The organism is Kribbella sp. NPDC003557 (assembly GCF_040610805.1).
GTDB lineage: Bacteria > Actinomycetota > Actinomycetes > Propionibacteriales > Kribbellaceae > Kribbella.
In genome coordinates this window covers 860,235-914,769 of the sequence record NZ_JBEXMY010000003.1, presented here as the reverse complement: position 1 = coordinate 914,769, position 54,535 = coordinate 860,235, and the positions used below count along the sequence as shown (strand labels likewise).

The window sequence follows — 54,535 nt, the reverse complement described above, 5'->3', positions numbered from 1 at the left end:
GTCGTACCGCGGGTGCCGGCGATCCCCGGGATCGACCATCCCACGGTGCTCTCGTACGTCGAGGTGGTCCGCGACGGCAAGCCCGTCGGGGAGTCGGTCGCGGTGATCGGAGCCGGTGGCATCGGGGTCGACGTCAGCGAGTTCCTGACCAGCACGTCACCGGATCTCGAAGCCTGGAAGGCGGAATGGGGCGTCGGCGATCCGAGGGAGCTACCGGGAGCGCTCGCCGTACCGCGGCCGGAGCCGTCGCCGCGCAAGGTGTACCTGTTGCAGCGCAAGCCCGGGAAGATCGGTGCCGGGCTGGGGAAGACGACCGGCTGGGTCCATCGGGCCGCGCTGAAGAACAAGCAGGTCGAGCAGTTGCGAGGCGTCAACTACGAGCGGATCGACGACGAGGGCCTGCACGTCACCTTCGGCCCGAAGCGCGAGAAGGCCCGCGTGCTGGCCGTCGACACCATCGTCGTCTGCGCCGGCCAGGAACCGGTCCGCGACCTCGCCGACGCACTGCGGGAGACCGGCCGCCCGGTCCACCTGATCGGCGGCGCCGACGTCGCCGCCGAACTCGACGCCAAGCGGGCGATCGAGCAGGCGACCCGGCTGGCCGCGACGCTCTGAGGCGGACCTGGGTCACTCACCAATCAAGCCCGCCGCAGCGGTCGCACGCTCAGCGTCGGGCGTGCACGGCCGGTCGGCCGCACTTGGTGGGTGGTGGCGGTCCGCCCTCCGCCGGGCGGAGGTAGAGCACCACGGCCGGTGCACTAGTGCGCGCTGGCGCCAACCTCTTCAACTAGTGCACCGTGTACGGCGTACGCGCACTAGTGAAGGGGTTGCGAGATGAAGACTGTGCTGATTTCCGGTGGCGGGATCGCGGGGCCGGCGGTGGCGTTCTGGTTGCGGCGGTTCGGGTTCGCGCCGACGGTGGTCGAGATCGCGCCGGGGCCGCGGCCGGGTGGGCAGACCGTGGACCTGCGCGGGGTGTCGCGCGTGGTGGCCGAGCGGATGGGGCTGATGCCGGCGGTGGCCGAGCGGCAGTTGCACGAGCGCGGGCTCGCGTACGTGCGAGCCGATGGGCGGCAGTCCGCCGCGATGCCGGCGGAACTGCTCGACGGCGCCGGGCCGGTCGCCGAGATCGAGATCCTGCGGGGCGACCTGGCCGGGATCCTGGCCGATGCCACGCACGAGGTGGAGTACCTCTACGGCGACTCGGTCACCGAGCTGACGCAGGACCCGGACGGCGTCGACGTGACGTTCGCGAGCGGGACGCGGCGGCGGTTCGACCTGGTGATCGGGGCGGACGGGGTGCATTCGCGGGTCCGGCGGCTCGCGTTCGGGCCGGAGGAGGAGTTCGTGCACCACCTCGGCGGCTACACGTCGTACTTCACGGTCGAGGCGCCGGAGGACCTGCAGCACTGGATGAAGCTCTACACCGCACCGGGCGGGCGCTGGGTCGGACTGCGCCCGGATCGCGATCCGCGGTTCGCGAAGGCGCTGCTGAGTTTCCGGTCGCCGGTGCTCACCTACGACCGGCGCGACGTCGAGGCGCAGAAGCGGTTGCTGCGGTCGCGGTTCGAGGGGCTCGGCTGGCACGCGCCGCACATCCTGAAGCAGCTGGCCGCGGCCGACGACTTCTACCTCGACTCGACCAGCCGTGTCGTCGTGCCGGAGTGGTCCCGCGGGCGGGTCGTGCTCGTCGGCGACGCCGGGTACTGCGGCTCCCCGATGGCCGGTCACGGTACGGCGCTGTCGCTCGTCGGCGCGTACGTCCTCGCGGGCGAGCTGGCCGCGGCGGACGGCGATCACGGCCGCGCGTTCCCGGCGTACCAGCGCCGGATGCGGGCGTACGTCGAGCAGCGGATGGAGCTGCCGCCGGGCGGGATCAAGATGGCGATGCCGATGAGCCGGTTCGGGATCGCGTACCGCGACTTCACGCTGCGGGTGATGACGTCGCGGCTGCTGTCCGGGGCGCTGGCGAAGATGGCGATCGCGAAGCCCGACGCGATCGACCTGCCCGACTATTCAGTCCAGCGGGGAGACCCACTCCGGGTTGCGGCCGAGGAGACCGAGTAGCTGGTCGAGGTCCGGGGCCGTGCCGGAGACCTTGACGCTGCGCTCGAACGCGTAACCGGAGCCGCGGTTCGCGTCGGTGTCGGGGATCCGGCGGGCCAGCAGCAGCGCCTGCTCGACCATGTCGGGCGGCGGGTTGTACGGGACGTCGATCGCGCGGGCCAGGTCCCAGGCGTGCACGACACAGTCGAGCTGGTGGAAGGTCAGCGCGATCCGGCGCGGGAACGAGCCGAACTCGCGGACCTCCACCAGCCGGTCCAGGGCGCCGCCGTCGGCGAAGGCGTCCGCGACCCGCACGTTGGAGCGGCGATAGGCGCCGGCCGGGTTGTCGCCGAGCCGGCCGCTGTTCCAGAGGTGGACCGAGGCGGTGCCGTTCAGCGCGGCGGCGGCCAGGCCCACGTTCTGGCTGACCAGGTGGCGCATCAGGCCGCGGACGGTCCAGTCCGGGCACGGGGTGGGGAACCACAGGTGCTCGGGCCGGACCTGCATCACGACTTCCCCGAGCACCGCACCGGCCCTGCGATCCAGATCCCGGATATCCATCCGCGCTCCTCCCGTCGCCTTAGTGAGCATAAAGGCGGACGGCTGACTTCGCAGGGAATCTCGTGGAGTACAAGGGACAACCCGCGCTGTGTGCAACAGGTCGGGCCCGGGTGTCGCGGCGATCAGGCGCCGGCGGTCTGCTTCGCGGCGGCCTTGGCGGCCTTCTTGAAGTTGCGGACCTCGGCGAGGGAGGCGGCGTCGGTGACGTCGGCGATCGAGCGGCGGGAGCCGCGGTCGCCGTAGCTGCCGGCGGCTTCGCGCCAGCCCTTCGGCGCCACGCCGCGCTGCTTGCCGAGCAGGGCGAGGAAGATCTTCGCCTTCTGCTCACCGAACCCCGGCAGTGCCCTGAGCCGCTTCAGCACCTCCGCCCCGTCCGGCTTCGGGCGGCCGGCGAGCCAGATGTTGGCGGTCTCGCCGTCGTACTTCGCGATGATCTCCTCGGCGAGCGCGTGCACCCGGCGGGCCATCGAGCCGCCGTACCGGTGGATCGCCGGCGGGGTGACGCAGAGCTCGACGAACGTCTCCAGGTCGGTCGCGGCGATCTTGTGCAGGTCGAAACCGTCCATCCGGTTCGCGATCTTCAACGGGCCGGAGAACGCGTGCTCCATCGGGTACTGCTGGTCGAGGAGCATGCCGACCAGCAAGGCGAACGGGTCGTCGTTGAGCAACTTGTCGGCATCCGGGTTGCCGGTGAGGTGCAGTTCGCGCAGCATGCGGCCCATCTTGACACGACGATCAGCGGCCGGGCACCCGCGTTCGCCACAGCAGATAGACGAAGTACGGCGCGCCGATCAGCGCGGTCAGCAGGCCGGCCGGGATCTGTGCCGGGGCGAGAACGGTCCGCCCGAGGCTGTCCGCGAGGCTGACCAGGATCGCGCCGAGCAGTGCGGCGACCGGAAGGATCCGCCCGTGCCGCCCGCCGACCAGCGCCCGCGCGGCGTGCGGCGCCACCAGCCCGACGAAGCCGACCACGCCGATCGCGGACACGGCCGCTGCGGTCAGGAACGCGGACGCCAGCAGCGCCAGCAGACGGGTCCGCTCGAGCCGGACCCCCAGGATCCGCGGTACGTCGTCGTCCAGCGCGAGCAGATCGAGCTCACGCCGGACGTGCACGACGAACGGCGTCAGTACCAGCAGGGCCAGCGCGACCGGCGCGACCTGCGGAAGCGTGCGGCCGTAGGTGCTGCCGGACAGCCAGGTCATCGCCAGGCTCAGGTTCCACGGATCGGTGGCGACGATCAGCAGCGTGATGATCGCGGTGGCCACCGACGACACCCCGACACCGATCAGCACCAGCCGGCCGGAGCTGAGCCCGCCGCGCCAGGAGATCAGGTACACCAGGCCGAACGTGATCACCGCGGCGGCCGCGGCCATCCCGGACAACACCCAGATGCTTGCGGACGGCAACAGGATGAGCGTCGCGATCGCGCCGACGCCCGCGCCGCCGGTGATCCCGAGGATGCCCGGTTCGGCCAGCGGGTTGCGGCACACGGCCTGCACCGTCGTACCGGCGATCGCGAGCGCGGCACCGCACAGTACGGCGGACACCACGCGCGGGAAGCGCTGGTCGAGGACGTACGTGATCGCCCGGCCGGACTTCCCGTTGACCCAGTTGACGAGATCGCCGGTGCGCAGGAACGCGTCGCCGGTCAGCATCGCGGTGAGCGCGGCGGCGATCAGCACAACGGCCAGCCCGGCAGTCACCAGCAGGAAGGTCCGGCGGCTGCGGAGCGCGCCTCCGGTACCGGCCGGGGAGCGGCTCGGGCCGGAATCGCGGTGCCGGCGGGCCAGCCAGATCAGCACGATCCCGCCGACCACCATCGTCATGATGCCGGTCGGGATCTCCACACCGGCCTGGCCACCGAAGGCCGCCCGCAGGACGACGTCCGAGGCCAGGACGACGACCACGCCGGCGAGACCGGCGAGCGGGAGGAGGACGCGGTGCCGGAGCAGACCGGGGACCAGCGGCGCCAGCAGCCTGATCAGGACCGGTGCGACGAGACCGACGAAGCCGACCGGTCCCGCGACCGTGACGGCCGCCGCGGAGAGCAGCACGGTGACGAGGGTGGTGAGCACGCGCGTCCGGCGGACGTTCACGCCGAGCACGGACGCGGTGTCGTCGCCGAGCGCGAGGATGTCGAGGTTCGCGGCCAGCAGGAAGGCGCCGGCCAGGCCGAGGGCGACGATCGGCGCCATCTGGGTCACCGCGTGCAGGTCGGTCTGGACGAGGGTGCCCGCACCCCAGGCGAACGTCCCGACGGTCTCCTCGCGGAAGAGCAGCAGCATCAGCGTCGTCACACCGCCCAACGCCATCGCCACCGCCGAGCCCGCGAGGATCAGTCGCGTCGGGCCGGTCGAGCCTCCGGCGGACAATGCCAGGACCAGACCGGCGGCCGCGAGCCCGCCGACGAAGGCGACCCCGCCGGCGGGCAGTACCGGCAATGAGATGCCGAACGCCGCGACCACGACAACCGCCAGGTAGGCGCCGGCGTTGACCCCCAACGTGTCCGGCGAGGCCAGCGGGTTCCGGGCCAGCGACTGCAGCCCGGCTCCGGCCACGCCCAGCGCGACGCCTACCAGTACTCCTGCGAGCAACCGCGGCAACCGAGAGGCGATCAGCACGTTCGCCGCATTGTCGGTCCCCTGCCCGAACACCAGCCGCACCAGGTCCCCGGCCCCCACCGAGGACGTCCCCTGCGTGAGATGTACGGCGGCCAGCACCACGATCGCCGCGCAGGTGAGCCCGAACAGGCCCGCGACGCGAAGCCTGCGCACCGGCTGCCGGAGGCTTTCGACCTCCGGAGCCGGCGCCGTCACCTGGGTCAAGAGGTGACTGCCTGGACCGCGGCGTCGATGAACTGCTCGGTGGACTTGGGGCCGCCGAACATCCAGATGCCGTCGGGGAGGCGGTGCACCTGACCCGACTTCACGAACGGGAGGTTCTTCCAGATCGCGTTGCCGGCCAGGTCGCCGCCGAACACGTCGCCGCCGTCGTTCTTGTTGGCGATGTAGAGGAAGTTGCCGTCGGCCAGCTTGGTCAGGCCCTCCAGATCGGTCTGCGCGAGGCCGTAGTCCTTGTCGCCGGCGCCGGTCCAGCCGTTCTTCAGACCGAGCTCGGTCGCGACCGCGCCGAGCAGCGACCCGGTCGTGTACATCCGGATCGAGATCGTCGAGCCCTGCTTCCAGCCGTCGGCCATCGTGAACGCGGTGCCGGCCTTCCCGGCGTCCGCGATCTTCTGCTTGCCGTCGGCAAGCGCCTTGTCGAAGCCGGCGGTCAGCTGCTCGGCCTGCTCGGCCCTGCCGACCGCCTGGCCGATCAGGTCCAGGTTGGTCTTCATCTGCGGGATCGCGTTGGCCGCGTCCGCGCCGCGGATCACCAGCACCGGCGCCGCCTTCTCGAGCTGCGCGATCGTGTTCGCGGCCTCGTCGGTGGTGGTGATCACCAGATCGGGGTTCAGCGCGACGATCGCGTCGACGCTCGCCTCACCGCGGGTCCCGACGTCCTTCACGGCCGGGTCCAGCTCGGCCGCGGTGACCCAGTTCGTGTAGCCCTTGGTGTCCGCGACCCCGACCGGCATCACGCCGAGCGAGACCAGGTTCTCGGCCGCGCCCCACTCCAGCGCGACCACCTTGGCGGCGGGTGCCTTCAGGTCGACCTTCTTGTTCCGGGCGTCCGTCAGCGACACCGGCTGCGCGGCAGCGTTACTGGTGTCGTCGGAGGCGGTGGGCTCGCTGGTCCCGCAGGCCGTCAGGCCGAACAGGGCAGCAGCGATCAGGGCGATGGCGGTTCGTCTCATCTCGGATGACCTCAGATAGTTGTGACGCGGGTCAGGTGTTTGCCGATGGGGCGGGTGCTGACCAGGCCGGTGGCCGGGTCGGTGCCGACCTCGATGGCGATGCCGTACGTCGCGGTGAGCGCGTCGGCCCGCAGGACCTCCGCCGGCGTTCCGGTCGCGCGCACTCGCCCCTGATCGAGGAGCGCGATCCGGTCCGCCACCGCGGCGGCCTGGTTCAGGTCGTGCAGCACGACGCCGACCGCGACCCCGTGCTCGTCGGCGAGCTCGCGGATCAGGTCGAGCACCTCGACCTGGTAGCGCAGGTCGAGGAACGTGGTCGGTTCGTCGAGCAGGAGGACGCCGGTGTTCTGCGCCAGGCAGGTGGCGAGCCAGACCCGCTGCAGTTCGCCGCCGGACAGCTCGTCCACGCCGCGCCCGGCCATCGCGGTGACGCCGGTGACGGTCATCGCGTGCTCGATCGCGCGCGGGCCGTCCGCGTCGTCGTCGCGCCAGCGGCTGCGGTACGGATGCCGCCCGTACCCGACGACGTCGCGGACGCTGACGCCGTTCGGCGTCGGCCGGGACTGCGACAGCAACGTCACCTTGCGGGCGAACTCCTTCGCCGACAGGGCGAGCGCGTTACCGCCGCCGGGGAAGGTGATGCTCCCGGCGTCCGGGTGGTGCAGGCGGGCGAGGGCGCGCAGCAGCGTCGACTTCCCGCTGCCGTTCGGTCCCACGAGCGCGGTCACGCTCGCGGCCTCGATGTGCAGCGAGGCGTCGTCGACGACCGGACGGCCGTGGTACCCGAGCCGCAGCGCGTCGCCGGTCAGCCCCACCAATTCCTGCATGGCGCAGAGGATAGCCTTACCTAACCTGACCTGTCAGCATCGGTCTCGCGCCGGGGTAGTACGCGTACGATGTACGTGCACTATGTCAGGAGGTCAGGAGGGGTGATGAGCGAAGCGCCGTACCAGGTGATCGCCGCCGAGCTGCGGCGGCGGATCGAGGCCGGCGAGCTGCGGCCGGGTGACAGGGTCCCGTCCACGCGGGCGCTGGTCCGCGACTTCGGCGTGGCGATGGCGACCGCGACCAAGGCGTTGCAGGTGCTGCAGTCCGACCGGCTCGTGCACGCCTCGCCGGGGGTCGGGACCGTCGTGGGTCCGCCGCCGCGCTCCCGGCGTACCACGGCCGGCCCGGACGACGTCCCCGAGCTGGACCGCGACGAGATCGTGCGGGTGGGGACCGCGATCGCGGACGCCGAAGGGCTGGCGGCGTTGTCGATGCGGCGGATCGCCACCGAGCTCGGGGTGTCGACGATGGCGCTCTACCGGTACGTCGGGGGCAAGGACGCGCTCGTCGTCCAGATGGTCGACGCGGCGATCGGGGAGTTTCCGTTGCGGGAGGTCCCGGGGGACTGGCGGGACGCGGTGACGGCGGTGGCGCGCGTGCACTGGGCGGCGTACCGGCGGCATCTGTGGCTCGCGAGTGCGATCAGCCTGAGCCGGCCACAGCTGGTACCGCGGTTGCTGCCGCACACGGACGCGGTGGTGCGGGCGTTGCGCCGGTTCGGGAAGAGCGCCACGTTGTCGGCGACGATCAGCCTGTTCGCGTACGTCCGCGGGATCGCGCTGGTGATGGAGTCCGAGGCGCACGCCGAGCAGGACACCGGGGTGACCGCGGACGAGTGGGCCGACCGGCAGAGCGACCAGTTGGCGGCGATGATCGCGGCCGGAAACCTGACGGCGTTCCAGGAACTCCTGGCCGACGGCTTCGACTACGACTACGACCTGGACCAGTTGTTCGAGTTCGGCCTCGCCATCTTCCTCGATGGGCTCGCCGCACGGCTACGCTGAGTGCTGATGTCTTCTCCGGAGGTGGCGATGGAGCCTGTGTTCGCGCCGGGTGTGCCTGCCGGCGTGCGGCGCTTGTACGAGCACCGGCCGGAGCTGTTCGTGGCGGCCGACGCGCCGCGGCCGAAGCGGCAGACCTCGTGGTCGGTGGCGCCCGGCAACACGTTCGGAACCTTGCTGGTGTGGCTCGCGGTGTGTGTCGGGGGATGGATCCTGGCGCTGATCCTGATGGCCGCGACGTTGCCGACCTCTGTCGCGGCGTGGGGTTCTGTCGGGCTGGCCGGGGTTGCGGTGCTGGCGACCGGCGGGATCCTGGTGCGGACGGCGGTCGAGGACCGCGGGCACAAGGCGGTCCGGCTGCAGCACGGGAGATACCTGCTGCCGGACGACTTCGACGACCAGGCCGCGCGGTTGCTGGCCCGGGCCCAGCGCGCCGTGAAAACCGTGCTTGAGGCAACAGTTACCCGGCGCGGCCTGCTCGACGACGTGAAGAACGAGCTGGTCCTGCCGGAGCAGTTGTGGGACATCGCGCAGGTGCTCCGCGAGCAGACCGTACTGCGAGCCAGGCAGGCGGACGTCGCGCGCGGTATGGCGACCGCGGAGCTCGACGCCGTCCTCGGGCCGCAGCGCCGGGCGCTCACGCTCTCGGTGGAGGCGATCGCCCGCAAGGTGGACCTGCTCGACCGGTACGCCGACCGGGTCCGCGCCGCCGACGCCGCCCTGCGCGCCGAGGCGGCACTGGCGGACGGCGACCGCTACATCGAGCTCCTCGCCCGCACCGAACCGGTCGGCGACACATCCGTCGTCCAGGGCTTCACCGACGAGGCCGCCGCCCTCAAGGACACCCTCACCCGCTCCATCAACGCCGCCCGGGACGCGGGCCGAACCCTCGCGCTACCGGAGTAGGTCGGCAGGTCGACAGGAGGTGTCCGGCGATCGAGCCGGATCCGCGGCGCGGCCGGGCGTTCGAATGCCGGTTGGTGGGCGTATACGTACTGTCGAGCTGCAGAAGTCAGTTCCGGGCGAGGAGCTGTTGTTCCTCGTCGGGGGTGAGGCCTAGGTTCAGGGGCGGGGTGCCGCGGTCGCGGTCCCAGTGGAGGACGTCTTCGACGGTCTTGCGGAGGGGCGTGACGGGCATGCCGGCCGCGCGGGCCTTGGCGGGGTTGCGGCGGCGCTCGCCCCACTCGGACTCCGGGTCCATCAGGGGGAAACGCGGCGGAACGGCGTCGAAGGGGATCTGCACGAGGTCGGCGGTGCTGCCGGCGAGGTCGGCCGCGGTGCGGATCAGCTCGGCGATCGTCGAGTCGGGGCCGACGGCGTTGAAGGCGCCGGCGCGGTCGTCGGTGACGAGGCGGGTGACCAGGCCGGCCACATCGCGGCTGTCGACCAGTTGAAGCGGGGCCTCGGGACTGGTCGGCAGGGCGATCCGGCCGCCGCGCGCGCCGCGGCGGATCCAGTACAGCGCCGTGCCGGACGAGTCGCCGGGGCCGGTGACCCGGCCGGGCCGGACCAGCGTGGCGCGCTCGCCGTACCGCTCGACGACGTCGTCCTCACAGGCGACCTTGCAGGGGCCGTACGTGTCGTTCGTGAGGACCTCGGCGTCGCGCAGCGGCGCACGGCGCGGCGCAGTCTCGTCCGTGCCGGCCGGCAGGTCGCGGACGTAGACCGCGTGGCTCGAGATGAACACGTACCGCCCGACCCGGTCCCCGAGCACGTCCATCGCCTGGTCGACGTCCCGCGTCCGGAACCCGCTGGTGTCCACCACCGCGTCCCACTCGCCGGTCCGCAGCGCCGCGTAGTCGCCGGTCTCGCGGTCCCCGACCAGTTGTGTGACGCCGGCGGGTAGCGACGCCCCGCTCCTCCCGCGACTGAACGACGTCACCTCGTGGCCCTGCGCCAGCGCGTCGTCCACGATCGCGCGCCCGACGAACCCGTTCCCGCCCAGCATCAGAATCCGCACAACCGCCCAACCTAGCCCCGACCCGGCCCTGCCGCGACTGATTAGGCTGGCCGCCATGACCAACACAGTGGTGGTTGCCGGTGGCACCGGTGCGCTCGGCGTCGCGGTGACCACGGAGTTCCTGCGCGCCGGCTGGCGGGTCGTGGTCCCCGGACGGACCGAGGAGTCGCTCGCCCGCCTCGGCACCGATCCGGCGCTGAACCCGATCGTCGCCGACCCGTTCGACCCGGCCGGCACCGCGGACGTGGTGGCGCTCGCCGCGTCCGACGAGAACGCCCCGCTGACCGCGCTGGTCAACCTCGTCGGCGGGTTCGCGTCCGGCGCGCGGGTGCACGAGACGCCGGTCGAGGACTTCGAGAGCATCCTGCGGCTCAACCTGCGGCCGACGTACCTGATCACGCAGGGTGTCCTGCCGCACCTGATCGCGGCCGGCGGCGGAGCGATCGTGTGTACGTCGAGCCGGGCCGCGCAGCACCCGTTCTCCGGCGCGGCCGGGTACATCACCGCGAAGGCCGGGGTGATCGCGTTCGCCGACGCGTTGCACGCGGAGTACGCACGTGACGCCGTCCGGGTGAACACGATCCTGCCCGGCACCATCGACACGCCCGCGAACCGCGCCGCGATGCCGAGTGCCGACACCAGCCGGTGGACCCCGCCGGACCGGATCGCCGCCGTGGTCCGCACCCTGGTCGAGACCGAGGGGTTCAACGGTGCTCATCTGACCGTTTGACAACCGATCGACCCTGTAACACGTCTGAACAGGTAAGCGTGCATCCGCCGGGGCACACTTGAGGTGGGGGATCGACGGGGAGACAGGGGTGCCGATGGGGAGTGCGCGGGCGACGGCGAAGCGGCCACGGTCGATGCCGAATCTGCTGGGATCCACCCTGTTGGGCGCGATCCTTCCAGGGGTCGGGCTGATCATCGGCGGGCGGCGGCGGCTCGGTGCGTTCGTGCTGACGCTCTTCCTCGGCCTGGTCGCGTTCGGCGTGTACGTCGGCCTGACCCGCCGGGACGAGGTGCTCGCGGCCGCCGTCGTCCCGAGCCGGCTGCTGATCACGTCGGTGGCGATCGGCGCGGTCGCGTTCGTCTGGATCGTGGTGGTCGTGGCCTCCCACCGGTCGTTGCGTCCGGCAACGGGAGGGGCCGGCGGCCGGGCCTTCGGCGCGCTGTTCGTCGGGCTGCTGTGCTTCGCGATCGCGGCGCCGGCGGCGGTCGGCGTGCAGAGCGTGCTGGCCCAGCGGGCGCTGGTGCAGGACGTGTTCCAGGCGCAGGGCGAGAGCAAGAGCGCGACCCGGCCGTCGACGGTCAACACCAAGGACCCGTGGGAGAACAAGCAGCGGCTGAACCTGCTGCTGCTCGGCGGGGACGACGCACCGAGCCGCGAGGGTGTGCGCACCGACACCGTGATCGTCGCGAGCATCGACACCAGGACCGGCAACACGGCGCTGGTCTCGCTGCCGCGGAACCTGACGTTCATGCCGTTCCCGGCGGACTCGCCGCTGCGCAGGTACTACCCGGACGGCTTCGGCAAGGAGGGGCTGAGTCTGGACGGCCGGCTGGAGTGGATGCTGACCGCGATGTACCAGAACGTCCCGGACGCGCACCCCGGCATCCTCGGGCCGTCGGACAACGAGGGCGCGGACGTGCTCAAGCAGTCGGTCGGAGAGGCGATCGGGCTGAAGCTCGACTACTACCTGCAGGTCAACCTGCAGAGCTTCCCGGAGATCGTCGACGCGCTCGGCGGGATCCGGGTGAACGTCAACGAGCGGGTCGCGATGGGCGGCGTCAGCAGCTCGCACATCCCGCCGAAGGAGTGGATCGAGCCGGGCCCGAACCAGCACCTCGACGGACGGCACGCGCTGTGGTTCGCCCGCGGGCGGTACGGCGCCGACGACGACCAGCGGCAGGTCCGGCAGCGGTGCGTGATCAAGAGCATCGTCGACGCGGCCGACCCGCAGACCCTCGTCACGAAGTACAAGGCGATCGCCCGCGCCGGTCAGCACCTGCTGCGCACCGACATCCCGCAGGAGCTGCTGCCCGCGATGGTGCAGCTGGCCCTGAAGGTGAAGTCGGCGACGGTCTCGAACGTCACGCTCGACTCCGAGAAGCTGCGCCTGAAGTACCTGCACCCCGACTACCAGGCGCTGCGCGACACCGTCGAGAACGCCCTCGAGTCGACCCCGCCGCCGACCACCCAGCCGCCCGTCACGCCGACGACCCCGGCCGCGCCGACCACTCGCAGGCCCACGACCACCCCGCCGACCGCACCCCCGGGCCCGACCCAGAACCTGGCCGACGCCTGCGCCTACAACCCGGCCGGCGACCAGCCCAACTGAATCCGCCGGCGCCGGGTGTCGATCCGGCGGCGGCCCGCTCGACGTGAGAGTAAGTGATGGACCGAAACCACGAGGAGCGGCAGCGATGCGTTACATGATCATCAACAAGGCGGACGCCGACAGCGAGGCCGGGAAGTTCCCGGCGCCGGAGGTGGCCGAAGCGGTCGGCGGGGTCGTCGAGGACCTGTCGAAGGCCGGCGTCCTGCTGTTCGCCGAAGGCGTGCACCGCAGCTCGCTCGGCGCCCGGGTGAAGGTCGACGGCGGCCGGCGCACGGTGACCGACGGGCCGTTCGCGGAGACCAAGGAACTGGTCGGCGGGATGATCGTCGTCGAGGTCCGCAACCGCGACGAGGCGATCGAGTGGGCCGCGCGCCTGGCCGAGGCCCTCGGCCAGGAGGTCGAGGTCCGCCGGGTCGTCGAAGAAGCCGACTTCGGACCGGACTCGGACGTTTTCTCGAACTGACTGTCCATCCGGGCCGATCCCGTTCGTGGCACTGCCATGAACAACACACTGAAGGTTTCCGACGCAGAGCTGTACTACGAGGTGCGCGGATCAGGACCGCTGCTGGTCCTGGTCGGCGCCCCCATGGACGCGGACGCGTTCGCCCCGCTGGCCGAGCTGCTGGCGGCCGGCCACACCGTGCTGACGACGGACCCGCGCGGGGTGAAGCGGAGCTCGCTCGAGCCCGGCGGTACGTCGCGACCCGAGCAGCGGGCCGACGACCTGGCCCGGCTGATCCGGCACGTCGACGCCGGGCCGGCCGTCGTCCTCGGATCCAGCGGGGGAGCGGTCAGCGCGCTGGCGCTGGCGCAGGACCACCCGGAGCTGGTCCGGACCGTGATCGCCCACGAGCCGCCGCTCGACCGGTTGCTGCCGGACGCCGACGAGCTGCTCGCGAAGTCGGAGAAGCTGATGGCCGACTATCTCGCCGGCGACCTGACCGGCGCCTGGAAGCAGTTCTTCGCGGTCGCGAACATCCAGCTGCCCGACGAGGTCGTGGAGATGATGTTCGGCGCCGACCGCGACCCGGAGCAGCTGGCGACCGAGCGGTTCTGGTTCGGCCACGAGATGCGCGAGTCGATCAGCTGGCTCCCGGACCTCGACCGGCTGCGCGCGGCCGACGTCGTGGTCGGCATCGGCGAGGAGTCCACCGGTCAGCTCTGCGACCGGACCTCGACCGCGCTGGCCGCCGGCCTGGGCGTCGAACCGACCCGTTTCCCCGGTGACCACACCGGTTTCGTGGAGCGTCCGGAGGCCTTCGCGAAGGCGCTGCGCGACCTGCTGGAGACCGTCGACCGGCCGAGGTGAGACTCGCGCGTGGGTTGTCGGGGCGAGTATGTGAAGCTGGTGGTGTTCGGTGCGTACGCCGGGGGTGTGCGGGCGGTCGCATCGGGCACCGGTCGGGACGCCGCGTTCGTCCGCGTGGCGACTTGACCTCAACCGTGGTTGAAGTTTCAAGCTGGTGCCGCTCGAACAGGACATCGGAGATACCGGCCCTCGCGGGGCCCTGACGAAGGAGCAGAGTTGACCACGTACACGCTTCCCGACCTCCCCTACGACTACGGCGCACTCGCGCCGAGCATCGCCGGCGAGATCATGGAGCTGCACCACGACAAGCACCACGCGACCTACGTGAAGGGTCTGAACGACACCCTGGACAAGCTGGCCGAGGCCCGCGACAAGGGTGACTTCGGCGCGATCGTCGGGCTGGAGAAGACGCTCGCCTTCAACCTGGGCGGTCACGTCAACCACTCGATCTTCTGGAAGAACCTGTCGCCGGACGGCGGCGACAAGCCGGACGGCGAGCTGGGTGCGGCGCTCGACGACGCGTTCGGTTCGTTCGACGCCTTCCAGGGGCACTTCACCGCGGCGGCGACGACCATCCAGGGCTCCGGCTGGGCGATCCTCGGCTGGGACGCGCTGGCCGGGAAGCTCCTGGTCCACCAGCTGTACGACCAGCAGGGCAACCTGCCGGCCGGCCAGATCCCGCTGGTGATGCTGGACATGTGGGAGCACGCGTTCTACCTGCAGTACAAGAACGTGAAGCCCGACTACGTCAAGGCGTGGTGGAACGTCGTGAACTGGGCGGACGCCCAGGCTCGCTTCGACGCGGCCCGCTCCGGCGCCGGCGCGCTGATCACCGGCGCCTGATCCACCCCGAAGTACCACGAAGGGCGTCCGGCGTGCAGCCGGACGCCCTTCGCGTGTCAGCCACCGAACCCGGCGATCACCGGGGCGATCGCCGCCGCCTTGATCACGTGGTTCTGGCCCGGGACCTCCGTGTGCTTGGCACCCGGCACGGCGTCGGCCAGTGCGCGGGTCGAGGCCTTCATCCACGCCGGGCTCTTGCCGCCGTTCACGACCAGGACCGGCTGCTCGATCGCCGCCCATTGCGTCGCGTCCATCGGGTCGCCGAAGCAGTTGTCACCCAGCACCTGGGCGTCGTACGGCAGGGTGTGCGCGATCGCCTTCATCGGCTTCCAGGCCGGCATCAGCTTCATCATCGTGACGAAGATCCCGGGCAGCCCGATGCCCTTGGTGAAGAAGTACCTGATCGCGTCGCCCGGCTCGAGCGCCTGCAGGTCGGTGACCCAGCTCCGCGGGATCTGCTTGCGGCTGTGGTCCACGACGTACGGCGGCTCGAACGCGATCAGCTTCTCGATCGGCAGCCCGGCCGCGGCCGCCCGGAGCGCCAGCGCCGCGCCGGACGACGAGCCGTAGACGGACGCCGACCCGCCGGCCGCCTCGATCACGGCGGCCAGGTCCTCGATCTCCCGCTCGACGGCGTAGTCGGCAGCGTCGCCCGAGTCGCCGCGCCCGCGCCGGTCGTAGTTGTAGACGGTGAACCGGTCCGCCAGCGCCTCGGCGAGCTCGGGCATCGGGCCCTGGGCGCGGGAACACAGGGCGCCGTCGACGAGGACCAGGGCCGGCCCGTCGCCGCGCCGGTCGTAGGCGATGGTGGTGCCGTCCTTCGAGACCACGGTGTTCATGATGTTCCTCCTGGTGGGTGACGATCTCACCACTGCGTCGAGCGTGGTGGCGGACAGCTCGACAGGGTGTGACGCAGATCACTTTCCTGCGAATCCGCTGCGTGACGACCGGGTCGTCTGGGTACCGGTGCGGCAACCGAAGTACGGGAGGCGGCCATGACCACACGTCCGGAACTGGTCCGGCGTGAGACCGGGCTCAGGGAGCTGAACGGTCAGCACGCGAACATCGGTGCGCTGGTGAGCCAGGCGACCAGCGACCTCAGCCAGTTGGTGCGCGACGAGGTGCAACTGGCCAAGACCGAGCTGAAGGAGAAGGGCAAGGAGGCGGGTGTCGGCGCCGGGTTGTTCGGCGGGGCCGGCGCGATCGCGCTCTACGGCCTCGGCGCCCTGGTCGCGGCGGCGATCCTCGGGCTCGCGACCGCGTTGCCCGCCTGGCTGTCGGCGCTGATCGTCGCAGCGGTCCTGTTCGCGATCGCGGCAGTCGCCGCACTGCTCGGCAAGCGGCACGTCGGCCGCGCCGGTCCACCCGTCCCGAAACGTGCCGTCGACGGCGTGCACGAGGATCTTGAAGCGCTCAAGGGCCATCATCAGCGAGAAGGGAAGAGCACCCCATGAGCACCACGAAGAACGCTGCACACCGGGAGCCGATGACGGAGAGCCAGACGCTCCGCGAGGACCTCGACCACACCAGGCAGCACCTGGCCGACACGGTCCAGGAGATCAGCCGGCGGCTGAACGTGCCGAACCGGATGAAGGAGACCGCGGCGAGCGCCGGGCATCGCGTCTCGGACGCCGCCGGGCAGACCGGTCAGATGATGAAGCAGGTACCGGACGCGGTGAAGGGCCTGCCCGCGACGGGCAAGCGCCACCCGAAGGTCACCGCCGCCGTCGGCGGCGCCGTAGTTCTTGGCGCCGGTGCGATGGCCTGGATGGCCCGCCGGCACAAGTAGACCTGCTCGCGAGGGCCGGCAGAGGGTCAGCAGGCGGCGGCGCGCTCCAGGAGCAGCTTGCGTTCGCGCTCGTTGCGGGTGAGCGCCGCCGCCTTCTCGAACTCCGCCCGTGCCTCGTCGAGCCGGCCGAGCTTGAACAGCAGGTCCCCGCGGACGCTCGGCAGCAGGTGGTAGTCCTTCAGCGACGGGTCGTCCGCGAGCAGGTCGACCGCTTGCAGGCCGCGTTCCGGGCCGAACGCCATCGAGATCGCGACCGCCTGGTTCAGTTCCACGACCGGTGACGGCGTGACCTGGGCGAGGACGGCGTACAGGCCGGCGATCCGCGCCCAGTCGGTGTCCTCGGGGTCGGCCGCGCGGGCGTGGCAGGCGGCGATCGCGGCCTGCAGCAGGTACGGGCCGGGCGGCTTCTCCAGGGCCCAGGCGCGGTCGATCCCTTCGAGGCCGCGGCGGATCAGCAGCCGGTCCCAGCGGCGCCGGTCCTGGTCGAGCAGCAGGACGGGCTCGCCGTCCGCGCCGACGCGCGCGTTCGCGCGGGACGACTGCAGCTCCATCAGCGCCAGCAGGCCGAGGACCTCGGGCTCGGACGGCATCAGCTCGACGAGCAGCCGGCCGAGCCGCATCGCCTCGTTGCACAGCGCCGGTCGCATCCAGTCGTCGCCGGCCGTCGCCGAGTAGCCCTCGTTGTAGATCAGGTAGACGACCTCGAGCACCGACGAGGTCCGCTCCAGGAGTTCGGGACCGGACGGCACCTCGAACTCGACGCCGGCCTTGGCCAGGTTCCGTTTGGCGCGCACGATCCGCTGCGCGATGGTCGCCTCCGGAGCGAGGAAGGCCCGGGCGATCTCGTCGGTCTTCAGGCCGCCGAGCAGTTTGAGCGTCAGCGTCACCCGGGCGTCCATCGTCAGCACCGGGTGACAGGCGGTGAACACGAGCCGCAGCAGGTCGTCCTCGATGTGGTCCTCGAGGATGGCTTCCACGTCATCCTCGACGCTGTCGCCGTCGATCTCCAGCTCGTGACCCATCTCGGCGAGCTTGCGCTGGTAGGTCTCCTTGCGCCGGATCAGGTCGATGGCGCGCCGCTTGGCGATCGCCATCAGCCAGGCGCCCGGGTTGTTCGGTACGCCGGATTCCGGCCACTGCTCCAGCGCGGCGACCAGCGCGTCCTGCGCCAGCTCCTCGGCGAGCCCGACGTCCCGCACGATCCGCGCGACACCCGCGATGATCCGCGCCGACTCGATCCGCCAGACCGCGTCGACCGCCCCCTGCGCCTCCGTTACCGTCACCTGCCGATAGTAGACACCGAACGCGTCGCCGGGGCCGGCTCGGGCGTCCGGGGGATCGCACCGGTCAGGTCCTAATAGACTTCGCTGCGAGATCCCCCCGAAGATGGCTTGAGGTTCGCTGTGCTCACCATGCAGGACGCGCTGCTCGCGCTGACGAAGTACTGGACCGACCGGGGCTGCATGGTCGTGCAGCCGTTCAACACCGAGGTCGGTGCCGGGACGCTGAACCCGGCCACGATCCTGCGGGTGCTCGGTCCCGAGCCGTGGCGGGTCGCCTACGTAGAGCCGAGTGTGCGGCCGGACGACAGCCGCTACGGCGAGAACCCGAACCGGCTGCAGACGCACACCCAGTTCCAGGTGGTGCTCAAGCCGGACCCGGGCAACCCGCAGGAGCTGTTCCTGGACAGCCTGACCGCGCTCGGCATCGACATCGACGCGCACGACGTGCGGTTCGTCGAGGACAACTGGGCGAATCCGGCGACCGGCTCCTGGGGTCTCGGCTGGGAGGTCTGGCTGGACGGCCTGGAGATCACCCAGTTCACGTACTTCCAGCAGGCCGGCGGCTTGACGCTCGACCCGGTGTCGGTGGAGATCACCTACGGCATCGAGCGGATCATGATGGCGCTGCAGGGCGTCTCGCACTTCAAGGACATCGCCTACGCGCCGGGCATCTCGTACGGCGAGGCGTTCGGCCAGGCCGAGTACGAGATGAGCCGCTACTACCTCGACGACGCGGACGTGGAGTCACAGAAGCGTTTGTTCGAGGAGTACGCGAACGAGGCGCGCCGGATGATCGACGACCGGCTCCCGGTGCCGGCGCACATCCAGGTCCTGCGCTGCTCGCACACGTTCAACGTCCTCGACGCCCGCGGCGCGGTCAGTACGACGGAGCGCGCGAAGGCGTTCGGCCGGATGCGGACGCTGGCCCGGGAGGTGTCGCGGCTGTGGGCGGAGCGCCGCGAGGAGCTGGAGCACCCGCTGGGGCTCGCCGAGCTCCCGCCGGCCGCGCCGGAGCCGACCGAGTTCCCGACGATCAGCGGGACCCGGCAGCTGACGTTCGAGATCGGCACCGAGGAGATGCCGCCGTCGGAGGTCACCAAGACCGCCGCCGCGGTGCAGGCCGCGCTGGAGGAGAAGCTGGCCGCGACGCGGCTCGGCCACGGGGCGATCACGACGTACGCGACGCCGCGCCGCGTGGTCGCCTTCGTCGCCTCCGTCCAGGCCGGTGAGCCGGACGCCGAGCGGGTGGTGCGCGGTCCGAAGAAAGCGGCCGCGTACGACGCCGACGGCAATCTGACCAAGGCCGCCGCCGGGTTCGCCCGCGGCCAGAAGGTGGAACCGTCCGAGCTGCACGACCTGGACGTCGACGGCGTCGAATACGTCGCGGTGACCAAGCCGGACCCGGGCCGCGGTGCGGCCGAGGTGCTGAGCGGTGTTCTGAGCGAGATCGTCGCCGGGCTGCGCTCGGACAAGAACATGCGGTGGAACGACGCCAAGCTGTCCTTCACCCGCCCGATCCGCTGGCTGGTCGCGCTGCTCGGCGACGAGATCGTCCCGGTCTCGGTGTCCAGCCTGGCGGCCGGCCGGGTCACCCGTGTGCACCGGACCGCCGCGCAGCCGAAGGTCGAGATCGCGTCGGCCGAGGGGTACCTGGACCTGCTCCGGATCCACGGCATCGAGGCCGACCCGACGCGCCGCCGCTCGACCGTCGTGGCCGCGGCGACCGAGCTGGCCAAGAGCGTCGGCGGCACCGTCGACGTCGAGGGCGAGGCCGCGCTGGTCGACCAGATCGTCAACCTGATCGAGGAGCCGACCCCGATCCTGGGCGGTTTCGCGGCCGACTACCTGGACCTCCCGGGCGAGATCCTCACCACCGTGATGCGCAAGCACCAGCGCTACCTCCCGGTCCGCGGCGCGGACGGCAAGCTGCTGCCGCACTTCGTTGCCGTGGCCAACGGTTCGGTGGACGAGGACCTGGTCCGGGCCGGCAACGAGGCGGTCCTGCGGGCCCGCTACGAGGACGCCGCGTTCTTCTGGCGGGCCGACCTCGACACCCCGCTCGAGTCGATGAAGGCCGAGCTGGACAAGCTCGCGTTCGAGGAGCGGCTCGGCTCGATGGCCGACCGCGCCGGCCGGATCGGGCGGATCGCGCTGGAGCTGGCGGCGAAGGTCGGTCTCGGCGGCGACGACCTCGCGACGCTGCGGCGGGCGGCCGAGCTGGCGAAGTTCGACCTGGGCTCGCAGATGGTGGTCGAGCTGACCAGCCTGGCCGGCACGATGGCCCGCGAGTACGCCAAGCGCGCCGGTGAGACCGAGGCGGTCGCGCAGGCGCTGTACGACATGGAGCTGCCGCGGTCGGCCGGCGACCCGGTGCCGTCGACGACGCCGGGCGCGCTGCTCGCGCTCGCGGACCGGTTCGACCTGCTGGCCGGGCTGTTCGGGATCGGCGCGAAGCCGACCGGGAGCTCCGACCCGTTCGCGCTGCGCCGTGCCGCGGCCGGGGTGGTGGCGATCCTGCGCGAGCACCCCGAGCTGCGGGCGATCACGGTGCCGGTGGGTCTGAAGGCCGCCGCGGACGAGATCGGCGCGCAAGGCATCGACGTACCGGCGGAGTCTCTCGACGAGGTGGCCGACTTCACCGTCCGGCGGTACGAGCAGCAGTTGCTGGACCGTGGTGACGACCACCTGCAGGTGGCGGCGGTGTTGCCGTTGGCGACTGCTCCGGTGGTGGCCGACGAGACGCTGGAGACGCTGCAGGGCCTGGTCGGCAACAGCGACTTCGCCGACCTGGTCGCCGTGCTCCAGCGGGTCCGCCGGATCGTGCCGGACGGGACCGAGGCGGAGTACGACGCCGGCAAGCTGACCGAGCCCGCCGAGGTCGTGCTGCACGAGGCGGTCCAGAAGATCGGGCAGGCGCCGACCGGGCTCGGCGAGTTCGTCAGCGCGGCTTCGGTGCTGGTCGAGCCGGTGAACGCGTTCTTCGACGAGATCCTGGTGATGGCCAAGGAGCCGGAACTGCGCGCGGCGCGCCTGGGCCTGCTGGCCACCATCAGCAAGCTGGCCGCGCCGGTCCTGGACTGGCAAGCACTGGGCACCAGCCTGAGTTCGGTGGAGTGACAACTCCCGCGGATGTCGCCGAGCAGGCGGAGCGTGTGGCGCTCCGCCTGCGCGAGCATCTGCCGTTGACGCCGTTCGTGCGGTATGACGCGTTCAGTGAGGAGCTCGGCGCCGAGGTGCTGGTGAAGTGTGAGCACCAGCAGCGCACCGGCTCGTTCAAGGCGCGTGGTGCGCTGGCCAAGGTGCTGACGCTGACCGACGCCGAGCGGGCCGCGGGCGTGATCACCGCGTCCACCGGCAACCACGGCCTCGGCGTCGGCAACGCGCTCGCCACGCTCGGCGGTCACGGCATCGTCTACCTGCCGGAGAACGCCGCGCCCGGCAAGGTCGCCGCACTCCGCCGGCTCGGCCTCGAACTACGGGCCGAGGGCAACGACACCGGCGCCCTCGAGATCAAGGCCCGCGCGTACGCCGCGGAGCACGGCCTCACCTATGTTCCGCCGTACAACGACCCGGACGTCGTCGCCGGGCAGGGGACCGTCGGCGTGGAGATCGTCGCGCAACTGGACGGCGCGCCGCTGGATGCGGTCGTGGTCGCGGTCGGTGGCGGCGGGCTGATCAGCGGGGTCGCCGCGGTGCTGAAGAAGCACCTGCCGGACATCCGGGTGTACGGCGCGCAGCCGGCCGCCGACGACGCGATGGCCGCCTCGGTGCGGGCCGGCGAGATCGTGCAGGTCGACGCCGGCCAGACGCTGTCGGACGGTACGGCGGGCAGCGTCGAGCCGGGCAGCATCACGTTCGGCCTGTGCCGCGAGCTGGTCGACGACTGGGTGCTCGTCGAGGAGGACGCGATCCGCGACGCGCTCCGCACCGTCATCGACGCCGAGCACCAGCTGATCGAGGGATCGGCCGCACTCGCCTTCGCGGCCGCGCGCGAACGGCGTACCGAACTGGCCGGGAAGCGGGTCGCGATCGTGTCCTGCGGCGGCAACATGTCGTCGTCGACCTTGGTGGCGGCGCTTGCGTGAGTTCGTCGTGCTCGGGACCGGCAGTCAGGTGCCGTCCCGGGAACGGACGCAGAACGGGTACTTCCTGCGCTGGGACGACGAAGGCTTCCTGTTCGACCCCGGCGAGGGCACGCAGCGGCAGATGATCTTCGCCGGGATCGCGGCCGGCGCGATCACCCGGCTGTGCGTGACGCACTTCCACGGCGACCACTGCCTCGGGGTGCCGGGCGTGGTGCAGCGGCTGTCGCTGGACGACGTGCCGCATCCGGTGCGGGCGCACTATCCCGCGTCGGGGCAGACGTACTTCACCCGGCTGCGGTACGCCGCGTCGTTCTACGAGCGGGCCGAGTTGCTCGAGGAGCCGGTGGAGGAGGACGGTCTGTTGTCCGTCGGGTCCTTCGGGCAGCTGTGGGCGCGGCGGCTGGAGCACCCGATCGAGTCCTTCGGGTACCAGTTGATCGAGCCGGACGGGCGCCGGATGCTGCCGGACAAGCTCGCGGCGTACGGCGTCACCGGCCCGGCGATCGGTCGTCTGCAGCAGGCCGGGTCGTTGCAGGTGAACGGCCGCACGGTCCGGGTCGAGGACGTCAGTGAGCCGCGGCCCGGCCAACGGTTCGCGTTCGTCATGGACACGCGGCTGTGCGAGAACGTGCTCAGGCTGGCCGACGGCGCCGACCTGCTGGTGATCGAGTCGACGTACCTCTCGTCGGAGGCAGACCTCGCGCGGCGCTTCGGTCACCTGACCGCCCGGCAGGCCGCTCGGGTCGCGGCCGAGTGTGGGGTCCGGAAACTGGTGCTGACGCACTTCTCCCAGCGGTACCTGGAACCCGAGCAGTTCTACGAGGAAGCCGCCGCCGAGTTCTCCGGGGACATTGTCGTGGCTTCGGATCTCAGCCGGCTCTCAGTTCCACCCCGTCGTTGACGAACAGTGCGTGACCGGTAGGGAAACAAGGCCGTTGCGGGGTGACGGCGGAATTAGCATTACCGGCGAATATAAATCGCCGATCCCCGGGAGCCGTCCGCCGTGCGCAGTCCACGTCCTGTTCCGGCGGCTGTCGCATTGGTTGTCCTGGGCACCCTTTTCGCGGTGACGGTGTGGCGGCCCTGGGAAGGGTCCGCTGAGGCCGGCGGCAGCACGTCAGGCATTGCGGTCTCGCGCAGCCAGTGCGGACAGGGCTGGGCCGACGCGAAGGCCGGGCGGCAGACACTCGTCCTGCACAACACCGGCGACGCGTCGGCCGAGGTGGATCTCGTCGAGGTGGACAGCGCGAAGGTGTACGGCGAGGTGGAAGGGCTGGGGCCGGACACCAGCGCGTCGCTGGATGTGCAGCTCGGCGCCGGGCGGTACGCGATCCGCTGCCTGATCGAGGACACCGACGTCATCACCGGGCCGACGGTGACGCTGACCGGTGATGCGGCGGGCGGGCCTGGCGTCGTACCGGTCACGAAGAACGAACTGCTGCCGTTGGTGAAGCAGTATCAGGCCGGTGTCGCTCGTGGTGTCGCGGGCTTGGTCGTGAAGACGGACAAGCTGCGCGCGGATGTGGACGCCGGCGATCCGGACGCTGCTCGGGCCGACTGGTTGCCTGCGCATCTGGCGTACAACTCCCTTGGTGCGGCCTACGATGCGTTCGGAGACTTCGCGGACAAGATCGACGGGCCTGACGCAGGCTTCCACCCACTGGAGAAAGGCCTGTGGCACAAGGGGTCTGGTCTCAAGCCGATCGCGGACCAGTTGGCCGCCGACGTCCACGGTTTGCAGCAGGACCTCCCCAGCGAACAGGTCGATCCGAACGACCTCGGGCTGCGTGCCCACGAGATCATGGAGAACGCACTCCAGTTCGAGCTGACCGGGGAGAACGACCAAGGCAGCGGGACGTCACTCAACACCGTTCTGGCCAACCTGAACGGCACGGCAACCGTGCTCGCCATCCTCACCCCGGTACTCACGCCGCGCTACCCCGATCTACCCCAGGTGCGCGTGTGGGAAGCCCGAGTGCGCGCATTGCTCACCGCGCACCAGGGCACCCCGGTCGCCCTGCTGGACCGGACGACTCGGCAACAGCTCAACGGCGCCGTCGGCCAACTCCTGGAAACCCTCGCCCCTGTGGCGACGATCTGCGAAGCCCGGAGAAGCTCATGAGCGAGGTTGGTCGGCGGTTCTTTCTGCGTGGGGCGCTTGCTGGTGCAGGGGCGGCGGCTGTGGCCGGTGGTGCGGCGGCTGGTTTGTCTGCGGGCGCCGCTGGTGCTGCGGTGACTGGAACGGAGGCGGCGCAGCCGGTGCCTGTGCCGTTTCACGGGGCGCATCAGGCCGGCGTCACTACGGCCCAGCAGAAGCAGGCGGTGTTCGTTTCGTTCGATGTGGTTGCTGTGGGCAAGCAGGAGTTGAGCGACCTGTTCAGGACGCTGACCGAGCGGGCGCGGCTGCTGACGGCGGGCGGGGCGGCGGCGCCGGTGGGGATTACCGGGCCGCCGGGGGATTCCGGTGTGCTGGGGCCGGAGGTGCCGGGCGGGGATCTGACGGTGACCGTTGGCGTCGGAGCGTCCTTGTTCGACGGGCGGTACGGACTGAAGGATCGGAAGCCGGCGAGGCTCACGCCGATGAAGGAGTTCCCCAACGACAGCCTCGACGAGAGTCTCTGTCACGGGGACCTGAGCCTGCAGTTGTGCGCATCGGAAACCGACACCGTGCTCCACGCGTTAAGAGACATTGCCCGGCACACGCGCGGTGCGATGCAGGTGCGGTGGCGGGTTGACGGCTTCCAGAGCCCGCCGCGGCCGTCCGGCGCGGCACGCAACCTGATGGGCTTCAAGGACGGGATCGTGCAACCGGCCGCAGCCGACCACGACAAGCTCGTCTGGGTCGGCAAGGGGAACGGCGAACCGGCCTGGGCCGAGGGCGGCACCTACCAGGTGCTGCGCCAGATCCGGATGCTGGTCGAGTTCTGGGACCGGGTGTCGATCGGCGAGCAGGAGAACATGTTCGGCCGCCGGCGCGATTCCGGTGCACCGCTGGACGGGACCAGCGAGACCGATGTACCGGACTACGCCGCCGACCCGACCGGTACGGCGGTCCCGTTGACCAGCCACATTCGCAGGGCCAATCCACGGACCGCGGAGACCGCGGCCAGCCAGTTCCTGCGCCGTGGCTACAACTACGACCAGGGCACCGACGCGGTCGGTGACCTGGACATGGGGCTGCTGTTCTGCGCCTACCAGCAGGACATCGCCCGGCAGTTCGAGGCCGTGCAGACCAGGTTGGCCGACGAGCCGCTCGTCGACTACATCCGGCCGGTCGGCGGCGGCTACTTCTTTGTGCTTCCCGGTGTTCGGGACGGCAGCGACCACTTCGGGCGGTCGTTGCTCGGATGAGTTACTTCAGGAGGAAAGGCATGCGCGCAAGACTCCCTGTCGCCGCCACAGCCGTTGCGGCTGCGACGGGCTTGTTGCTGGCCGCCTGTGGCGCCCCCGGCGCCGCCCAGCAGGTGACCGGCGCCGGCGCGGCGTTCCAGGTGGCCGACCCCGCGTCGTACCACCCGGCCGGCACGACCACACCGATCCAGCACGTGGTCGTCATCTTCGGCGAGAACGTCTCGTTCGACCACTACTTCGGCACGTACCCCAAGGCCACGAACGCCGACGGTACGCCGTTCACGGCGGCCCGGCACACCCCCAAGGTGAACGGCCTGTCCGGGAAGCTGCTGACGGACAACCCCAACGCGTACAACCCGAAGCGGCTGGCGCCGTCGCAGGCGCTGACCTGCGACCAGAACCACGGCTACGGGCCGGAGCAGAAGGCCGTCAACAGCGGCAAGGACGACAAGTTCGTCGAGAACACCGAGACCGACAAGTGCACCGGCCAGCCCGTGTTGTTCGGCGAGCCGGGCCTGGTGATGGACTACTACGACGGCAACACCGTCACCGCGCTGTGGAACTACGCGCAGCACTACGCGATGAGCGACAACTCGTTCGGCACGGTGTACGGCCCGTCCACGCCGGGCGCGCTGAACCTGATCTCCGGCCAGACCCACGGCGCGCAGGCGTACGACCCGAAGACGGGGCAGCCGACCACCGACGCGTACGCCGTCCAGTCGCCGGACGCGCACGGGATCGGCACCATCACGAACGACCCCGACCCGTTCTACGACGACTGCTCGAACAACAACGGCAAGTCGACGAACAACCTGGCGGTCATGCACGGCACCAACATCGGCGACCTGCTGAACCAGAAGCACGTCACCTGGGGCTGGTTCCAGGGCGGCTTCAAGCCGACCGGTACCGCGAACGGCAAGGCTGTCTGCGGCGCGCAGCACACCAACATCGGCGGCAACGCGTCGACGGACTACAGCCCGCACCACAACCCGTTCGAGTACTACCAGTCGACGTCCAACCCGAAGCACCTGGCGCCGTCGTCGGTGGCCGCCATCGGTCACACCGACCAGGCGAACCACCAGTACGACACGTCCGACTTCGACGCCGCGCTGGCGGCGAACAACCTGCCGGCGGTCAGCTTCCTGAAGGCCGGCGAGTACCAGGACGGCCACGCCGGGTACTCCGACCCGCTGGACGAGCAGGCGTTCGTCGTGCGTGAGATCAACGCGCTGCAGAAGTCGAAGGAGTGGTCGTCAACAGCGGTCGTGCTCGCGTACGACGACTCCGACGGCTGGTACGACCACGTCACGCCGCCGAGCGTGAACGGCTCGAAGGACGCGGCGCTCGACCAGGCCGCGCTGTGCGGCAAGAAGCTGGTGTCCGGAGGGTACGCCGATCGCTGCGGCTACGGCCCACGGCTGCCGCTGGTCGTCGTCTCGCCGTACGCGAAGAGCAACCACGTCGACCACACGCTGACCGACCAGAGCTCGATCCTGAGGTTCATCGAGGACAACTGGCGGACCGGCCGGATCGGCGACCACTCGTTCGACGAGCGCGCCGGCAGCCTGAACAGCATGTTCAGCTGGCGGGCGCACCCGAACACCGCGAAGCTGATCCTGGACCCGAAGACCGGGGCCGTCGTCAGCTAGCGTTCGTCTCCGCCCTGATCGGCGAGGAAATCGTCGATCAGGGCGTTGACCTCCTTGGGGGACTCCAGGGCCGCGAGGTGCGCGGACTGCTCGAGGACGACGAACCGCGCGCCGGGGATCGAGTCGGCCATCTCCTCGGTCTCGGCGACTCCGAACGTGGCGTCCTCGGCGCCCGCGACCACGAGCACCGGCGTCCGGATGCGGCCGAACAGCGCGCGCTGATCGGGCCGCCGCGGCACCACGCTGGTGACGGCGTGCCGGCCGGACGTGATGTCCACCCGGCGGGCCAGGTCGTTGACCTTGGCAACGACATCGGGCTTCTGGCGGCGTGCGGTCGGCCCGAGGAAGGCGTCCCGCACCGGCCTGGTGAGCGGGCCGCGGATGCCGCCGAGCAGCCGCGCGGCGAGGACCAGGACGTCGTACTCGAAGCGTTGCCGCCGGCCGGCGGGGGAGGCGGTCGCGTTCATCAGGACGGCGATGCCGATCCGGTCCGGGTGCAGCGCCGCGAAGGTGCCGCCGGTCATCCCGCCCCAGCTGTTGCCGATCAGGTGGATCCGGTCGAGGCCGAGGTCGTCGACGATCGCGAGGATCACCTCGGCGCACTGCTCGAACGTGAACGGCCGCGTGAGCGGTTCGCTGCCGCCGTGCCCGGGCGGATCGACCAGGATCACCTGGAAACGGTCCGTGAAGTGCGCGGCCTGGGCGGACCAGAGGGTGCCGTCCATCAACAGGCTCGGCCAGAACAGCATCGCGGGCCCCGACCCGTCGACGCGCACCCGGATCCGGCCCAGCACGGTCCCGACGTACCGATCCTGCATGTCTGAACGGTACCGGTCAGGTCGCCGGGATCGCCGCCGCCAGGCGGGTCGTGAGCTCGCGGATCGTTTCGATCAGCTCCGGCGGGTCCTGGACCTCGAAGGGCAGGCCGAGGATGCCGAGGTACAGCGCGATCTGGTCGAGCGAGTTCGCGCCCGTCTCCACCAGCGTCGTCGACTCGTCGACCGGCGTGACCGCTGCGACGTGCGGCCCGTAGCGATCGGCCACCTGCTCGGCGGGCGCGTGGACCAGGATCCGGGCCTGATGGCGATAGGCGCCGGAGGCAACCCCGCGCGTCGTGGTCTCCAGGTCCGGGGCCTCGCGGGGCCTGAAGCGCGGGCCGGTGGGGATGCGCGGCTCCAGCCGGTCGAGGCGGAACGTGCGCCAGTCGTCGCGCTCGAGATCCCAGGCGGTCAGGTACCACCGCCGGCCGGTGTGCACGAGCCGGTGCGGCTCGGTCCGCCGCGTGGTCGCCGTGCCGTCGTGGTTGCGGTAGTCGAATCTGAGCTGGACATGGTCGCGGCAGGCGGCGGCGACCGCGAGCAGTACGTCGGGCTGCACCGACGGGCCGCCCTCGCGGGGGACGGCGATCTGCTGCAGCAGCTCGATCCGGTACCGCAGGCGGGACGGCAGGACCTGCTCGAGCTTGGCCAGCGCCCGGACCGAGGACTCCTCGGTCCCCGCCACGGTGCCGGTCGCGGCGGCCCGCAGCCCGACCGCGACCGCGACGGCTTCCTCGTCGTCGAGCAGCAGCGGCGGCAGCGCGGCGCCCGCACCGAGGCGGTAGCCGGCCACCCCCGGGACGGCGTCGACCGGGTAGCCCAGATTGCGGAGCTTGTCGACGTCCCGCCGCACCGTCCGGACCCCGATGCCGAGCTCGTCGGCGAGAGCGGCGCCGCTCCACTCCTTCGGTTGCTGCAGGAGCGAGAGCAGTTTGAGCAGCCGCGCGGACGTTTCGATCATGATCGTGATTCTGCCAGCCGGTTAGGACCGGAGCTGTCCTAACCGGCTGTCAGAGTGGAGACATGATCAAGCCGTTCAGCATCGACATCCCGCAGAGCACCCTCGACGACCTCGCCGCCAAGCTGGCGAGCACCCGGCTTCCCGCTCCGTTGCCCGGCGACGACTGGACCACCGGCGTCCCGGTGTCCTGGCTCGCGCCGCTGGTCGACTACTGGCGTACGTCGTACGACTGGCGCGCCGCCGAGAAGGAGCTGAACTCGTACCCGCAGTTCCTTGCCGAGATCGAGGGTCAGCAGATCCACTTCCTCCACGTCCGGTCCGCGGAGCCCGACGCGCTGCCGCTGCTGCTCACGCACGGCTGGCCGGGGTCGATCGTCGAGTTCCTCGACGTGATCGGGCCGCTGACCGACCCGGTCGCGTACGGCGGTCAGGCGTCGGACGCGTTCCATGTGGTGATCCCGGCGCTGCCCGGGTTCGGGTTCTCCGGGCCGACGGCGGACGGCGACTGGACGTTCCCGCGGATCGGTCGGGTGTGGGCCGCGCTGATGGAAGAGCTCGGCTACTCGCGGTACGGCGTCCAGGGCGGCGACCTGGGCGGATCGGTGTCGCCGGAGGTGGGGCGGGCCGCGCCGGAGCACGTCGTCGGCGTCCACACCAACGGCGGGACGAACCTGCCGCCGCTGCAGCTGTCCGAGGAGGAGCTGAAGGCGCTGACGCCGCTGGAGCAGGACAAGATGGCGCGGATCGGCCAGTTCATGAAGGACGAGTTCGGCTACATCTCGATCCAGTCGACGCGCCCGCAGACGCTGGCCTACGGGCTGGTCGACTCGCCGGTCGCGCAGCTCGCCTGGATCATGGACAAGTTCAAGGCCTGGACGTACCCGGCCGAGACCCTGCCGGAGGACGTCGTCGGCAAGGACCGGTTGCTGACCAACGTGATGATGTACTGGCTGACCGGCACCGGCGGCTCGGCGGCGTACATCGGCTACGCCCAGCCGCGCTCGTGGGCCCCGCGCCCGAGCTCGGGCGTCCCGACCGCCGTCCTCGCCACCGCACACGACGTCGCGATCCGCCGCTACTGCGAGACGTCGAACAACATCACCCGCTGGACGGACCTCGACCACGGCGGCCACTTCGCGGCGCTCGAGATCCCGGAGGACCTGGTCACGGACGTCCGCGCCTTCTTCCACGACCTCCGCGGCTGACCGCCGGGGGCGCCGGTGCCGCCGGCGCCCTCGACCGGTGTCAGCTGAAGTCTGTCGAGGTGGTGAGGTGCGCCCAGGCCTCGGCCTCGGCCGCGCGAGACTTCGACGCGGACTCGGCGAGCGTGAGGGCGTCGGTGCCGAGCAGGAGGCGCAGGGGCGGGTTGTCGAGCGCGACGACCTGCAGGATCGCCTGCGCCGCCTTCGCGGGGTCGCCGGGCTGCTTGCCGTCCGTCTCGATCCGGCGCCGGTGCATCTCGCCGACCGTGGCCTCGTAGTCCGGGTGGACGTCGTGCAGCTCCATCGACGACCCGCCCCAGTCGGTCCGGAAACCGCCCGGCTCGACGATCGTCACCTTGACCCCGAACGGCCGCACCTCGTTGTTCAGCACCTCGGAGAAGCCCTCGACGGCGAACTTCGCGGTCTGGTAGGCGCCCATCCCCGGCGTCCCCCCGGCGCGCCCGCCGATCGACGAGAACTGCAGGAAGTGCCCGCCGCGCTGCTCGCGGAACACCGGCAGCGCGGCCTTCGTCACATTCACCACGCCGAACAGGTTCGTCTCGACCTGCGCCCGGAAGTCGTCGTCGGCCATCTCCTCGATCGAGGCGCTGTTCGCGTAGCCGGCGTTGTTCGCCACCACGTCCAGCCCGCCGAACTCCTCGACCGCCGTCCGGACCGCGGCCCGCGCGGCGTCGGCATCCGTGACGTCCAGCGCGACCGCGCGGAACTGGTCACCGTACTTCGCGGCCAGGTCGTCGAGCTGCTCGGGTGTGCGGGCTGTGCCGACGACGCGGTCGCCGGCCGCCAGCACCGCCTCGGTCAGCGCGCGACCCAGGCCGCGCGAGCTGCCGGTGACCAGCCAGATCTTGCTCATTGTCGTTCCTAACTAACCGTTTGGTTGGATCACCTCTATCTAACCAACCGGTTGGTTGGAAATCAACTAACCGGTTGGTTGGTAAGCTCGCCGTATGCAGCAACGGAACGCAGACCGGACCCGGGCCCGCATCCTGGAGGCCGCCACCGAGGAGTTCGCGGCGCGCGGGATCGCCGGCGCCCGGGTGAGCCGGATCGCCGAGGTGGCCGGATGCAACAAGGCGATGCTGTACGCGTACTTCGGGAACAAGGACGACCTGTTCGACGCGGTGTTCAGCGCGTCGCTGGACATGTACCTCGACGAGGTCGGCTTCGACGTCGACGACCTCCCGGCGTACGCGGGACGGGTGTTCGACTACTTCGAGGCGCACCCGGACCGGTTGCGGCTCTCGGTCTGGTACCGGCTGGAGCGGCCGGACGGCCGTCCGCTGGAGGCGATCGTCGCGGTCAACCAGAGCCGGCTCGACGAGCTGCAGCGCGGCATGCGCCGGCGGGTGGTGCCGAAGCGCTTCAGCGCGGTCAGCCTGCTGTCGCTGATCCAGGCGATCGCGACCAGCTGGTCCTCGATGAACCCGGAGCTCGGCGTCGAACTGCCGGACGCCGGGGTGCGGCGGCGCGCGGTGGTGACGGCGGTGCAGCAGATTCTCAGCTGATTCATTGGCTGGCCCGATGGAGTTCTCAGTCTGGCGAGCTCTACTCGTAGGCAGAGGGAACTGGCCGAGGAGGGCGACAGCAGATGAACGAGAGCGCTGGACCGGGATCGTACGAAGGGCCGCAGCAGGGCGGACCGCAGTACGGCGGTCAGCAGGGTGGCGGGCAGCAGTATCCGCAGTACCAGCAGGTGCCGCAGCAGGGGCCGCACTACGGTCCGCAGTACGGGCCTCAGTACGGACCTCAGTACGGGGCGCCGTACGGGCCGCAGCACCCGTTCGGTCCGCCGCCCCCGGCGCCGAAGAAGCGCGGACGGCGGCTGCTCGGCGCCGGGGCGCTCGGACTGGCCGCGGTGCTCGTCGCCGGATCGCTTGCCTGGGGCATCGACCAGCGGGCCGGCACGAACAGCTCGCAGCTGTCCCAGAAGGCGTTCGACCCGGCGGCCGTGGCCGCGCAGGTGTCACCGGGGCTGGTCGACGTGAACACCGTCCTCGGCTACGAGAACGCGCGGGCGGCCGGTACCGGCATCGTGCTGACCTCCGACGGTGAGGTCCTCACCAACCACCACGTGATCGAGGGTGCGACGTCGATCAGCGTGACCGACATCGGCAACGGGAAGACGTACAGCGCGAGCGTCGTCGGGTACGACGAGGCGCACGACATCGCCGTCCTGAAGCTGAAGGACGCCTCCGGGCTGCAGACCGCCAAGACCGGCAACTCCGACCAGGTGAAGCTCGGCGACCAGGTGGTCGGGGTCGGGAACGCGGGCGGCGTCGGCGGTACGCCGAGCTACGCGGCCGGCAAGGTGACCGGGCTGAACCAGTCGATCACCGCGACCGACGAGAACGGGCAGGACCCGGAGAACCTGGCGAACCTGATCCAGACCGACGCGAACATCCAGGCCGGCGACTCCGGCGGGCCGTTGGCCAACGCGAACGGCGAGGTGGTCGGCGTGGACGTGGCCGGCAACGGCGGCAACAACGGCGGGCAGGGGCGCCCGGGACAGACCGCGGCGACCACCGCGCAGGACGCCACCGCGACGCCGGCCGCCTGGGGTGACGGGTCCGGCGACGGCACCGGGTTCCCCTTCGGCGACGGGACCGGCAACGGCTTCGGCGACGGCAACGGTTTCGGCAACGGCAATGGCTTCGGAAACGGCAACGGGTCGGGTGACGGCTCGGGTGACGGATCCGGGAACGGGTCGGGGCAGGGCAACGGCTTCGGGCAGGGCGACGGGTCGGGGCAGGGCAACGGGAGCGGGACGACGACCGAGGGGTACGCGATCCCGATCAACCAGGCGCTCGACATCGCCGAGCAGATCGAGAACGGGAAGGCGTCGGCCGACGTCCACATCGGTGAGTCGGCGATGCTCGGGATCTCGGTCGACACCAGCACCGGTATCAGCGGCGCCGTCGTAGGAGACGTGGTCGCGAACGGCCACGCGGACGAGGCCGGGATCGAGGCAGGCGACGTGATCACCTCGTTCGCGGGTCACACCGTCGACTCGCCGGACGCACTGTCGGAGCTGCTCAACCAGCAGCACCCCGGCGACAAGGTCGAGGTCGGCTGGACCGACCAGTCCGGCCAGACCCACAAAACCACCATCGAACTCATCACCGGCCCGGTCCGCTGACCCCCTCTTCGCAGCGGACCGCCAGATCGGGCCCGAGCGCTCTCCCCCCTCAGAGCCTCGGGCCCGATCTCTTGTGTTTGGGGTCAGGAGTAGAAGCCGGTCCGCCAGCTGGGGTCAGCAGGCGCCCAGCCGAGCCACCGGGCGCGGGCGTTGGTGGCACCCCGGGCCCAGGGCGTCCGTGGGTCGGCATGTCCCGACGAAGAGCCGCCGGCCGGACCGGGGGTGGTTGGGGGTGCGGTGGGTTGGTGGTGGTCGGGGGCTGGGGTGCCGACGGCATCGGCGAAGGTTGGGGTCCAGGCGTCTGCTGGGGCGGGGTCGTCGTCTACGACGTTGACCGGGCCGGTGGGCCAGGCTAGAGCGGCTGTGGCTGCCGTGGCGGCGTCTTGGATGTGTAGGAAGCTGGTGATGTCGGGGCCGGTGGGGAGGTGGCCTGTGGTGGCTAGGTCGGCCATAAGGGCGCCCTTGGTGTACCAAGTGTCGGGGCCGTAGAGCATGCCGTAGCGGAGTACTACCCACTCGGGCAGCTCGGCGGTCATCGTCTCCAAGGCGGCAACTGCCTCGACGGTGGCGCGGCGGTTGGGATCCTCGGCGTGCACGTCCAGCGGGGTGGACTCGTCAGCGGGCCCCGCGCCCGGCTCGTACGCCCACGCGATGCTCTGCGTGACCATCCGTCGTACGCCGGCAGCAAGCGCCGCGTCGACCAGCCTGCGCGTGCCTTCGCGGCGGATCCGGCTGTTCGCGGCGAAGTCCCGCGACGTCAGGTCGGTCAGCTGATGCATCACGACGTCGGGCTCAGCCGCCACCAGCAGCTCGCGGAGCCGCGCGCCGTCGTACACGTCACCGACGACCGTCGTGACTCCGTCACCCCCCGAGCGCCCGGACCGGCTGAGAGCGGTGACGTCATGCCCTTGGGCGACCAGCAGCGGCACCAGCCGACGGCCGATGACCCCGGTGGCTCCGGCGACGAAGATCCTCATGGTGACCACCGTAGGTAACTGCCTACCGCTCACCGTGGTCCAATCGGTGAGCGGTTTCCCGGTCCACTTCCGGCCGCGGTGAACGAGCGTTTACGATGCTGGGGTAAACAACTGTTCACTGCCGTGAGGACCCCGCCGACGTGCCCGCTCGCCCCCGCCTGATCCTCGCCGCGCTCGCGTTCTGCGGCGTGCTGGTCTCGATCAGCCAGACCATCGTCGTCCCCCTGCTCCCCGAACTCCCCGCGATCACCCACAGCCCGGCGTCCGACGTCAGCTGGCTGATCACGGTCACGCTGCTCACCGGTGCGGTGTTCACACCGCTGCTCGGCCGCGCCGGCGACATGTACGGCAAGCGCCGCGTGCTGCTGATCGCGCTGTCCTCGATGGTCGTCGGCTCGCTGCTCTGCGCGAGCAGCTCGAACCTGAGCGTCCTGATCGCCGGCCGCGCGTTCCAGGGCGCCGCGGTCGCGGTCGTCCCGCTCGGTATCAGCATCCTGCGCGACGAGCTGCCGCCGCGCCGGGTGATCCCGTCGATCGCGATCATGAGCTCGACCCTCGGCATCGGCGCCGCGTTCGGCATCCCGGCCGCGACCCTCGTCGTCGAGTACGCGAACTGGCACACGATGTTCTGGATCAACCTCGGACTCGGCCTGCTCGACATCGTCCTGGTGCTGCTGATCGTGCCGGAGTCCGCGATCCGGTCCCGCGGGCGGTTCGACGTCGTCGGCGCGATCGGCCTGAGCGCGTTCCTGGTCTGCCTGCTGCTCGCGGTCTCGAAGACCAGCCTGTGGAGCCCGTCGACCCTGGCCGTCCTGTACGCCGTGGCACTGCTGCTGGTCCCGCTCTGGGGGTGGTACGAGCTGCGCACGAAGAGCCCGCTCGTCGATCTCCGCGTGTCCGCGCGCCCCGCCGTACTGTTCACGAACCTCGCCGCGCTGCTGATCGGGTTCGCGTTCTACGCCAACTCGCTGTCGACCGCGCAGCTCGTGCAGGAGCCGACGTGGACCGGCTACGGGCTGGGCGAATCCATCGTCGTCAGCGGGCTGTGCCTGCTGCCGGGCGGTGTCGCGATGGTGCTGCTGTCGCCGGTGTCGGCGCGCATCTCGGCGGCGCGGGGGCCCCGGTTCACCTTGGGGATCGCGTCGGTGATCATGGCCGCGGGGTACGTCGTGCGGCTGTTCACCAGCAGCAACGTCGCCGGGATCGTCATCGGCGCGACGGTCGTGAGTGCCGGCACCGCCGTTGCGTACTCGGCGCTTCCGGCGCTGATCATGCATGCTGTGCCGGTGACCGAAACCGCGGCCGCGAACGGCCTCAACACGCTGATGCGCACGATCGGGCAGGCGATCTGCAGCACGATCGTCGCGACCGTCCTGGCCGGCGTCACGATCTCCAGTGCGGGCCGGGTCGCCCCGGCGCTGTCGGCGTACCTGATCGTGTTCGTGATCGCCGGCATCGCGGCGCTGGTCGCCGCCGGGCTGGTGCTGCTGATCCCGGTCCGGCGTCCCGCGCCGGCGTACGAGGTCACGACGCCGTGACCGATCCGGGGCGGACGGCGATCCTCCGCGCGGCCCGCAAGGCGTTCGCGCGGGAGCCGTACGACGCGGTCACGTTGCGCGGGGTCGCCGCGGAAGCGGGTGTCAGCGCGGCCCTGATCGTCAAGCACTTCGGCGGCAAGGAGGCGCTGTTCGAGCGGGTCGCCGACTTCACCGAGGCGGCCCAGCTGCTGCTCGCCGCGCCGAACGAGCGACTCGGTGAGCACGCCGTCCGCACCCTGGTCGAGTACCGCCGCGCGAACGACCAGGACCTGCTCGTCCGGGTGGTGTTCGCCGCCGGCAAGGGTGACGAACGCGCGCTGATCCGTGAGCACTTCCGCGATCAGGTCACCCGCGCCTTCGCGGCCCGCCTGACCGGGCCGGACGCCCAGTTGCGCGCGGGTCTGATCACCGCGCAACTGCTCGGCCTGGGCGCGATGCTCGCGATCGACAAGACCGGTCCGATCGCCGCCGCCGACCCGGGAACCGTCGTCGAGCTCTACGCGCCCGCGATCCAGCGTCTCATCCACTGATTGAACACCCGTCCTAGAATGTGGACTGGGCACTTGGTGTCACGTGTGACGCCACTAACATGGAGCATCCAGGCCGAGAGGCGCTGCAACGGACCCAGGTCCGCCACGCTCGACCTGGAGCACCGACTGCAAGGGCGCCTCCGGAGAGTTCTTCTTCTGGAGGGGTTGGCAGATGAGTGAAACCGCGCTGCGGGAGCTGCTGGATCAGCGGATCGCGGTCCTCGACGGCGCCTGGGGCACGATGCTGCAGGGCGCCAAGCTGCAGACCGCCGACTTCCAGGGCGATCGTTTCGGCAACCACACGCACGACGTGACCGGTGACCCGGACCTGCTGAACCTGACCCGCCCGGACCTGATCCTCGACGTCCACCGGCAGTACCTGGCGGCCGGTGCCGACATCACCACCACGAACACGTTCACCGCGACCAGCATCGGTCAGGCCGACTACGGCCTGCAGGACTACGTCCGCGAGATGAACGTCGCCGGCGCGCGGCTGGCCCGCCAGGCGGCCGACGAGGCCGGGAACAAGTTCGTCGCCGGGTCGATCGGCCCGCTGAACGTGACGCTGTCGCTGAGCCCGCGGGTCGAGGACCCGGCGTACCGCGCGGTGTCGTTCCAGCAGGTGAAGGACGCGTACGCCGAGCAGATCGCGGCGCTCGCCGAGGGCGGCGTCGACCTGCTGCTGATCGAGACGATCTTCGACACGCTGAACGCCAAGGCCGCCGTCGCCGCGGCCCGTGAGGTCGCGCCGCAGCTGCCGCTGTGGATCTCGGTGACGATCGTCGACCTGAGCGGCCGGACCCTGAGCGGGCAGACCGTCGAGGCGTTCTGGAACTCGGTGGAGCACGCCGATCCGCTGGTCGTCGGCGTCAACTGTTCGCTCGGCGCCGCCCAGCTGCGCCCGCACGTGGCGGACCTGGCCCGGTTCGCCGGCACGTACGTCGCCTCGCACCCGAACGCGGGCCTCCCGAACGCCTTCGGCGGGTACGACGAGACGCCCGCCGAGACCTCGGCGCTGCTGCAGGAGTTCGCCGAGTCCGGCCTGGTCAACATCGTCGGCGGCTGTTGCGGGACGACGCCCGCGCATATCGCGAAGATCGCCGAAGCGGTCGGGAAACTCGCGCCGCGCACCGTCGTACCGGCCGATCACGCCACCCGCTTCTCCGGGCTCGAGCAGTTCAAGATCGGCCCCGACACCGGGTTCGTGATGATCGGCGAGCGGACCAACGTCACCGGCTCGGCGCGGTTCCGCCGGCTGATCGAGGGCGACGACCACCAGGCCGCGGTCGACGTGGCGCTGGAGCAGGTGCGCGGCGGCGCGAACCTGCTGGACGTGAACATGGACGCCGACCTGCTGGACAGCGAGCAGGCGATGACCACGTTCCTGAACCTGATCGCGACCGAGCCCGAGGTGGCGCGGATCCCGATCATGATCGACAGCTCGAAGTGGTCGGTGCTGGAGACCGGGCTGAAACACGTGCAGGGCAAGGGCGTGGTGAACTCGATCAGCCTGAAGGAGGGCGAGGAGGAGTTCCTCGCGCACGCCCGGCAGATCCGTGACTACGGCGCCGGCGCGGTCGTGATGGCGTTCGACGAGCAGGGCCAGGCCGACACGGTCGAGCGCAAGGTGGAGATCTGCGGCCGGGCGTACGACCTGCTGACGGGGATCGGCTTCCCGGCCGAGGACATCATCTTCGACCCGAACGTGCTGGCCGTCGCCACCGGCATGTCCGAGCACAACGACTACGCGAAGAACTTCATCGACTCGCTGCCGCTGATCAAGCAGCGCTGCCCCGGCGTCCACATCAGCGGCGGCATCTCGAACCTGTCGTTCGCGTTCCGCGGCAACGACATCGTCCGCGAGGCGATGCACTCCGCGTTCCTGTACCACGCCGGCCAGGTCGGCCTGGACATGGGCATCGTGAACGCCGGCCAGCTCGCGGTCTACGAGGACATCCCGAAGGACCTGCTGGAGCTGGTCGAGGACGTCATCTTCAACCGCCGCGACGACGCCACCGACCGGCTGGTCGCCTTCGCCGAGAACGTGAAGGGCAAGGGCAAGCAGCGCGAGGTCGACCTGAGCTGGCGTGAGGCTCCGGTCGAGGCGCGGCTGTCGCACGCGCTCGTGCACGGCATCGTCGACTACATCGAGGACGACACCGAGGAGGCGCGGCAGCAGCTGCCGCGTCCGCTGGACGTCATCGAGGGTCCGCTGATGGACGGCATGAAGGTCGTCGGCGACCTGTTCGGCGCGGGCAAGATGTTCCTGCCGCAGGTGGTGAAGAGCGCACGGGTGATGAAGCGCTCGGTGGCCTACCTGGAGCCCTTCATGGAGGAGGAGAAGGAGCAGGCCCGCCGCGAGGGCCGCGCGGAGATGGTCCGCGGCCAGGGCAAGGTCGTGCTCGCGACCGTGAAGGGCGACGTCCACGACATCGGCAAGAACATCGTCGGCGTGGTGCTCGGCTGCAACAACTACGAGGTCATCGACCTCGGCGTGATGGTGCCGGCGGCAAGGATCCTGGACACCGCGGTGGCCGAGGGCGCGGACGCGGTCGGCCTGTCCGGGCTGATCACGCCGTCGCTGGACGAGATGGTGTCGGTGGCGGACGAGATGCAGCGCCGCGGGCTGAAGCTGCCGCTGCTGATCGGCGGCGCGACCACGTCCAAGCAGCACACCGCGGTCCGGATCGCCCCGGCGTACGAGAACACCACCGTGCACGTGCTGGACGCGTCCCGGGTGGTCGGCGTGGTGTCCGACCTGCTCGACACCGACCGCGCCGCAGAGCTTGCCAAGAGCAACAGTATCGAGCAGGAGCGGCTGCGCGAGCAGCACGCGAACAAGCAGCGCGCCCCGATGCTGACGCTGGCCGAGGCGCGGGCGAACAAGGAGCCGGTCGAGTACGGCGAGCTGCCGGTGCCGGCCTTCACCGGGCTGCGGTACGTGTCGCCGTCGATCGAGACCCTGCGGGAGATGGTCGACTGGCAGTTCCTGTTCCTGGCCTGGGAGCTGAAGGGGAAGTACCCGGCGATCCTGGACCAGCCGGTCGCGCGCGAGCTGTTCGACGACGCGAACACCTTGCTGGACGAGATCATCGCGGACGGATCCTTCACCGCCGAGGGCGTGTACGGGTTCTGGCCGGCGCACAGCGAGGGCGACGACATCGTCCTGGACGGGCTGGACCGGTCGTTCCCGATGCTGCGGCAGCAGACCGAGAAGCCGGCCGGCCGCGCGAACCGTTGCCTGGCGGACTACATCGCCCCGGCCGGTGACCACCTCGGCGGATTCGGCGTCGCGATCCACGGCGCCGAGGCGCTGGCGAAGGCGTACGAGGACCGCAACGACGACTACCGGGCGATCATGGTGAAGGCGCTGGCCGACCGGCTCGCGGAGGCGTTCGCGGAGTGGATCCACCTGGAGGCGCGGCGGGCGTGGTTCGAGCCGGACGCGGAGCCGGTCCTGGAGGACCTGCACGCGGAGCGGTTCCGCGGCATCCGGCCCGCGCTCGGGTACCCGGCCAGCCCGGACCACACGGAGAAGAAGGACCTGTTCGAACTGCTCGGGGCCGACAAGATCGGGCTCGGGCTGACCGAGTCGTTCGCGATGACGCCGGCCGCCGCGGTGAGTGGGCTGATCTTCGCGCACCCGGCGTCGCGGTACTTCAGCGTCGGACGTCTCGGCCGCGATCAGATCGAGGACTACGCGGTACGTCGTGGGCTCCCGGTCGCGGAGGTCGAGCGCTGGCTGCGGCCGAACCTGGCGTACGACCCGGAGTGAGCGGCGTCAGCGCCGGGTCCTGAGTCAGCCGTCTGAGCAGGGGATCGACCTGTCCGGCCACCGTCCGGACGGAGTCGGCGGCGAGCTTCGGCTCGCCCTGCTCGACCGCGGCGGCGAAGTCGCGCCGGAGAACGCCGATCGCCCGCCACTGCTCGCCCTCGGACAGTTCGTCGGTGCCCGGAAGCAGGGACATCACTGCCTCCCAGCGCTGGTCCGACTTCACCGACAGCATCCAGTCCGACAGCGCGGCGAAGTCCTCGGGGCCGGCCGGCGTACCGCCCTGCTGCCGGACGACTTCGGTCATCAGCGCACGGACCGCCGCCACGGCCGCCGGATCCCGGCCGGGGAAGGTGAGGTCCGGCGCCTCGGCGGCCCGGAGGAACTCCGCGGACTCGGTCTTCGGCCACACCTCGGCCAGTCGCTCCTGCGTCCAGACGTCGGCCAGACCGGTGTCCAGCGAGGCCTCGGCCTCCCAGAGTGCACCGATGTTGTCGGCCTCCGGACTGCTCAGTCCGGCGGCCTGGGACGTCATGTACGCGGTTGCCCGCACCAGCGTCGCCGGATCCCGCACCGGGCGCCCCGACTTGCTGCGATCCCGCGCGTCGCGGACCGACTCCGCCAGGTCTTCCGGCAGGAACATGGGGCTGCTCAGCTGCCGCAGATCCTCCTTCGGATCCGGCGGCGTCCACCCCGTCTCCTTCTGGACGATGTCGATACCGCGCCACCGGACGAGCCGGTCCGTGGTCTCGCTGACGGCCTCGACGACCGAGTCCGTCCAGGAGAAGCACGGATCGTCGGGATGGATCAGACCGATGGCCATGGTTCTCCTCGTCCCTGGGAGCAGCGGTTTCAGATTAGGGGCGCGGCGGGTTCACCGGGGCCTGCCGATGCTTACCCTGAACGGCATGACTGTGAGACCTGCTGTTGCCGGGGATGCGGACGCGGTGGCGGCGATCTGGTACGCCGGCTGGCGCGACGGGCACCTGGGGCATGTGCCGGACGAGTTGGTCGCCGTACGGACCGAGGAATCGTTCTGGACCCGGGCGGCCGAGCGGATCGCGGACACCACCGTGGCCGTCGTCGGCGACGAGGTCGCGGGGTTCGTGATGGTGGTGGGCGACGAGGTCGAGCAGGTGTACGTCGCGGGCGCGCATCGCGGATCGGGCGTAGCCGGGACGCTACTCACCGAGGCCGAACGGCAGGTGCGGGCAGCGGGTCACCAGGAGGCCTGGCTGGCCGTCGCGACCGGTAACGCGCGGGCGCGTCGGTTCTACGAGCGCAACGGCTGGACGGACGGCGGCGCGTTCGACTATCCGGCGACCGTCGGCGACAGCAGCATCCCGGTCCCTTGCCACCGGTACGTGAAGCCTGTCTGAACGCAGGTTTCCCCTGCAATCGGGGCCTGCGGCAGGTACATCGGCCACGGATGGAGTTAGCGTGCCTCACGCAAGCTTTTCCGTTCTTGGAGGGGTCACCATGACATTCCGGGCATTCCGTTCCTGGCGCCGGCCGTCCCGCCGCATGGTTCTGACCGGCGTCGCGGCCGTCGCGATGACATCGGTCGTCGGCGGGGTCGCGTACTCGGCGGGCGCCGCGACGCAGCAGCCCGCGATCCAGACGTCGACGCCGCACAGCGAGAAGCAGGTCACCAACATCGACGTACTGCGCCAGCAGTTGCGCAACTACTACGGTGACCCGCTCGGCTCCGGCACGTTCTCGGCGGACAGCAACTACGCGAAGGAAGCGCAGAAGGCGGCCGCCGCGGGCACGCACTGGATCTCCGCGCCGCACCACACCCGCAAGACCAAGGCGATCGTGCTCGACGTCGACGACACCACGCTGGCCACCTGGAACTACGAGATCTTCAGCAACTGGGCGTACAACCCGGCCACGAACGCCGACTACGTGCTGAACCAGCGGTTCCCGGCCGTGCCGGGCATGGTCGACCTGGTGAAGACGGCCGAGCGTGAGGGCTACGCGATCTTCTTCCTGACCGGCCGCGGCGCCGCGCAGGAACAGGCCACCCTGGGCAACCTCACCGCGGACGGGATCGGCATCGACGCCGGCTACCCGAAGCCGACGCCGCTGCGCAACGGCGAGGACGGCCTGTTCACCAAGCCCGCCGTCGCGAACTACCCCGACTACTTGAAGCAGGCCTGTGCGAACGACCCGAACGGCTCGTGCACCACGATCCACTACAAGTCGGCGACCCGCGCGCACATCGAGTCGCTCGGCTACGACATCGTCGCGAACTTCGGCGACCAGTTCTCCGACCTGAAGGGCGGCTTCGCCGACCGCACCTTCAAGCTGCCGAACCCGAACTACTACCTGCCCTGACGCGGCAGGACGCCGGACAGCAAGGTTCGTAGCCCGTCCGTCAGGGCGGGCTCGAACTCCATCCGGATCGCGGCGAGGGACGGGTCGGTCTCGTAGGCGGCGAGGATCGCCGGGACCGGGTGGGAGTGGGACCAGATCGCGCCCGCGAGCAGGCTCGCGTTGGCGATGAAGCGGCCCGCTCCCTGTTGGCCGAGCTCCGGCAGGACGCCCGCGACCACCGCGATCATCCGCTCGAACGCGACCGCGGCCGCCCGCTTGAACGCCAGCGCGGTCTCCGTCGTGACGTTGCGCTCCAGCACTGCCGCCTGCGAGCTGATCAGGTCGCAGAGCACCGGCCGCTTCGCCAGTGTGCCGACGATCGTCGCGACCAGGCGCTCGGCCCGCTCGCCGGTCTCCGCGGCGGGGGACACGTCCGCCGTCGCGCCCGCCAGATCCTCCACCCAGGCCGCCAGCTCGCTGCTGGACAGCTCGAGCAGGACGGCCTCGCGGGAGTCGAAGTAGTTCAGCACGTTCGACTTCGCCAGGCCGACGCGGCGGCTCAGTTCGTTCAGGCTGACGTCCGCGACCGGCATCTCGGTCAGCATCGTGGCCGCCGTGGCGAGGATCGCCCGCCGCCGCTCGGCTCGCTGCTCGGCACTCCGGGCGCGCTGGAAAGTCATGCCCACAGTCTACAGACCGACGGTCTGTTGTTATCGGACCGGCGGTCTGATAACGTCGAGCCATAACAGACCATCAGTCTTTTATGGAGTGTGGAGCATGTACGACGTCCCTGATCAGACCGGCAAGCTCGTCGTCGTCACCGGCGCCAACAGCGGCACCGGCAAGGAGGCCGCGCGGCGGCTCGCAGCCGCCGGCGCGCGGGTGGTGATGGCGGTCCGGACCCCGGCCAAGGGCGAGGCGGCGCGCGCCGAGATCCTGGCCGAGCACCCCGACGCCCGGCTCGAGGTGCGGCGGATCGACCTGGCGGATCTCGCCTCGGTGCGGGAGTTCGCCGAGCAGCTCACCGCCGACGAGCCACACCTGGACCTGCTGGTGAACAACGCCGGCGTGATGAACCCACCGACCCGGATCACCACCAAGGACGGCTTCGAGCTGCAGTTCGGCTCGAACTACCTCGGCCCGTTCGCGTTGACGGTCCGGCTGCTGCCGCTGCTGCTGGCCGCTCCGGCTCCGCGGGTCGCGACGATGGCCAGCGGCGCCGCCAACTTCGGCCGGATCCACTTCGACGACCTGCAATGGGAGCGTCGCTACCGGACGATGGCGGCGTACTCGCAGTCGAAGCTCGCCGACCTGATGCTGAGCAACGAGCTCGCCCGGCGGTCGACCGCCAACGGCTGGGGCCTGCTGAGCGTTGCCGCCCACCCCGGCTTCACGAACACCAACCTGCAGACGACCGGCCCCAGCCTCGGCCGCGACGGACTGCCCCTGGGCACGCGCCTGCTGTACCGCTTCGCCCCGCTGCCCTCGCAGGGCGTGGTGACCGGCACCGAGCCGCTGCTGTTCGCCGCGGCCGACCCGGCGGCCGAGCACGGTGCGTACTACGGACCGTCCGGTCGGTTCGGACTGGTCGGTCCCACGGCCGCGGTCAAGCAGCCCCGGGCCGCGCTCGATGCGGAGGCCAGCGCCCGGCTGTGGCAGGTTTCCGAAGGCCTGACGGGCGTCTCGCTGCCGTCTATCCTGCGCAAGTGAGTGAATGGTCGAGCGGGGGAATCTACGAGTCGTACGTCGGGCGCTGGAGCCGGCTCGTCGCGCCGGAGTTCGTCGGCTGGCTGGAGCAGCCGGCCGGGCTGCGCTGGCTCGACGTCGGCTGCGGCACCGGCGCACTGACCAGCACGATCCTCCGGACGGCCGATCCGGCGTCGGTGCTCGGGATCGACCCGTCGGAGGGCTTCATCGGCTACGCCCGCCAGGCCGTCCAGGACCCGCGGGCCGACTTCGAGGTCCGGTCCGCGGCCGAGCTCCCGGACGGCCCGTTCGACGTCGTCGTCGCCGGTCTGGTGCTCAACTTCGTCCCTGAGCGGGTCGAGGCGCTGCGCCGGATGCGGGAGATCGGCACGACGGTCGCTGCGTACGTCTGGGACTACGCCGGCGGCATGCAGCTGATGCGGTACTTCTTCGACGCGATGCTCGACGTCCGGCCGCAGGACAGCGAGCACGACGAGGGGCGCCGGTTCCCGTTCTGTACGCCGGAAGGTCTCGAGGACCTGTTCCGTGAGGCCGGGTTCGCCGATGTGCGGACGCGCGAGATCGTCGTACCGACGGAGTTCGGGTCGTTCGACGACTACTGGCAGCCGTTCCTCGGCGGGCAGGGTGTGGCCCCGGCGTACTTGCGCAGCCTGGACCCAGCGGACCAGGAGGTCCTGCGGGACGCCGTCCGGGCGCGGTTGCCGATCGAGGCCGACGGGTCGATCAAGCTGACGGCCCGGGCGTGGGCGGTTGCCGATCGAGGTGCCGATCGAGGGGCCGGCTGAGGTAGTCGTCGCGGAGCAGGCCGAAGAGCAGGTCGTCGGTCCACTCGCCCTTGAACCAGGAGTTCGACAGCCGCAGCCCTTCGCGGGTGAAGCCGACGCGCTCGAGCAGCCTGGCTGACGCGGTGTTCCTGGCGTCGCACTCGGCCGACACCCGGTGCAGCTCGCGGTCCACGAACACGTGGTGCAGCAACCCGCGCACGGCTTCGGACGCGTAGCCCTGACCTTGGTAGGCCGTCGCGAGCGTGAAACCGAGGTCGGCCTGCATCAGGTTGTCGGACAGGTTCAGCCCGAGATCGCCGACGAGGACGCCGTCCAGGTCGACGGCGTACTGGAACCAGCCGGCCGCCTCCGGGTCGCCCGCGGCGAACTGCTCGACCGTCCGCCGCGCGTCCGCGAGCGGCACCGGCGCCTCCCAGGACTGGAAGCGTGCGACGTCCGGATCGGAGCGGTACGCGGCGAACTGCTCGGCGTCCGCGGGGGTGAAGCGGCGCAGGATCAGCCGGTCGGTCTGCGCGAACATCCGCTCATCATGTCAAGACCGCGCGGCCGGCTCCGTCGTACCTGTGAGAGGAGAGCGCCGATGAAGTTCTTACTGATCCTGCAGGGTGAGGGTGAGCCACGACTGCAGCGCGACGAGTTCGAGCGGGTCGCCCACGACGCCGGTGAACTGGTCGGCGGCGAACTGCTCGCGGACCCCCAGCTGTCCGTCCGCCTGCCCGACGACGAGCCGAGCCGCATCGACGGGTACTACGTGGTCGACGTCGAAAGCCGCGCCCGAGCCGTCGAACTGGCCCGCCTGCTCCCGGACTCCCAAGTCACCGGCCGCTCGGTGGAAATCCGCGCCGTGATGCACTCGACCGGCATCGACTTCTGAACCACCGCCGGAAACGCCCGCCCCCCGCTCGCCCGGCCCCGGCGGTCGGGCGGAGCCGTCCGTTCGAGGGGTTGACCCCTGAGCTTGCCGGTTGGCCCCCCGGAAAGCCAGGGGCCAACCGGCCATCTGAGGGGTCAACCCCCAAGGCGGGCAGTGACGAGCGCGGCGCCGCGCAGCAACCTCAACCACTCGTCCGATGGGGTCGCGCCACCTTGAACCAGAGGCTGGTGGCCAGGGGGGTCTCGGTGGTGCTCAGGCGTTCCAGGCGGACGGTTCGGCCGCCGGGGTGGTCGAAGAGGCGGGTGCCGTCGCCGAGCATGACCGGGGCGTAGAGGAGCAGGACCTCGTCCAGTTCGCCGGCCTCGAGGCACTGCTTGGCGATGTTCGCGCCGATGACGTTGACGTACTTGTCGCCGGCCGCCTGCTTGGCCCGGGCAAGGGCCTTCGTGAAGTCGTCGACGAAGGTGACCCCGTCCTCCGGCGCGGACGGCGGGCGGTGTGTGACGACGTACGCCGGTCCGCTCCAGCCGCCGCCGAACGCCTCGCCCTCGCCGGTCTCACCCTTGTACGGATCGTCGCCGTCGTGCGAGCGGCGGCCGATCAGCAGCGACCCGATCCGGGGGATCAGGTCGTCGACCTCCGGGTTGGGGCCGAGATACGGGCGCATCCACTGCATGTCGCCGTCCGGGCCGGTGATGAAGCCGTCCACCGACATCGTCACCGAGTACAGCACCTTCGCCATCGGGTTCCTCCTTCGTCCGGATGGGTGTTGAGACGAGCGAGCCGGGTAAAACTCATCGGCGGCGGCCCCGATGCGGCCCGCCGGCGGCTGCCTGGATAGCCTGACCGGCACTCCAGCTTTTCGGATCACGGCGGACGGATCGAGGTGCGGCGCGGCGATGCCCGGACACGACGAGACGCACCGGCCGCCGCGTGCCGACGAGCCGGGCAGGATCGACCTCGACCGCGCCTCCCAGGCCCGGGTCTACGACCTGCTGCTCGGCGGCAAGAACAATTTCGAGGTCGACCGGCAGTTCGTCCAGGAGCTGCTGAAGATCGCACCGGAGATCGCCGAGCTGACCCGGCAGAACCGCCGCTGGCTGGCCGACGCGATCGACCGGATGAGCGCCGACGGCGGGATCGACCAGTTCCTCGACCTCGGTGCGGGGCTGCCCACCGCGCGGAACACCCACGACATCGCGCTGCGCGCCGACGCGGCGGCGAAGGTCGTGTACGTCGACAACGACCTGACCGCGATCTCGCACGGTCAGGCGCTGCTCGCCGACGACCGGAGCAGCTTCTTCGCCGACGCGGACGTCGCCGACCCGGCCGCCGTCCTCACCCATCCGGTGGTGACCGAGGCGCTCGACCTGACCCGCCCGGTCGGGATCCTGCTCGGCCTGGTGCTGCACTCGATCGCGGATCCGGCCCGGGTGGTCGCGGACTACCTGGCCGCCGTACCCTCCGGCTCGTACGTGGCGATCACGCATCCGCTCAACCCGCGCGACGGCAGCCGGCTGGCCGAGTTCGCGACCGCGATCGAGGAGAAGCTGAGGGACGCGTTCCCGCACATCCGGTTCCGGACCGGCGACGAGATCGCCGGGCTCGTCGCCGGGCTCGACCTGGTCGCCCCGGGGCTGGTCGACCTCGCGTCCTGGTGGCCGGAGGCCGAGCGGACCCTGCACGCGGCCGGCCCCGGCCGGCTCGTCCTGGTCGCTCTGGCCCGCAAACCGTAGGAATTCGCTGGTCACCGGCGCCCGGCCGGACCATGATGGGTCGCATGTCTGCTCAGGCTGCTGCCGCTTACTGATCGTCACCGCGCCCGATGACACCTGGCGCGTCCGATCAAGCCCGTCCCGTGGACGGGCCCCGAAGCGTGCAGTCCGTCAGCCTTGGAGCCAGCCTTCCCATGACTTCTGAGTCGTCCTGGGTCGAGGTCGCGTGTGACGAGTCGGGGTTCTCCGGAACCAACCTGCTCGACCCGGCCTCACCCGTCATCACCCATGCCAGTGTCGATCTCGACGTGCCCGCGGCCGCCGACGTGATCGACGTCCTGCGAGCCCGGCTGCGCCGCCGGACGGAGTACAAGTCCAACCAGTTGCTGCGGCCCGAGCAGCGGCCCGCGCTCGAGTGGCTGCTCACCACCTTGCGGGGGCAGGCACATGTCCACGTCATCGACAAGACCGCGTACGTCGCCGCGCGGGTGTTCGAGCTGTTCACCGAGGACCCGTCGTACGGCGCCGGCACCAGTCTCGGCACGGACCACTCGGAGGTCGTCGCGGCGCTGCGGCACCGGACCGGGTTCCTGGCGGCGTTCGTGGACCTGGCCCGGACCAAGCGGGTCCGGCTGATGGATCACGCCGCCGTCGACCGGTTCTTCGCGACGATGCCGGCCGACGTACCGGCGTTGCGGGTGCTGACGCGGGCCCGGGTCGAGGAGGTGATGCAGCGGCTGATCGACGAGGACCCGGAGCTGCCGCCGCCGTTGGAGCCGCTGGTCCCGGCGCTCGCCGAGACGGTGCTCTACTGGAGCGCCGGCGGGCGTCGCGTCGCGGTCGTGCACGACGAGCAGAGTGCGCTGACGCCGGGCCGGGTGGCCAGGCTGGGGGCGTTCCTCGCCGCGGGGGCGGAGCCGGGGCCGCTGCGGTCGTTCGTCCAGGTCGACTCCAAACGCGATCCGCGGGTGCAGGTGGCCGACTTCCTGGCCGGGATCGCGCGCCGGCGGACGCCGGACCTGGTGGACCTGCTGGAGCCCTACACCTGTGCCGCCACGAACTCCTCCCAGGTGTGAGTGCCGACGGTGGCGCCGGTGAGCGTGAGGTTGCCGCCCGAGCGGTACACCTTGCCAGCCTTGCCCGGGACGCGGACCGGCAGTGACAGCCGGCGCTTCCCGGTGGTCCGCAGGTAGTCGCGGGCCAGGTCCGCCAGGCTGTAGACCTTCGGTCCGACCAGATCGGGGACGAGGCCCTGCGGCTCACCGAGCGTGAGTTCGGCCAGCCGCTCGGCCACGTCCCGGCTGTCGACCGGCTGGAACCGGAGGCCGCCGGGCACCGGCAGGACGGGCAGTTTCGCCATCGTCCGGACGGCGTTCCAGGCGAAGTCGTGCAGCTGGGCGACCCGCAGGACGGTCCACGGCACGGACGACCCGCGGACCGCCTGCTCGGCGCCGAGCTTCGACTTGAAGTACGTGAGCGGGAGTTGGTCGACCGCGGTCACCGAGATGTGCACCAGGTGCCCGACCTTCGCCCGCTCGGCCGCCTCGACCAGGTTCCGGGTGCCGATCTCGTCGCCCTTCGGACCACCGGCCAGGTGCAGGATCACCTCCACTCCGTCCACGGCCCGGTCCAGCCCCTCGCCGCTCAGCAGGTCGACGGCCAGGTACTCGATGCCGTCGCCGCGGTCGCCGGCGTGCCGGCTGAGGACGCGGACCTTACGGCCGGCCGCTTGCAGCAGCGGGACCACCTGACGGCCGATCGTTCCGGTACCGCCTGTCACCAGGATCATGAGCTTCTCCGTTTCTCGTTGTGCCTCTGCAGCGCTGACGGAGCCCGGTGGGCGGAGTGTGACCGAATGTGAGCTGGAATACATCAGGGCAAAATGTCGAGGGCCTGCCGGCGCCTCCGACGTCCGGGGTGCACGGGATACCGACACAGGAGGTTCTGTCATGAAGTACGTGGTCCTGATCCACTCCAACCCGCAGCCGTGGGGGCACCCGACGATCGACTTCACCGAGGTCGGCCGGGCGATCCCGGCGGACGAGCGGGCCGCGATGGGCAAGGAGTTCGACGAGATGCTCACCGAGCTGTCCGCGTCCGGCGAGCTGGTCACCGGCCTGGCGTTGGACGCACCATCGACCGCCCGGACCTACCGGTGGGAGGGCAGGCGCCCGGTCAACACCGACGGTCCGTACGCCGAGTCGAAGGAGCAGCTGGCCGGCTTCTTCGTCCTCGACTGCGCCACCCGCGCCCGGGCCGAGGAACTGGCCGCCAAGTTCGCCGGTCCCGGCGACGTCATCGAGTTGCGCCCGGAAATGGAGTTCTGACGACGATTGCGGACAGTAACGCGCGGATGTGACGTAGGACGGGATTTTGGAGTGACGTACGCCGTACCGCGGGCGCGGCCGGTCCCATAACCTAAGGGACTTAACGAGGGGCTGGAGGGGTGCCATGACGACTGTGTTGCTGATGGGACCGCCGGGCGCGGGCAAGGGGACGCACGCCGGTCACCTGGCCGGGCACCTCGGGGTGCCCGTCATCTCCACCGGTGACCTGTTCCGGCGCAACATCGCGGAAGGCACCGAGCTCGGCCGCACGGCGCAGCGCTACCTCGACGCCGGGGAGTACGTGCCCGACGAGGTCACCAACGCCATGGTCCGCGACCGCCTCGCCGCGAACGACGCCCGTCCGGGGTTCGTCCTGGACGGGTACCCGCGCACGCTCGAGCAGGCCGGCGTCCTGGACGACATCCTCGGCGGCCAGGGCCGCTCGCTCGACGCGGCCCTGGTGCTGCAGGTCGAGTCCGACGCGCTCGTCGACCGGCTGCTCCGGCGCGCCGAGATCGAGCACCGCTCGGACGACACCGAGGACGTCATCCGCCGCCGCTTCGAGGTCTACCACGAGCAGACCGCCCCGCTGATCCACTTCTACGCCGGTCGCGGGATCCACCACGAGGTCGACGCGTCCGCCGACATCGACACGGTCCGGGCCCGCGTCTGGCAGGTCGCCGTACAGCTCAAACCGGCCGCGTAGCCCGCACTGGATCGTCAGCTGCGCCAGGTCGGGGCGACCGACTTGCGGTAGGAGCGGCCGAACACGCCGGCGATCACGGTCAGCACCGGCTTCGGGATGGTGCCGGTGATGGCGGCGGACTCGGCGGGCGTGGCGCCGTCGAGCGCCCACGCGAAGAACGTGCCGCCCTGCGCCGGGCCGACCTTCGCGAACTCGCGGCCCATCGCCTTCATCTCGGGCGAGCCCTCGTTCGCCAGGTAGACGGGCTCGATCTCGGCCTCCTCGTGCTCGAGGTGCTCGACCGTGACCCGCTGCAGCTCCTGGATCGCGGCGCGTGCGGCTGCCGCGTCGTCCGCGCTCGCGGTCCGCCGCAGCGTGCCCATCGCCGTCCGCGACGCCGCCAGCGCGGCCGCCATCGTGTCGTGCTCGGCGTCCAGTTGCGTCAGGAGCTCCCGGCTGACGCCGAGCTTCTCCAGAGCCGGCCACGCGATCTCGTGCTCACCCTCGTGATGCCGGGTGAGCTGACTGTCGAAGTTCTGCCAGGCCGCCGCCAGCTGCGCGGCCCGCGTGCGGTCCCCGTCCGGGAACCGTCCCAACGCGTCCAGGAACCGATCCAGATCCCGCCGGACAGCGGCATGGATCGCCTTGTTCATGCTCATCTCCCCCATGGGTGGGAGTATCCGTCCCGGGAACAACGGTTGACCAGAGCAAGTTGATGCTGAATATGCATGGTGAGTACAAGGTCCCGGGCGGGAAGCTCGTCGTCGCGGACCTGGATGTGGTCGACGGTCACGTGCGGAACGCGCAGATCTCCGGGGACTTCTTCCTGGAGCCCGACGACGCGTTGGAGCGGATCAACGGGGCCCTGGCCGGCCTGCAGGTGGACACGTCCGCGGCGCAGATCGCGGCCCGGGTGCGCGGCGCGCTCGGTGACGGCGTCGAGATGCTCGGGTTCTCGCCCGAGGCGGTCGCGGTCGCCGTCCGGCGGGCGGTGACCGGCGCGACCGGTTGGCGTGACCACGAGTGGGAGTTCGTGCACGACGTACCGCGGGACCCGGCGCTGCAGATGGCGCTCGACGAGGTGCTGACCGAGGAGGTCGGCTCGGGGGAGCGGCCGCCGACGCTGCGGGTCTGGGAGTGGGCGTCGAACGCGGTCATCATCGGCAGCTTCCAGTCGCTGCGCAACGAGGTCGACCTGGACGGCGCGGCCCGGCACGAGGTCACCGTCGTCCGCCGGATCAGCGGCGGCGGCGCGATGTTCGTGGAGCCGGGCAACACGATCACGTACTCGCTGTACGTACCGGAATCGCTCGTCTCCGGCCTGTCCTTCGTCGAGTCGTACGCGTTCCTCGACGACTGGGTCATTGGTGCGCTCAACGATCTCGGCATCGCGGCGACGTACCAGCCGATCAACGACATCACCTCGCCGGCCGGCAAGATCGCCGGCGCCGCGCAGAAGCGCTTCGCCGGCGGCGCGGTGCTGCACCACGTGACGATGGCCTACGACATGGACGCCGGCAAGATGCTCGAGGTCCTGCGGATCGGCCGGGAGAAGCTGTCCGACAAGGGCACCACGAGCGCGAACAAGCGCGTCGACCCGCTGCGCAGCCAGACCGGGCTCGACCGTGCGGACGTGATCTCCCGGATGGTCGGCACGTTCCGGAACCGCTACGGGTTGTCGAACGGCGTGATCGCCGACGGCACCGTCGCGCTGGCCGAGGAGCGGGTCGGTGCGAAGTTCGGCACCGAGGAGTGGCTCACGCGGGTGCCGTGATCGGTACGGCGTTGCCGCTCACCCGCACCCGGTTGTCGTCCGGGCGGAGCTCGACCGTGATCAGGCTCGGCCGCCCGAGGTCCTCGCCCTGGTGCAGCGTGATCGTGGGCCGTGCCTGGCCGAGCTCACGGAGATAGGCGCCGAACGCGGCCGCGGCGGCCCCGGTCGCCGGGTCCTCGACCACGCCGCCCACCGGGAACGGGTCGCGGACGTGGAAGACGGCCGGCGATTCCCGCCAGACGAGCTGCAGCGTGGTCAGGTCGCGCTCGAGCATGTACGCGAGCAGACGGTCGAAGTCGTAGTCCAGATCGGCCAGTCGTTGCCGCGTCGCCGTACCCAGCACGAGATGCCGCGCTCCGGCGTACGCGATCCTCGGTGGCAGGCCCGGGTCGAGGTCGTCGGGTGACCAGCCCAGGATGTCGAGCACGTCGGTGAGCTCGCCGGCCGGTTCGACGGACGGCTCGACGCTGGTGAGCGTGGCGCGCAGGGTGTCGTCGACCGTCACCGGGACCTCGCCGGCCTGTGTCGCGAAGACGATCTCGCCGGGGCCGGTCCGCTCCGCCAGCGCGACGGCCGTCGCGACCGTGGCGTGACCGCAGAACGGGACCTCGGCCTTGGGGGAGAAGTACCGCACCGGGCGGACGTCACCCTCGCCGGTCAGGAACGCGGTCTCGGAGTACCCGACCTCGGCCGCGATCGCCTGCATGGTGGCGTCGTCGAGCCCACTCGCGTCGAGCACCACGCCAGCCGGGTTCCCTCCGGCCGGGTCGGACGTGAAGGCAGCGTAGCGGAGAACGGTCGTCATACGGTCCATCCAATCACCGCGTCCAGTCCAGCTGCGGCTCAGGGATCGCCAGCGTCCGCCCGAACTCCTTCGCTTCTTCCCGCGCCGCCTCGTCACCTCGCCGGTACCGGAACGTCCGCCCCGGGAAGACCACGAAGATCTCGTGCTCGTCGTGGAAGTCGGCGTACCACCCGGGACTGTCGAGCACCCCGGACAGCATCGTCGCCAACTCCTCACCCTGCTCGACCTGGAACTCGAGCAGCGACCAGATCTCCGGCTGCTCGGCCGACGTCCCGCCGACGGCCTGGCGGCTGACCTTCGTCACGGTCAACGGCATCCCGTCCAGCACGGTCCCGGCTTTGAGGCTCTCGAGGATCAACACTCCGCTGTACACGCAGACGAAGGTACGGTGCGGCGCCGACAATTGCCGGTATGGAGATCGGGTACGTGATCTTGTACGTCGAGGATCTGGACGCGTCGGTGGCGTTCTACCGCGACGTGGCCGGGCTGGCGTACAAGTTCACGGATGCGGGGTACGCGGAGTTCGACGCCGGTACTGTGCGGTTCGCGTTGTACGAGCGCCGGCGGGCGGAGTGGCTGACCGGGCGGGCGGTGACGCCGGGCGCGGGCGGGGAAGTGGTGGTGCCGGTGGACGATGTGGACGCGTACGCCGAGCGGCTGCGAGCGGCCGGCATACCGGTGCTGAGCGGGCCGGCGGACCGTCCGTGGGGACACCGGACGGTCCACGTCGCCGACCCGGACGGGTTCGTCGTCGAGTTCGCGGAGGAGATCCCGCGCGCTCGTGGGCGACGGTAGGTCAGCCGGCCCGGCTCCGCCCAGCCCGGCCCCGGGCCCGGCCCGGCTCCGCCCGGCCCGGCTCCGCCCAGCCCGGCCCGGGCCCGGCCCGGCTCCGCCCGGCCCGGCCCCGGGCCCGCTCGGCTGGACGGCGGGTCGCGGGTCGGCGGGTCGGCGGGTCGGCCGGGTCGGCGGGTCGGTGGGGGAGCGGGCGGCGGGTCAGCGGGGCGGCGGGTCAGCGGGGCGGCGGGTCGGCGGGTCAGCGGGGCGGCGGGTCGGCGGGTCAGCGGGGCGGCGGGTCAGCGGGGCGGCGGGTCAGCGGGTCAGCGGTAGTGGTGCCGGCGGCGGGACATGCCGCTGATCAGCATGAGCCAGAACATGCCCCACAGGAGCCACGGTGCGGCGAGTGCGATCGAGCTGACCACCAGGCCGATCATCAGGAACGGGGCCAGCATCAGGAACGGCGGCGGCGGACCTGGACGGCGGCGCAGGTTGGCCGGGCCTTGCGCGACCTGCAGTTCCGTCGAGACCGGCAGGTCGTCGAACAGCGGCTCGAGGTCATCGGCGTACCGCGCCCGCGTGACCACTTCGCTCCGCTCCTCGAACTCGCCTTGGGTCAACCGCCCGGCCACGAAGTGCTCACTCAACGCCGACACGGCCCGATCCCGCTCAGCATCACCGATCCGCACCCGCTTCACCTCACCCCGCACCCGTCCCCGCCCACGCTCCTCCAACAGCCCGTCGCGGCCGTCCGGGTCGCGAGCCTCCACCGGACTCTCGCGCCCGGATCGGCTGCTGGCCTCCGCCGAGTTCTCGCGGCCGGACCGGTTGCCGGCATCCAAGGCATCGCCGTGGCCGTCCCGGCTGTCGCCACGGTCCCGGCCGCCGTGGCCGCCGAGGCTACCCCGGCTGTCGCCACGGTCCCGGCCGCCGTGGCCGCCGTGGCTACCTCGGCTGTCGCCACGGTCCCGGCC

The 54,535-nt window shown here is 70.9% G+C and carries 55 protein-coding genes and 1 riboswitch (1 of these 56 running past the window's edge); of the genes, 34 read left to right on the top strand and 21 right to left on the bottom strand.

Going from position 1 to position 54,535, the window contains the following annotated elements; genetic code table 11:
- Nucleotides 1-615, top strand: the final stretch of a protein-coding gene (locus ABZW60_RS16340) for an NADPH-dependent 2,4-dienoyl-CoA reductase (protein ID WP_355477475.1). Its footprint begins 1,398 nt before the window's first position; the window shows 615 of its 2,013 coding nt (coding positions 1,399-2,013); its start codon lies off the left edge, out of view; its stop codon occupies nt 613-615.
- A 219-nt stretch (nt 616-834) separates the two neighbouring features.
- Nucleotides 835-2,067, top strand: a complete 1,233-nt coding sequence (locus ABZW60_RS16335) for an FAD-dependent monooxygenase (RefSeq protein WP_355477474.1) — start codon at nt 835-837, stop codon at nt 2,065-2,067.
- Here ABZW60_RS16335 and ABZW60_RS16330 read toward each other — a convergent pair.
- The 5 genes from ABZW60_RS16330 to ABZW60_RS16310 all read right to left on the bottom strand — a co-directional run bounded on the left by ABZW60_RS16330 (nt 2,017) and on the right by ABZW60_RS16310 (nt 7,231).
- Entirely contained in the window at nt 2,017-2,607 is a 591-nt protein-coding gene (locus tag ABZW60_RS16330) for a TIGR03086 family metal-binding protein (protein WP_355477472.1), read from the bottom strand. The genes ABZW60_RS16335 and ABZW60_RS16330 overlap by 51 nt on opposite strands.
- A 122-nt stretch (nt 2,608-2,729) precedes the next feature.
- Nucleotides 2,730-3,320, bottom strand: a complete 591-nt coding sequence (locus tag ABZW60_RS16325) for an HhH-GPD-type base excision DNA repair protein (protein WP_355477470.1) — start codon at nt 3,318-3,320, stop codon at nt 2,730-2,732.
- A 22-nt stretch (nt 3,321-3,342) separates the two neighbouring features.
- Nucleotides 3,343-5,424, bottom strand: coding sequence for an iron ABC transporter permease (locus ABZW60_RS16320; protein ID WP_355477608.1), 2,082 nt, complete (start codon nt 5,422-5,424; stop codon nt 3,343-3,345).
- A gap of 5 nt (nt 5,425-5,429) precedes the next feature.
- On the bottom strand, nt 5,430-6,404 hold the full coding sequence (locus tag ABZW60_RS16315) for an iron-siderophore ABC transporter substrate-binding protein (protein WP_355477468.1): 975 nt from the start codon (nt 6,402-6,404) through the stop codon (nt 5,430-5,432).
- An 11-nt stretch (nt 6,405-6,415) separates the two neighbouring features.
- A complete protein-coding gene (locus tag ABZW60_RS16310; RefSeq protein WP_355477466.1) occupies nt 6,416-7,231 on the bottom strand; it encodes an ABC transporter ATP-binding protein in 816 nt (271 codons plus the stop codon).
- A 105-nt stretch (nt 7,232-7,336) separates the two neighbouring features.
- Here ABZW60_RS16310 and ABZW60_RS16305 point away from each other — a divergent pair, with 105 nt between their 5' ends.
- Together ABZW60_RS16305 and ABZW60_RS16300 are read left to right on the top strand one after the other, a co-directional pair.
- Nucleotides 7,337-8,236, top strand: coding sequence for a GntR family transcriptional regulator (locus ABZW60_RS16305; protein ID WP_355477464.1), 900 nt, complete (start codon nt 7,337-7,339; stop codon nt 8,234-8,236).
- A 6-nt stretch (nt 8,237-8,242) separates the two neighbouring features.
- The gene (locus tag ABZW60_RS16300) at nt 8,243-9,139 is read left to right on the top strand and encodes a hypothetical protein (RefSeq protein WP_355477462.1); all 897 of its coding nucleotides are present in this window, start codon (nt 8,243-8,245) and stop codon (nt 9,137-9,139) included.
- 106 nt (nt 9,140-9,245) lie between these two features.
- Here the strand turns inward: ABZW60_RS16300 and ABZW60_RS16295 are convergent, their stop codons facing one another.
- Nucleotides 9,246-10,193: an NAD-dependent epimerase/dehydratase family protein gene (locus ABZW60_RS16295; RefSeq protein WP_355477461.1), complete on the bottom strand. Its 948-nt coding sequence runs from the start codon at nt 10,191-10,193 to the stop codon at nt 9,246-9,248.
- A 55-nt stretch (nt 10,194-10,248) separates the two neighbouring features.
- Between ABZW60_RS16295 and ABZW60_RS16290 the strand changes: the two genes are divergently transcribed.
- From ABZW60_RS16290 to ABZW60_RS16270, 5 genes are all read left to right on the top strand, one after another.
- The gene (locus tag ABZW60_RS16290) at nt 10,249-10,923 is read left to right on the top strand and encodes an SDR family NAD(P)-dependent oxidoreductase (RefSeq protein ID WP_355477460.1); all 675 of its coding nucleotides are present in this window, start codon (nt 10,249-10,251) and stop codon (nt 10,921-10,923) included.
- A gap of 94 nt (nt 10,924-11,017) precedes the next feature.
- The gene (locus ABZW60_RS16285) at nt 11,018-12,532 is read left to right on the top strand and encodes an LCP family protein (protein ID WP_355477606.1); all 1,515 of its coding nucleotides are present in this window, start codon (nt 11,018-11,020) and stop codon (nt 12,530-12,532) included.
- An 85-nt stretch (nt 12,533-12,617) separates the two neighbouring features.
- Nucleotides 12,618-12,995 (top strand): YciI family protein, encoded by a 378-nt coding sequence (locus ABZW60_RS16280; RefSeq protein WP_355477458.1) that lies wholly within the window; start codon nt 12,618-12,620, stop codon nt 12,993-12,995.
- 36 nt (nt 12,996-13,031) lie between these two features.
- A complete protein-coding gene (locus ABZW60_RS16275) occupies nt 13,032-13,841 on the top strand; it encodes an alpha/beta hydrolase (RefSeq protein WP_355477456.1) in 810 nt (269 codons plus the stop codon).
- Nucleotides 13,842-14,057: 216 nt separating this feature from the next.
- Nucleotides 14,058-14,684, top strand: a complete 627-nt coding sequence (locus ABZW60_RS16270; protein WP_355477454.1) for a superoxide dismutase — start codon at nt 14,058-14,060, stop codon at nt 14,682-14,684.
- 56 nt (nt 14,685-14,740) lie between these two features.
- Here ABZW60_RS16270 and ABZW60_RS16265 read toward each other — a convergent pair whose 3' ends face one another.
- Nucleotides 14,741-15,523, bottom strand: coding sequence for an alpha/beta hydrolase (locus tag ABZW60_RS16265; RefSeq protein WP_355477452.1), 783 nt, complete (start codon nt 15,521-15,523; stop codon nt 14,741-14,743).
- Nucleotides 15,524-15,679: 156 nt separating this feature from the next.
- On the opposite strand from ABZW60_RS16265, the gene ABZW60_RS16260 reads away from it, so the two are divergent.
- Nucleotides 15,680-16,138: a phage holin family protein gene (locus ABZW60_RS16260; RefSeq protein WP_355477450.1), complete on the top strand. Its 459-nt coding sequence runs from the start codon at nt 15,680-15,682 to the stop codon at nt 16,136-16,138.
- On the top strand, nt 16,135-16,473 hold the full coding sequence (locus ABZW60_RS16255) for a DUF3618 domain-containing protein (RefSeq protein WP_355477448.1): 339 nt from the start codon (nt 16,135-16,137) through the stop codon (nt 16,471-16,473). The genes ABZW60_RS16260 and ABZW60_RS16255 overlap by 4 nt, the downstream gene beginning before the upstream one ends.
- A 26-nt stretch (nt 16,474-16,499) precedes the next feature.
- On the opposite strand, the gene ABZW60_RS16250 is transcribed toward ABZW60_RS16255, so the two are convergent.
- Nucleotides 16,500-17,756 (bottom strand): RNA polymerase sigma factor, encoded by a 1,257-nt coding sequence (locus tag ABZW60_RS16250; protein WP_355477446.1) that lies wholly within the window; start codon nt 17,754-17,756, stop codon nt 16,500-16,502.
- 108 nt (nt 17,757-17,864) lie between these two features.
- Between ABZW60_RS16250 and ABZW60_RS16245 the strand changes: the two genes are divergently transcribed.
- The 6 genes from ABZW60_RS16245 (at nt 17,865) to ABZW60_RS16220 (ending at nt 26,841) form a co-directional block, all read left to right on the top strand.
- The gene (locus tag ABZW60_RS16245) at nt 17,865-20,873 is read left to right on the top strand and encodes a glycine--tRNA ligase (RefSeq protein WP_355477444.1); all 3,009 of its coding nucleotides are present in this window, start codon (nt 17,865-17,867) and stop codon (nt 20,871-20,873) included.
- Complete coding sequence (locus tag ABZW60_RS16240; RefSeq protein WP_355477442.1) at nt 20,870-21,841, top strand: pyridoxal-phosphate dependent enzyme; 972 nt, start codon at nt 20,870-20,872, stop codon at nt 21,839-21,841. Before ABZW60_RS16245 ends, ABZW60_RS16240 begins: the two co-directional genes overlap by 4 nt.
- Nucleotides 21,834-22,742, top strand: a complete 909-nt coding sequence (locus ABZW60_RS16235) for a ribonuclease Z (RefSeq protein WP_355477441.1) — start codon at nt 21,834-21,836, stop codon at nt 22,740-22,742. Before ABZW60_RS16240 ends, ABZW60_RS16235 begins: the two co-directional genes overlap by 8 nt.
- A 165-nt stretch (nt 22,743-22,907) precedes the next feature.
- Nucleotides 22,908-23,963 (top strand): EfeM/EfeO family lipoprotein, encoded by a 1,056-nt coding sequence (locus ABZW60_RS16230; protein WP_355477439.1) that lies wholly within the window; start codon nt 22,908-22,910, stop codon nt 23,961-23,963.
- Complete coding sequence (efeB, locus tag ABZW60_RS16225) at nt 23,960-25,192, top strand: iron uptake transporter deferrochelatase/peroxidase subunit (RefSeq protein WP_355477437.1); 1,233 nt, start codon at nt 23,960-23,962, stop codon at nt 25,190-25,192. The genes ABZW60_RS16230 and efeB overlap by 4 nt, the downstream gene beginning before the upstream one ends.
- Nucleotides 25,193-25,212: 20 nt before the next feature.
- Nucleotides 25,213-26,841 (top strand): alkaline phosphatase family protein, encoded by a 1,629-nt coding sequence (locus ABZW60_RS16220; protein WP_355477435.1) that lies wholly within the window; start codon nt 25,213-25,215, stop codon nt 26,839-26,841.
- Here the strand turns inward: ABZW60_RS16220 and ABZW60_RS16215 are convergent.
- Complete coding sequence (locus tag ABZW60_RS16215; protein WP_355477433.1) at nt 26,838-27,659, bottom strand: alpha/beta hydrolase; 822 nt, start codon at nt 27,657-27,659, stop codon at nt 26,838-26,840. The two genes, ABZW60_RS16220 and ABZW60_RS16215, sit on opposite strands and share 4 nt — an antisense overlap.
- 16 nt (nt 27,660-27,675) lie before the next feature.
- Nucleotides 27,676-28,620 carry a YafY family protein gene (locus ABZW60_RS16210; RefSeq protein WP_355477431.1) on the bottom strand — a complete coding sequence of 315 codons (945 nt, stop codon included), beginning with the start codon at nt 28,618-28,620 and terminating at the stop codon, nt 27,676-27,678.
- Between the two features lie 62 nt (nt 28,621-28,682).
- Here ABZW60_RS16210 and ABZW60_RS16205 point away from each other — a divergent pair, with 62 nt between their 5' ends.
- The gene (locus ABZW60_RS16205; protein ID WP_355477429.1) at nt 28,683-29,825 is read left to right on the top strand and encodes an epoxide hydrolase family protein; all 1,143 of its coding nucleotides are present in this window, start codon (nt 28,683-28,685) and stop codon (nt 29,823-29,825) included.
- 40 nt (nt 29,826-29,865) lie between these two features.
- Here the strand turns inward: ABZW60_RS16205 and ABZW60_RS16200 are convergent, their stop codons facing one another.
- Nucleotides 29,866-30,696, bottom strand: coding sequence for an oxidoreductase (locus tag ABZW60_RS16200; protein WP_355477427.1), 831 nt, complete (start codon nt 30,694-30,696; stop codon nt 29,866-29,868).
- A gap of 94 nt (nt 30,697-30,790) precedes the next feature.
- Here ABZW60_RS16200 and ABZW60_RS16195 point away from each other — a divergent pair, with 94 nt between their 5' ends.
- Both ABZW60_RS16195 and ABZW60_RS16190 read left to right on the top strand, forming a co-directional pair.
- Nucleotides 30,791-31,348, top strand: coding sequence for a TetR family transcriptional regulator (locus ABZW60_RS16195; RefSeq protein WP_355477425.1), 558 nt, complete (start codon nt 30,791-30,793; stop codon nt 31,346-31,348).
- Nucleotides 31,349-31,431: 83 nt separating this feature from the next.
- Nucleotides 31,432-32,979, top strand: coding sequence for a trypsin-like peptidase domain-containing protein (locus tag ABZW60_RS16190; protein WP_355477424.1), 1,548 nt, complete (start codon nt 31,432-31,434; stop codon nt 32,977-32,979).
- A gap of 83 nt (nt 32,980-33,062) precedes the next feature.
- Here ABZW60_RS16190 and ABZW60_RS16185 read toward each other — a convergent pair whose 3' ends face one another.
- Nucleotides 33,063-33,956, bottom strand: a complete 894-nt coding sequence (locus ABZW60_RS16185) for an NAD-dependent epimerase/dehydratase family protein (RefSeq protein WP_355477422.1) — start codon at nt 33,954-33,956, stop codon at nt 33,063-33,065.
- 140 nt (nt 33,957-34,096) lie between these two features.
- On the opposite strand from ABZW60_RS16185, the gene ABZW60_RS16180 reads away from it, so the two are divergent.
- The 3 genes from ABZW60_RS16180 to metH all read left to right on the top strand — a co-directional run bounded on the left by ABZW60_RS16180 (nt 34,097) and on the right by metH (nt 39,799).
- Nucleotides 34,097-35,494 (top strand): MFS transporter, encoded by a 1,398-nt coding sequence (locus tag ABZW60_RS16180; protein WP_355477420.1) that lies wholly within the window; start codon nt 34,097-34,099, stop codon nt 35,492-35,494.
- Nucleotides 35,491-36,024 carry a TetR family transcriptional regulator gene (locus ABZW60_RS16175; protein ID WP_355477418.1) on the top strand — a complete coding sequence of 178 codons (534 nt, stop codon included), beginning with the start codon at nt 35,491-35,493 and terminating at the stop codon, nt 36,022-36,024. The genes ABZW60_RS16180 and ABZW60_RS16175 overlap by 4 nt, the downstream gene beginning before the upstream one ends.
- A 69-nt stretch (nt 36,025-36,093) precedes the next feature.
- A riboswitch (S-adenosyl-L-homocysteine riboswitch) is annotated at nt 36,094-36,171 on the top strand.
- A gap of 25 nt (nt 36,172-36,196) precedes the next feature.
- On the top strand, nt 36,197-39,799 hold the full coding sequence (gene metH / locus ABZW60_RS16170) for a methionine synthase (RefSeq protein WP_355477417.1): 3,603 nt from the start codon (nt 36,197-36,199) through the stop codon (nt 39,797-39,799).
- Here the strand turns inward: metH and ABZW60_RS16165 are convergent.
- Nucleotides 39,684-40,619 (bottom strand): hypothetical protein, encoded by a 936-nt coding sequence (locus ABZW60_RS16165; RefSeq protein WP_355477415.1) that lies wholly within the window; start codon nt 40,617-40,619, stop codon nt 39,684-39,686. The genes metH and ABZW60_RS16165 overlap by 116 nt on opposite strands.
- Before the next feature lie 85 nt (nt 40,620-40,704).
- Here ABZW60_RS16165 and ABZW60_RS16160 point away from each other — a divergent pair, with 85 nt between their 5' ends.
- Complete coding sequence (locus tag ABZW60_RS16160) at nt 40,705-41,175, top strand: GNAT family N-acetyltransferase (RefSeq protein ID WP_355477414.1); 471 nt, start codon at nt 40,705-40,707, stop codon at nt 41,173-41,175.
- Nucleotides 41,176-41,275: 100 nt separating this feature from the next.
- Nucleotides 41,276-42,136 (top strand): HAD family acid phosphatase, encoded by an 861-nt coding sequence (locus ABZW60_RS16155; protein ID WP_355477412.1) that lies wholly within the window; start codon nt 41,276-41,278, stop codon nt 42,134-42,136.
- Here the strand turns inward: ABZW60_RS16155 and ABZW60_RS16150 are convergent.
- A complete protein-coding gene (locus ABZW60_RS16150) occupies nt 42,124-42,795 on the bottom strand; it encodes a TetR family transcriptional regulator (protein ID WP_355477410.1) in 672 nt (223 codons plus the stop codon). The genes ABZW60_RS16155 and ABZW60_RS16150 overlap by 13 nt on opposite strands.
- Before the next feature lie 97 nt (nt 42,796-42,892).
- Here ABZW60_RS16150 and ABZW60_RS16145 point away from each other — a divergent pair, with 97 nt between their 5' ends.
- A complete protein-coding gene (locus tag ABZW60_RS16145) occupies nt 42,893-43,825 on the top strand; it encodes an SDR family oxidoreductase (RefSeq protein ID WP_355477408.1) in 933 nt (310 codons plus the stop codon).
- Nucleotides 43,822-44,607, top strand: a complete 786-nt coding sequence (locus tag ABZW60_RS16140; protein ID WP_355477406.1) for a methyltransferase domain-containing protein — start codon at nt 43,822-43,824, stop codon at nt 44,605-44,607. The genes ABZW60_RS16145 and ABZW60_RS16140 overlap by 4 nt, the downstream gene beginning before the upstream one ends.
- On the opposite strand, the gene ABZW60_RS16135 is transcribed toward ABZW60_RS16140, so the two are convergent.
- Nucleotides 44,546-45,127, bottom strand: a complete 582-nt coding sequence (locus ABZW60_RS16135) for a GNAT family N-acetyltransferase (protein ID WP_355477404.1) — start codon at nt 45,125-45,127, stop codon at nt 44,546-44,548. The genes ABZW60_RS16140 and ABZW60_RS16135 overlap by 62 nt on opposite strands.
- 60 nt (nt 45,128-45,187) lie before the next feature.
- On the opposite strand from ABZW60_RS16135, the gene ABZW60_RS16130 reads away from it, so the two are divergent.
- Nucleotides 45,188-45,481 (top strand): hypothetical protein, encoded by a 294-nt coding sequence (locus ABZW60_RS16130; RefSeq protein WP_355477402.1) that lies wholly within the window; start codon nt 45,188-45,190, stop codon nt 45,479-45,481.
- A gap of 181 nt (nt 45,482-45,662) precedes the next feature.
- On the opposite strand, the gene ABZW60_RS16125 is transcribed toward ABZW60_RS16130, so the two are convergent.
- Nucleotides 45,663-46,223, bottom strand: coding sequence for a dihydrofolate reductase family protein (locus ABZW60_RS16125; protein WP_355477400.1), 561 nt, complete (start codon nt 46,221-46,223; stop codon nt 45,663-45,665).
- A gap of 157 nt (nt 46,224-46,380) precedes the next feature.
- Here ABZW60_RS16125 and ABZW60_RS16120 point away from each other — a divergent pair, with 157 nt between their 5' ends.
- Both ABZW60_RS16120 and ABZW60_RS16115 read left to right on the top strand, forming a co-directional pair.
- Nucleotides 46,381-47,217, top strand: coding sequence for an SAM-dependent methyltransferase (locus ABZW60_RS16120; protein ID WP_355477399.1), 837 nt, complete (start codon nt 46,381-46,383; stop codon nt 47,215-47,217).
- Between the two features lie 173 nt (nt 47,218-47,390).
- Nucleotides 47,391-48,272, top strand: a complete 882-nt coding sequence (locus ABZW60_RS16115) for a DUF3800 domain-containing protein (RefSeq protein WP_355477397.1) — start codon at nt 47,391-47,393, stop codon at nt 48,270-48,272.
- Here the strand turns inward: ABZW60_RS16115 and ABZW60_RS16110 are convergent.
- On the bottom strand, nt 48,236-48,985 hold the full coding sequence (locus ABZW60_RS16110) for an SDR family oxidoreductase (RefSeq protein ID WP_355477395.1): 750 nt from the start codon (nt 48,983-48,985) through the stop codon (nt 48,236-48,238). The two genes, ABZW60_RS16115 and ABZW60_RS16110, sit on opposite strands and share 37 nt — an antisense overlap.
- A gap of 160 nt (nt 48,986-49,145) precedes the next feature.
- On the opposite strand from ABZW60_RS16110, the gene ABZW60_RS16105 reads away from it, so the two are divergent.
- A complete protein-coding gene (locus ABZW60_RS16105; protein WP_355477393.1) occupies nt 49,146-49,523 on the top strand; it encodes a YciI family protein in 378 nt (125 codons plus the stop codon).
- Between the two features lie 124 nt (nt 49,524-49,647).
- Nucleotides 49,648-50,229 carry an adenylate kinase gene (locus ABZW60_RS16100; RefSeq protein ID WP_355477391.1) on the top strand — a complete coding sequence of 194 codons (582 nt, stop codon included), beginning with the start codon at nt 49,648-49,650 and terminating at the stop codon, nt 50,227-50,229.
- Nucleotides 50,230-50,243: 14 nt separating this feature from the next.
- Here the strand turns inward: ABZW60_RS16100 and ABZW60_RS16095 are convergent, their stop codons facing one another.
- Entirely contained in the window at nt 50,244-50,876 is a 633-nt protein-coding gene (locus ABZW60_RS16095) for a hemerythrin domain-containing protein (RefSeq protein ID WP_355477389.1), read from the bottom strand.
- Between the two features lie 47 nt (nt 50,877-50,923).
- Between ABZW60_RS16095 and ABZW60_RS16090 the strand changes: the two genes are divergently transcribed.
- Nucleotides 50,924-51,982, top strand: coding sequence for a lipoate--protein ligase family protein (locus ABZW60_RS16090; protein ID WP_355477388.1), 1,059 nt, complete (start codon nt 50,924-50,926; stop codon nt 51,980-51,982).
- On the opposite strand, the gene ABZW60_RS16085 is transcribed toward ABZW60_RS16090, so the two are convergent.
- Nucleotides 51,966-52,787, bottom strand: a complete 822-nt coding sequence (locus tag ABZW60_RS16085; protein WP_355477386.1) for a PhzF family phenazine biosynthesis isomerase — start codon at nt 52,785-52,787, stop codon at nt 51,966-51,968. The genes ABZW60_RS16090 and ABZW60_RS16085 overlap by 17 nt on opposite strands.
- Before the next feature lie 13 nt (nt 52,788-52,800).
- Nucleotides 52,801-53,160 (bottom strand): hypothetical protein, encoded by a 360-nt coding sequence (locus ABZW60_RS16080; RefSeq protein WP_355477384.1) that lies wholly within the window; start codon nt 53,158-53,160, stop codon nt 52,801-52,803.
- Between the two features lie 38 nt (nt 53,161-53,198).
- Here ABZW60_RS16080 and ABZW60_RS16075 point away from each other — a divergent pair, with 38 nt between their 5' ends.
- The gene (locus ABZW60_RS16075) at nt 53,199-53,582 is read left to right on the top strand and encodes a VOC family protein (protein WP_355477383.1); all 384 of its coding nucleotides are present in this window, start codon (nt 53,199-53,201) and stop codon (nt 53,580-53,582) included.
- Between the two features lie 302 nt (nt 53,583-53,884).
- Here the strand turns inward: ABZW60_RS16075 and ABZW60_RS16070 are convergent.
- Nucleotides 53,885-54,535, bottom strand: a 651-nt coding sequence (locus ABZW60_RS16070) for a DUF1707 domain-containing protein (protein WP_355477381.1), incomplete at its 5' end; no start/stop codon positions are given.

Excerpts from the sequence above, each read along its gene's own strand:
- ABZW60_RS16205 (WP_355477429.1), top strand. The coding sequence starts at position 28,683 with ATGATCAAGCCGTTCAGCATCGACATCCCGCAGAGCACCCTCGACGAC.
- ABZW60_RS16285 (WP_355477606.1), top strand. The coding sequence starts at position 11,018 with ATGGGGAGTGCGCGGGCGACGGCGAAGCGGCCACGGTCGATGCCGAAT.
- ABZW60_RS16185 (WP_355477422.1), bottom strand. The coding sequence starts at position 33,956 with ATGAGGATCTTCGTCGCCGGAGCCACCGGGGTCATCGGCCGTCGGCTG.
- ABZW60_RS16200 (WP_355477427.1), bottom strand. The coding sequence starts at position 30,696 with ATGAGCAAGATCTGGCTGGTCACCGGCAGCTCGCGCGGCCTGGGTCGC.
- ABZW60_RS16165 (WP_355477415.1), bottom strand. The coding sequence starts at position 40,619 with ATGGCCATCGGTCTGATCCATCCCGACGATCCGTGCTTCTCCTGGACG.
- ABZW60_RS16330 (WP_355477472.1), bottom strand. The coding sequence starts at position 2,607 with ATGGATATCCGGGATCTGGATCGCAGGGCCGGTGCGGTGCTCGGGGAA.
- ABZW60_RS16290 (WP_355477460.1), top strand. The coding sequence starts at position 10,249 with ATGACCAACACAGTGGTGGTTGCCGGTGGCACCGGTGCGCTCGGCGTC.
- ABZW60_RS16120 (WP_355477399.1), top strand. The coding sequence starts at position 46,381 with ATGCCCGGACACGACGAGACGCACCGGCCGCCGCGTGCCGACGAGCCG.
- ABZW60_RS16090 (WP_355477388.1), top strand. The coding sequence starts at position 50,924 with ATGCTGAATATGCATGGTGAGTACAAGGTCCCGGGCGGGAAGCTCGTC.
- ABZW60_RS16130 (WP_355477402.1), top strand. The coding sequence starts at position 45,188 with ATGAAGTTCTTACTGATCCTGCAGGGTGAGGGTGAGCCACGACTGCAG.
- ABZW60_RS16310 (WP_355477466.1), bottom strand. The coding sequence starts at position 7,231 with ATGCAGGAATTGGTGGGGCTGACCGGCGACGCGCTGCGGCTCGGGTAC.
- ABZW60_RS16195 (WP_355477425.1), top strand. The coding sequence starts at position 30,791 with ATGCAGCAACGGAACGCAGACCGGACCCGGGCCCGCATCCTGGAGGCC.
- ABZW60_RS16275 (WP_355477456.1), top strand. The coding sequence starts at position 13,032 with ATGAACAACACACTGAAGGTTTCCGACGCAGAGCTGTACTACGAGGTG.
- ABZW60_RS16215 (WP_355477433.1), bottom strand. The coding sequence starts at position 27,659 with ATGCAGGATCGGTACGTCGGGACCGTGCTGGGCCGGATCCGGGTGCGC.
- ABZW60_RS16110 (WP_355477395.1), bottom strand. The coding sequence starts at position 48,985 with ATGATCCTGGTGACAGGCGGTACCGGAACGATCGGCCGTCAGGTGGTC.
- metH (WP_355477417.1), top strand. The coding sequence starts at position 36,197 with ATGAGTGAAACCGCGCTGCGGGAGCTGCTGGATCAGCGGATCGCGGTC.
- ABZW60_RS16255 (WP_355477448.1), top strand. The coding sequence starts at position 16,135 with ATGAGCACCACGAAGAACGCTGCACACCGGGAGCCGATGACGGAGAGC.
- ABZW60_RS16335 (WP_355477474.1), top strand. The coding sequence starts at position 835 with ATGAAGACTGTGCTGATTTCCGGTGGCGGGATCGCGGGGCCGGCGGTG.
- ABZW60_RS16150 (WP_355477410.1), bottom strand. The coding sequence starts at position 42,795 with ATGACTTTCCAGCGCGCCCGGAGTGCCGAGCAGCGAGCCGAGCGGCGG.
- ABZW60_RS16125 (WP_355477400.1), bottom strand. The coding sequence starts at position 46,223 with ATGGCGAAGGTGCTGTACTCGGTGACGATGTCGGTGGACGGCTTCATC.
- ABZW60_RS16265 (WP_355477452.1), bottom strand. The coding sequence starts at position 15,523 with ATGAACACCGTGGTCTCGAAGGACGGCACCACCATCGCCTACGACCGG.
- ABZW60_RS16220 (WP_355477435.1), top strand. The coding sequence starts at position 25,213 with ATGCGCGCAAGACTCCCTGTCGCCGCCACAGCCGTTGCGGCTGCGACG.
- ABZW60_RS16145 (WP_355477408.1), top strand. The coding sequence starts at position 42,893 with ATGTACGACGTCCCTGATCAGACCGGCAAGCTCGTCGTCGTCACCGGC.
- ABZW60_RS16325 (WP_355477470.1), bottom strand. The coding sequence starts at position 3,320 with ATGCTGCGCGAACTGCACCTCACCGGCAACCCGGATGCCGACAAGTTG.
- ABZW60_RS16260 (WP_355477450.1), top strand. The coding sequence starts at position 15,680 with ATGACCACACGTCCGGAACTGGTCCGGCGTGAGACCGGGCTCAGGGAG.
- ABZW60_RS16160 (WP_355477414.1), top strand. The coding sequence starts at position 40,705 with ATGACTGTGAGACCTGCTGTTGCCGGGGATGCGGACGCGGTGGCGGCG.
- efeB (WP_355477437.1), top strand. The coding sequence starts at position 23,960 with ATGAGCGAGGTTGGTCGGCGGTTCTTTCTGCGTGGGGCGCTTGCTGGT.
- ABZW60_RS16315 (WP_355477468.1), bottom strand. The coding sequence starts at position 6,404 with ATGAGACGAACCGCCATCGCCCTGATCGCTGCTGCCCTGTTCGGCCTG.
- ABZW60_RS16210 (WP_355477431.1), bottom strand. The coding sequence starts at position 28,620 with ATGATCGAAACGTCCGCGCGGCTGCTCAAACTGCTCTCGCTCCTGCAG.
- ABZW60_RS16075 (WP_355477383.1), top strand. The coding sequence starts at position 53,199 with ATGGAGATCGGGTACGTGATCTTGTACGTCGAGGATCTGGACGCGTCG.
- ABZW60_RS16280 (WP_355477458.1), top strand. The coding sequence starts at position 12,618 with ATGCGTTACATGATCATCAACAAGGCGGACGCCGACAGCGAGGCCGGG.
- ABZW60_RS16105 (WP_355477393.1), top strand. The coding sequence starts at position 49,146 with ATGAAGTACGTGGTCCTGATCCACTCCAACCCGCAGCCGTGGGGGCAC.
- ABZW60_RS16155 (WP_355477412.1), top strand. The coding sequence starts at position 41,276 with ATGACATTCCGGGCATTCCGTTCCTGGCGCCGGCCGTCCCGCCGCATG.
- ABZW60_RS16115 (WP_355477397.1), top strand. The coding sequence starts at position 47,391 with ATGACTTCTGAGTCGTCCTGGGTCGAGGTCGCGTGTGACGAGTCGGGG.
- ABZW60_RS16190 (WP_355477424.1), top strand. The coding sequence starts at position 31,432 with ATGAACGAGAGCGCTGGACCGGGATCGTACGAAGGGCCGCAGCAGGGC.
- ABZW60_RS16135 (WP_355477404.1), bottom strand. The coding sequence starts at position 45,127 with ATGTTCGCGCAGACCGACCGGCTGATCCTGCGCCGCTTCACCCCCGCG.
- ABZW60_RS16085 (WP_355477386.1), bottom strand. The coding sequence starts at position 52,787 with ATGACGACCGTTCTCCGCTACGCTGCCTTCACGTCCGACCCGGCCGGA.
- ABZW60_RS16300 (WP_355477462.1), top strand. The coding sequence starts at position 8,243 with ATGTCTTCTCCGGAGGTGGCGATGGAGCCTGTGTTCGCGCCGGGTGTG.
- ABZW60_RS16095 (WP_355477389.1), bottom strand. The coding sequence starts at position 50,876 with ATGGGGGAGATGAGCATGAACAAGGCGATCCATGCCGCTGTCCGGCGG.
- ABZW60_RS16100 (WP_355477391.1), top strand. The coding sequence starts at position 49,648 with ATGACGACTGTGTTGCTGATGGGACCGCCGGGCGCGGGCAAGGGGACG.
- ABZW60_RS16305 (WP_355477464.1), top strand. The coding sequence starts at position 7,337 with ATGAGCGAAGCGCCGTACCAGGTGATCGCCGCCGAGCTGCGGCGGCGG.